The 57,671-nt window shown below is 69.6% G+C and carries 44 protein-coding genes (1 of these 44 running past the window's edge); 28 read left to right on the top strand and 16 right to left on the bottom strand.

Features of this window, described 5'->3' with window-relative positions; translation table 11 throughout:
- Positions 1-9: 9 nt before the first annotated feature.
- A complete protein-coding gene (locus tag H9Y04_RS11380; RefSeq protein ID WP_187813613.1) occupies positions 10-1,155 on the top strand; it encodes an acyl-CoA dehydrogenase family protein in 1,146 nt (381 codons plus the stop codon).
- A complete protein-coding gene (locus tag H9Y04_RS11375; protein WP_187813612.1) occupies positions 1,152-1,583 on the top strand; it encodes a RidA family protein in 432 nt (143 codons plus the stop codon). Before H9Y04_RS11380 ends, H9Y04_RS11375 begins: the two co-directional genes overlap by 4 nt.
- A gap of 78 nt (positions 1,584-1,661) precedes the next feature.
- Here the strand turns inward: H9Y04_RS11375 and H9Y04_RS11370 are convergent, their stop codons facing one another.
- Complete coding sequence (locus tag H9Y04_RS11370) at positions 1,662-2,603, bottom strand: hypothetical protein (RefSeq protein ID WP_187813611.1); 942 nt, start codon at positions 2,601-2,603, stop codon at positions 1,662-1,664.
- A gap of 19 nt (positions 2,604-2,622) precedes the next feature.
- Positions 2,623-3,135: a SigE family RNA polymerase sigma factor gene (locus H9Y04_RS11365; protein WP_187813610.1), complete on the bottom strand. Its 513-nt coding sequence runs from the start codon at positions 3,133-3,135 to the stop codon at positions 2,623-2,625.
- A gap of 135 nt (positions 3,136-3,270) precedes the next feature.
- On the opposite strand from H9Y04_RS11365, the gene H9Y04_RS11360 reads away from it, so the two are divergent.
- On the top strand, positions 3,271-3,813 hold the full coding sequence (locus tag H9Y04_RS11360) for a lysylphosphatidylglycerol synthase domain-containing protein (protein ID WP_187813609.1): 543 nt from the start codon (positions 3,271-3,273) through the stop codon (positions 3,811-3,813).
- 8 nt (positions 3,814-3,821) lie between these two features.
- Here H9Y04_RS11360 and H9Y04_RS11355 read toward each other — a convergent pair whose 3' ends face one another.
- A complete protein-coding gene (locus H9Y04_RS11355) occupies positions 3,822-5,351 on the bottom strand; it encodes a helix-turn-helix domain-containing protein (RefSeq protein ID WP_187813608.1) in 1,530 nt (509 codons plus the stop codon).
- A gap of 70 nt (positions 5,352-5,421) precedes the next feature.
- Positions 5,422-5,649 carry a DUF4236 domain-containing protein gene (locus H9Y04_RS11350; protein ID WP_187813607.1) on the bottom strand — a complete coding sequence of 76 codons (228 nt, stop codon included), beginning with the start codon at positions 5,647-5,649 and terminating at the stop codon, positions 5,422-5,424.
- A 157-nt stretch (positions 5,650-5,806) separates the two neighbouring features.
- Between H9Y04_RS11350 and H9Y04_RS11345 the strand changes: the two genes are divergently transcribed.
- Positions 5,807-7,270, top strand: a complete 1,464-nt coding sequence (locus tag H9Y04_RS11345) for a hypothetical protein (protein WP_187813606.1) — start codon at positions 5,807-5,809, stop codon at positions 7,268-7,270.
- Positions 7,271-7,441: 171 nt separating this feature from the next.
- On the top strand, positions 7,442-8,674 hold the full coding sequence (locus H9Y04_RS11340) for a MalY/PatB family protein (RefSeq protein ID WP_187813605.1): 1,233 nt from the start codon (positions 7,442-7,444) through the stop codon (positions 8,672-8,674).
- Between the two features lie 68 nt (positions 8,675-8,742).
- Here the strand turns inward: H9Y04_RS11340 and H9Y04_RS11335 are convergent, their stop codons facing one another.
- The 3 genes from H9Y04_RS11335 to H9Y04_RS11325 all read right to left on the bottom strand — a co-directional run bounded on the left by H9Y04_RS11335 (position 8,743) and on the right by H9Y04_RS11325 (position 12,848).
- A complete protein-coding gene (locus H9Y04_RS11335) occupies positions 8,743-10,044 on the bottom strand; it encodes an RICIN domain-containing protein (RefSeq protein WP_214661082.1) in 1,302 nt (433 codons plus the stop codon).
- A gap of 104 nt (positions 10,045-10,148) precedes the next feature.
- Positions 10,149-11,576, bottom strand: a complete 1,428-nt coding sequence (locus H9Y04_RS11330; protein ID WP_187813603.1) for an endo-1,4-beta-xylanase — start codon at positions 11,574-11,576, stop codon at positions 10,149-10,151.
- Between the two features lie 258 nt (positions 11,577-11,834).
- Complete coding sequence (locus tag H9Y04_RS11325) at positions 11,835-12,848, bottom strand: LacI family DNA-binding transcriptional regulator (RefSeq protein WP_187813602.1); 1,014 nt, start codon at positions 12,846-12,848, stop codon at positions 11,835-11,837.
- 211 nt (positions 12,849-13,059) lie between these two features.
- On the opposite strand from H9Y04_RS11325, the gene H9Y04_RS11320 reads away from it, so the two are divergent.
- Together H9Y04_RS11320 and H9Y04_RS11315 are read left to right on the top strand one after the other, a co-directional pair.
- Complete coding sequence (locus H9Y04_RS11320; RefSeq protein WP_187813601.1) at positions 13,060-14,541, top strand: non-reducing end alpha-L-arabinofuranosidase family hydrolase; 1,482 nt, start codon at positions 13,060-13,062, stop codon at positions 14,539-14,541.
- A 101-nt stretch (positions 14,542-14,642) separates the two neighbouring features.
- Complete coding sequence (locus H9Y04_RS11315) at positions 14,643-16,271, top strand: glycoside hydrolase family 27 protein (protein ID WP_187813600.1); 1,629 nt, start codon at positions 14,643-14,645, stop codon at positions 16,269-16,271.
- Positions 16,272-16,344: 73 nt separating this feature from the next.
- On the opposite strand, the gene H9Y04_RS11310 is transcribed toward H9Y04_RS11315, so the two are convergent.
- Positions 16,345-18,834, bottom strand: a complete 2,490-nt coding sequence (locus H9Y04_RS11310) for a glycoside hydrolase family 9 protein (RefSeq protein WP_187813599.1) — start codon at positions 18,832-18,834, stop codon at positions 16,345-16,347.
- Positions 18,835-19,204: 370 nt separating this feature from the next.
- On the opposite strand from H9Y04_RS11310, the gene acnA reads away from it, so the two are divergent.
- The 3 genes from acnA (at position 19,205) to H9Y04_RS11295 (ending at position 25,597) form a co-directional block, all read left to right on the top strand.
- Positions 19,205-21,919, top strand: coding sequence for an aconitate hydratase AcnA (acnA, locus tag H9Y04_RS11305; protein ID WP_187813598.1), 2,715 nt, complete (start codon positions 19,205-19,207; stop codon positions 21,917-21,919).
- Positions 21,920-22,103: 184 nt separating this feature from the next.
- On the top strand, positions 22,104-24,092 hold the full coding sequence (locus H9Y04_RS11300; protein WP_187813597.1) for an ATP-binding protein: 1,989 nt from the start codon (positions 22,104-22,106) through the stop codon (positions 24,090-24,092).
- Positions 24,092-25,597 (top strand): ABC transporter substrate-binding protein, encoded by a 1,506-nt coding sequence (locus H9Y04_RS11295; RefSeq protein WP_187813596.1) that lies wholly within the window; start codon positions 24,092-24,094, stop codon positions 25,595-25,597. The genes H9Y04_RS11300 and H9Y04_RS11295 overlap by 1 nt, the downstream gene beginning before the upstream one ends.
- Before the next feature lie 18 nt (positions 25,598-25,615).
- Here the strand turns inward: H9Y04_RS11295 and H9Y04_RS11290 are convergent, their stop codons facing one another.
- Together H9Y04_RS11290 and abmR are read right to left on the bottom strand one after the other, a co-directional pair.
- Positions 25,616-26,008 carry a VOC family protein gene (locus H9Y04_RS11290; protein WP_187813595.1) on the bottom strand — a complete coding sequence of 131 codons (393 nt, stop codon included), beginning with the start codon at positions 26,006-26,008 and terminating at the stop codon, positions 25,616-25,618.
- 147 nt (positions 26,009-26,155) lie between these two features.
- Positions 26,156-26,683 (bottom strand): ATP-binding transcription factor AbmR, encoded by a 528-nt coding sequence (gene abmR / locus H9Y04_RS11285; protein WP_187813594.1) that lies wholly within the window; start codon positions 26,681-26,683, stop codon positions 26,156-26,158.
- 172 nt (positions 26,684-26,855) lie between these two features.
- Here abmR and H9Y04_RS11280 point away from each other — a divergent pair, with 172 nt between their 5' ends.
- From H9Y04_RS11280 to H9Y04_RS11265, 4 genes are all read left to right on the top strand, one after another.
- On the top strand, positions 26,856-28,376 hold the full coding sequence (locus H9Y04_RS11280; RefSeq protein ID WP_187813593.1) for a catalase: 1,521 nt from the start codon (positions 26,856-26,858) through the stop codon (positions 28,374-28,376).
- Between the two features lie 226 nt (positions 28,377-28,602).
- Positions 28,603-29,016 carry a gas vesicle protein GvpJ gene (gvpJ, locus tag H9Y04_RS11275; RefSeq protein ID WP_187813592.1) on the top strand — a complete coding sequence of 138 codons (414 nt, stop codon included), beginning with the start codon at positions 28,603-28,605 and terminating at the stop codon, positions 29,014-29,016.
- Positions 29,016-29,759: a GvpL/GvpF family gas vesicle protein gene (locus H9Y04_RS11270; protein ID WP_187813591.1), complete on the top strand. Its 744-nt coding sequence runs from the start codon at positions 29,016-29,018 to the stop codon at positions 29,757-29,759. Before gvpJ ends, H9Y04_RS11270 begins: the two co-directional genes overlap by 1 nt.
- A 15-nt stretch (positions 29,760-29,774) precedes the next feature.
- Positions 29,775-30,938, top strand: coding sequence for an FUSC family protein (locus tag H9Y04_RS11265; RefSeq protein ID WP_308800941.1), 1,164 nt, complete (start codon positions 29,775-29,777; stop codon positions 30,936-30,938).
- A gap of 48 nt (positions 30,939-30,986) precedes the next feature.
- Here the strand turns inward: H9Y04_RS11265 and H9Y04_RS11260 are convergent, their stop codons facing one another.
- Positions 30,987-32,756, bottom strand: coding sequence for a VanW family protein (locus H9Y04_RS11260; RefSeq protein ID WP_236070717.1), 1,770 nt, complete (start codon positions 32,754-32,756; stop codon positions 30,987-30,989).
- A 179-nt stretch (positions 32,757-32,935) separates the two neighbouring features.
- Here H9Y04_RS11260 and H9Y04_RS11255 point away from each other — a divergent pair, with 179 nt between their 5' ends.
- Both H9Y04_RS11255 and H9Y04_RS11250 read left to right on the top strand, forming a co-directional pair.
- Entirely contained in the window at positions 32,936-33,820 is an 885-nt protein-coding gene (locus H9Y04_RS11255; protein WP_236070716.1) for a carboxymuconolactone decarboxylase family protein, read from the top strand.
- Positions 33,821-33,875: 55 nt separating this feature from the next.
- Positions 33,876-34,283: a MerR family transcriptional regulator gene (locus H9Y04_RS11250; protein ID WP_187813590.1), complete on the top strand. Its 408-nt coding sequence runs from the start codon at positions 33,876-33,878 to the stop codon at positions 34,281-34,283.
- 31 nt (positions 34,284-34,314) lie between these two features.
- On the opposite strand, the gene H9Y04_RS11245 is transcribed toward H9Y04_RS11250, so the two are convergent.
- Together H9Y04_RS11245 and H9Y04_RS11240 are read right to left on the bottom strand one after the other, a co-directional pair.
- Complete coding sequence (locus tag H9Y04_RS11245) at positions 34,315-36,885, bottom strand: polysaccharide lyase family 8 super-sandwich domain-containing protein (RefSeq protein ID WP_187813589.1); 2,571 nt, start codon at positions 36,883-36,885, stop codon at positions 34,315-34,317.
- A 313-nt stretch (positions 36,886-37,198) separates the two neighbouring features.
- Positions 37,199-37,543 (bottom strand): L-rhamnose mutarotase, encoded by a 345-nt coding sequence (locus H9Y04_RS11240; RefSeq protein ID WP_187813588.1) that lies wholly within the window; start codon positions 37,541-37,543, stop codon positions 37,199-37,201.
- Between the two features lie 303 nt (positions 37,544-37,846).
- Between H9Y04_RS11240 and H9Y04_RS48650 the strand changes: the two genes are divergently transcribed.
- Both H9Y04_RS48650 and H9Y04_RS11230 read left to right on the top strand, forming a co-directional pair.
- Complete coding sequence (locus tag H9Y04_RS48650) at positions 37,847-38,497, top strand: NAD(P)-dependent oxidoreductase (RefSeq protein ID WP_187813587.1); 651 nt, start codon at positions 37,847-37,849, stop codon at positions 38,495-38,497.
- A gap of 472 nt (positions 38,498-38,969) precedes the next feature.
- On the top strand, positions 38,970-40,037 hold the full coding sequence (locus H9Y04_RS11230; protein ID WP_187813586.1) for a LacI family DNA-binding transcriptional regulator: 1,068 nt from the start codon (positions 38,970-38,972) through the stop codon (positions 40,035-40,037).
- 65 nt (positions 40,038-40,102) lie between these two features.
- Here H9Y04_RS11230 and H9Y04_RS11225 read toward each other — a convergent pair whose 3' ends face one another.
- A complete protein-coding gene (locus H9Y04_RS11225; RefSeq protein WP_308800940.1) occupies positions 40,103-40,981 on the bottom strand; it encodes a MurR/RpiR family transcriptional regulator in 879 nt (292 codons plus the stop codon).
- Between the two features lie 91 nt (positions 40,982-41,072).
- Here H9Y04_RS11225 and H9Y04_RS11220 point away from each other — a divergent pair, with 91 nt between their 5' ends.
- Entirely contained in the window at positions 41,073-42,056 is a 984-nt protein-coding gene (locus H9Y04_RS11220; protein WP_187813585.1) for an N-acetylglucosamine kinase, read from the top strand.
- Positions 42,057-42,132: 76 nt separating this feature from the next.
- A complete protein-coding gene (locus H9Y04_RS11215; RefSeq protein WP_187813584.1) occupies positions 42,133-42,900 on the top strand; it encodes a sugar isomerase domain-containing protein in 768 nt (255 codons plus the stop codon).
- Between the two features lie 71 nt (positions 42,901-42,971).
- Here H9Y04_RS11215 and H9Y04_RS11210 read toward each other — a convergent pair whose 3' ends face one another.
- Positions 42,972-43,550 carry a CGNR zinc finger domain-containing protein gene (locus tag H9Y04_RS11210; RefSeq protein WP_187813583.1) on the bottom strand — a complete coding sequence of 193 codons (579 nt, stop codon included), beginning with the start codon at positions 43,548-43,550 and terminating at the stop codon, positions 42,972-42,974.
- Positions 43,551-43,712: 162 nt separating this feature from the next.
- Here H9Y04_RS11210 and H9Y04_RS11205 point away from each other — a divergent pair, with 162 nt between their 5' ends.
- Complete coding sequence (locus H9Y04_RS11205; protein WP_187813582.1) at positions 43,713-44,867, top strand: epoxide hydrolase family protein; 1,155 nt, start codon at positions 43,713-43,715, stop codon at positions 44,865-44,867.
- 98 nt (positions 44,868-44,965) lie between these two features.
- Here the strand turns inward: H9Y04_RS11205 and H9Y04_RS11200 are convergent, their stop codons facing one another.
- Complete coding sequence (locus H9Y04_RS11200; RefSeq protein ID WP_187813581.1) at positions 44,966-48,829, bottom strand: GH92 family glycosyl hydrolase; 3,864 nt, start codon at positions 48,827-48,829, stop codon at positions 44,966-44,968.
- An 877-nt stretch (positions 48,830-49,706) separates the two neighbouring features.
- Between H9Y04_RS11200 and ngcE the strand changes: the two genes are divergently transcribed.
- From ngcE to H9Y04_RS11165, 7 genes are all read left to right on the top strand, one after another.
- Positions 49,707-51,110, top strand: a complete 1,404-nt coding sequence (ngcE, locus tag H9Y04_RS11195) for an N-acetylglucosamine/diacetylchitobiose ABC transporter substrate-binding protein (RefSeq protein WP_187813580.1) — start codon at positions 49,707-49,709, stop codon at positions 51,108-51,110.
- A gap of 7 nt (positions 51,111-51,117) precedes the next feature.
- Positions 51,118-52,203 (top strand): carbohydrate ABC transporter permease, encoded by a 1,086-nt coding sequence (locus tag H9Y04_RS11190; protein ID WP_187813579.1) that lies wholly within the window; start codon positions 51,118-51,120, stop codon positions 52,201-52,203.
- Positions 52,200-53,093, top strand: coding sequence for a carbohydrate ABC transporter permease (locus H9Y04_RS11185; protein ID WP_187813578.1), 894 nt, complete (start codon positions 52,200-52,202; stop codon positions 53,091-53,093). Before H9Y04_RS11190 ends, H9Y04_RS11185 begins: the two co-directional genes overlap by 4 nt.
- A gap of 356 nt (positions 53,094-53,449) precedes the next feature.
- Positions 53,450-54,679, top strand: coding sequence for an ROK family transcriptional regulator (locus tag H9Y04_RS11180; protein WP_187813577.1), 1,230 nt, complete (start codon positions 53,450-53,452; stop codon positions 54,677-54,679).
- A 132-nt stretch (positions 54,680-54,811) separates the two neighbouring features.
- Entirely contained in the window at positions 54,812-55,924 is a 1,113-nt protein-coding gene (locus H9Y04_RS11175) for a sugar ABC transporter substrate-binding protein (protein WP_187813783.1), read from the top strand.
- Positions 55,925-56,165: 241 nt separating this feature from the next.
- Positions 56,166-56,957 carry an ATP-binding cassette domain-containing protein gene (locus H9Y04_RS11170; protein WP_187813576.1) on the top strand — a complete coding sequence of 264 codons (792 nt, stop codon included), beginning with the start codon at positions 56,166-56,168 and terminating at the stop codon, positions 56,955-56,957.
- Positions 56,954-57,671 carry the 5' portion of a sugar ABC transporter permease gene (locus H9Y04_RS11165; RefSeq protein WP_187813575.1) on the top strand. It continues 569 nt past the right edge of the window, so 718 of the gene's 1,287 nt are visible here — the first part of the coding sequence; the start codon lies at positions 56,954-56,956; the stop codon falls past the right edge of the window. The genes H9Y04_RS11170 and H9Y04_RS11165 overlap by 4 nt, the downstream gene beginning before the upstream one ends.

Here is a 57,671-nt window from a genome sequence, read left to right as displayed (position 1 = left end):
AGCACCACCGTGCCGGAGTTCGCCCTCGATCCCAAGGAGCTTCAATGGTGTGCCGAGCTGCGGGAGCTGGCGGCCACCCGCCTTCGCCCGCTCGCCGAGGCAGGTGAACCGGGCCGGGTGAACCGCCCGTTGGTGGCCGCGCTCGGCGAACTCGGCCTGCTCCCACGCCTGTTCACCTCGGGCTCCCTCGACCTGTGCCTGATGCGGGAGTCCCTCGCGTACGGCTGTACGGAGGCGGAGACGGCGCTCGCGCTCCAGGGGCTCGGCGCCCACCCGGTGCACGCGCACGGGACCGACGCCCAGCGCGCCCGCTGGCTGCCGGAGGTCTCGGCGGGCCGTGCGGTGGCGGCCTTCGCGCTGAGTGAGCCGGGGGCGGGATCCGACGCAGGGGCGCTCGCCCTTGAGGCCCGCCCGGACGGTGACGGCTGGCGTCTGCACGGCGAGAAGTGCTGGATCTCCAATGCGCCGGGCGCCGACTTCTACACCGTCTTCGCCCGGACGGCACCGGGGGCGGGATCCCGCGGAGTGACCGCGTTCGTCGTGCCCGCCGACCGGCCGGGTCTTACGGGGGAGCCGCTCGCCATGTTGTCCCCGCATCCGATCGGCTCGCTCGCCTTCGACGGGGTGCGGGTCGGGCCCGATGACCTGCTCGGCGAGGTCGACCGCGGCTTCCGCGTCGCGATGACCACGCTCAACCTCTTCCGTCCGAGCGTCGGCGCATTCGCCGTCGGCATGGCGCAGGCCGCGCTCGACGCGACCCTCGCGCATACCGCCCAACGCACCGCGTTCGGCGGGGTGTTGAAGGATCTTCAGGCCGTACGCCACCAGGTGGCCGACCTCGCCACGCGCACGGAGGCGGCCCGCCTGCTCGTCCACGCCGCGGCGGCCGCGTACGACCGCGGAGAGGCGGACGTCCCGCGGCGCGCCGCGATGGCGAAACTCCTCGCCACGGAGACGGCGCAGCAGGTCGTCGACACGGCCGTCCAGCTGCACGGGGCGCGGGCGCTGCAACGCGGCCATCTCCTCGAACACCTCTACCGCGAGGTCCGCGCGCCCCGTATCTACGAGGGGGCGAGCGAGGTCCAGCGCGAGATCATCGCCAAGGAGCTGTACAAGTCCCTTGACCAGCACGCCGAGGAGGCCGGACCCGTATGAGCCTGGAACGCATCAACCCCGCTTCTCTGTCGCCGCCGACCGGCTTCTCGCACGCGGTCACCGTCACCGGGTCCCGTCTGGTGTTCCTGGCGGGCCAGACGGCCCTCGACGGCGAGGGCAAGGTGGTGGGGTCGACCCTGCCCGAGCAGTTCGAGCTGGCCCTGACCAATCTCCTGGCGGCACTGAAAGCCGCGGGCGGGGCCCCGAAGGACCTCGCCCGCGTCACCGTGTACGCCACGGATGTCGCCGACTACCGCGAGTGCGCCCCTGAACTGGGCCGCATCTGGCGACGGTTGGCCGGCCGCGACTATCCGGCGATGGCGGTGATCGGCGCGGTGCGGCTCTGGGACAAGGAGTGCCTCGTGGAGCTGGACGGGGTGGCGGCGGTGGACGAGGGCCCGGCGGATGCCCGGCCGGAGGACATCTGATTCACCGGTCCTGGGGCGCCGTGCGCCGAGAGTGCGTGCCGGGCGTCGGGGCGCAGGCGGGGGTTCAAGGACAGGCTCTCAGCCGAGGTCCTCCCGCCCCCCATCCGGGACCGCGCCATCGAACCCCCTGAACGGCCGGAAGTCCTCGGCACGTTCGTTGACCCCGGGATCCACGTACACCTGCCAGCGCTCGCTGGTGACCAGCCGCTCAAGATCGGCGGGCGTGTGTGCGGGGGCGGAACCGCCCGCGCCGTACGACGCAGCGCTCACGAGCACGCCGTCGGGCCGCAGCAGCCAGGCGCTGTTGCCGCCGTCCTCGCCGTTCGGTCCGTCGGATTCGAAAGTGAGGAGCATGAGCACGGAACCGTCGGCGAGGTTGCGGACCCCGCACGAGGCGGGATCCTGCGCGCGCAAGGCCAGGTGGGTGCGCTCGTCCTCGCCGGCGGCACAGGAGAACAGCTCTCCCAGATACCGGGAGCGGTGGAACGCGGAGTACAGGTGGACATCCGCATCGGACACGGCCGCCGGGCCCGCCGGTGTGCGGACGATGATGTCGTAGGGCCCGGTGCCGGTGGCCTTGCCGTCGGCCCGAGGGCCGTTGACCACGGCCGAGTACGCCTCGCTCCGTGCGTCCCGGGGCAGCAGCTCGTCCAGGACCTGGGCCAGTGCCCGGTCCGTGACGACCTCCTTGCCGGGCGGCGTCGTGTCCTCCCGCGGCAGTCCGGAGAAGTCGGGGAACGTCACCTCCCCGGGCCCCCCGTCCGTCATGCCGGGCATCGTCCGGATCGTCCCTCCGGCCCTCTCTCCGGTCCCGTTTCCGGCGCCACCGACCGCGAGCCACGAGCTGCCCGCCACCACAGCCGCGAGCGCACAGGTCGCCGTGCCGACGGCGAGCCGACGGCGTGCCCTGAACCGGCGGCCCCGCAGGGCGGCACCCTCCACCAGCCGGGTGACCGGAGGGCGCACTCCGCCCACCGCCTCGGCCATCGCCGCACCCAGGTCCTGCTCGTCCAGCTTCATTTCTCTTCCCCGCCCCTCGTCAGATCGTGGTGAGCGACTCACGGTCGCCGCCGAGCAGTTCGCGCAGCCTGGCCAGCGCGGACATCGAGCGATTGCGTACGGTCCCGGCGCGCAGCCCCAGCTCCGCGGCCGTCTGCTCCACGCTGCGGTCCTCCCAGTAGCGCAGGACGAGCACCGCACGGTCCTTGGGCGGCAGTTGGGCCAGCGCCTGGAGCAGCGCCACCCGCAGCGCGGGATCCCCGTCCCCGTACGCGCCCTCCGGCAGCTCCGCCGAGGGCCGCTCGCCGCTGGACTTCAGACGCCGCTGCGACAGATGCGCGCGCACCAGTACGGAACGCACATAGGCATCCCGGTTGTCGGCCCGGCGGACCCTGCCCCACGAGGCGTACGCCTTGCCGAGCGCGGTCTGCGCCAGATCCTCGGCGGCATGCCAGTCGCCGCCGGTCAGGAGCAGCGCGGTGCGGAAGAGGCGGGCGCCGCGTGTGGCCGCGAACTCCCGGAACTCCTCCTGCCGGTCCTCGTGTCTGCCCACGTACTGCCTCCCCCTAGGTGCCGGTCGCTCACCCCTGGGACGCGTCGGCGCCCTCACTTTGTCACTGCGTGCGCGCACGAGGCCGGGGTACTCGTGCGGGGTCGAACCTTCGAGGCACGAAGGGAGCTGTCCGCCATGAGCGGACTCAAGGAACGCTTCGACCGCAGCACCACCGCACAGGTCGTGCTGATCTTCCTCCTGGCCCTCCCGATCGCATTCGTCTCGCGCCTGTACGAAGAGGGCGAGCCGGTCTGGAGGTCCTTGCTCAGGGCCGTGGCGATCGGTGCCACGGGCGCCGTCCTCTTCGCGGCCAGGCAGCGGCGCTACCGCAGGCGCGTGGGTGGCCGGATGGACGCCCTGGTCGCGGCGGAGCGGCGCTTCAGGCGCGGTGAGGTGCCGGAGGACCACGCCGAGCGGGAAGCCATGCGCGGACTGCTCGCCGAACGTCGGCGGGAGATGGCACGCGTCTGGGCGATCGCCGTGTTCCTCGGGATGCTCACCCTGCTGCCGGTGCTGTTCCTCCTGAACGGCGAGGGCCCCGCGGCGGCCGTCGCCCTCGTCGTCGGCGCCCTCTTCGGCGGCTGGATGCTGTGGATGCGCCGCCGCAACCTGCGGCGCCTCGACCACATGGAGAAGGCCCTCGGCCGGTCTCCCGACACGAGGGCCTTCACCCACTGAAGCAGTGGCTAGATGTCGCGGAACGTCTCGATCTGCGCGCCCACCGAGTTCAGGCGCTCGGCCAGATCCTCGTAACCGCGGTTGATCACGTACACGTTGCGCAGTACCGACGTGCCGTCCGCCGCCATCATCGCGAGCAGTACGACGACCGCCGGACGCAGCGCGGGCGGGCACATCATCTCGGCCGCGCGCCAGCGCGTCGGGCCCTCGACCAGGACCCGGTGCGGGTCCAGGAGCTGGAGCCGGCCGCCGAGGCGGTTGAGGTCCGTGAGGTAGATCGCGCGGTTGTCGTAGACCCAGTCGTGGATCAGGGTCTTGCCCTGGGCCGCCGCGGCGATCGCCGCGAAGAACGGGACGTTGTCGATGTTCAGACCCGGGAACGGCATCGGGTGGATCTTGTCGATCGGCGCTTCCAGCTTGGAAGGCCGTACGGTCAGGTCCACCAGGCGCGTACGCCCGTTGTCCGCCGCGTACTCCGCCGAGCGGTCGTGGTCGAGGCCCATCTCCTCGAGGACCGCGAGCTCGATCTCCATGAACTCGATCGGCACCCGGCGGATGGTGAGCTCCGACTCGGTGACCACGGCCGCGGCCACCAGGCTCATCGCCTCGACCGGGTCCTCGGAGGGGGAGTAGTCGACATCGACGTCGATGTCGGGGACGCCGTGCACGGTCAGCGTGGTCGTGCCGATGCCGTCCACCCGTACGCCCAGGGCTTCCAGGAAGAAGCACAGGTCCTGGACCATGTAGTTGGACGAGGCGTTGCGGATGACCGTCTTGCCGTCGTTGCGGGCGGCCGCGAGCAGCGCGTTCTCCGTCACGGTGTCGCCGCGCTCGGTCAGCACGATCGGGCGGTCCGGCTTGATCGAGTGGTCCACCTCGGCGTGGTAGATGCCCTCGGTGGCCGCGATGTCCAGACCGAAGCGGCGCAGCGCGATCATGTGCGGCTCGATCGTGCGCGTACCGAGGTCGCAGCCGCCCGCGTACGGCAGCTTGAAGCGGTCCATACGGTGCAGCAGCGGGCCGAGGAACATGATGATCGAACGGGTGCGGATGGCCGCGGCCGAGTCGATCGCGTTCATGTCGAGCGTGGCCGGCGGGACGATCTCGAGGTCCTTGCCGTCGTTGATCCAACGGGCGCGGACTCCGATGGAGTTCAGGACCTCAAGGAGGCGGTAGACCTCCTCGATCCGTGCGACACGGCGCAGTACGGTGCGGCCCTTGTTGAGCAGCGAGGCGCACAGCAGCGCGACGCATGCGTTCTTGCTCGTCTTGACGTCGATCGAGCCGGACAGCCGGCGCCCGCCGACGACGCGGAGGTGCATCGGCCCGGAGTAGCCCAGAGAGACGATCTCACTGTCGAGGGCTTCACCGATTCGGGCGATCATCTCAAGGCTGATGTTCTGGTTGCCGCGTTCGATGCGGTTGACGGCGCTCTGGCTGGTACCGAGTGCCTCGGCAAGCTGCGATTGTGTCCAGCCCCGGTGTTGCCGGGCGTCACGGATGAGCTTGCCGATGCGTACGAGGTAGTCGTCTGCCATGGCGCGACCGTATACCGGATGTGAGATAGAGGAAAAACGGAGTGCATCCGTCCGGGTGGCGGATCCTCCGTCAGTGCCCCATCCAGCGGCTCCGGTTGCGACGGGTTCGTCCGGAATGAGCGGTTTTCCGCCAGCCGAAGGGACCCGGCAGATCCATCGAGGTGGTGCGCCGGCCGGTGCTGCTGTGAGTTCGGCGCGGTCCGTGCCGGCCGCCGGTCGTGATCGACCAGGAGCGGCGGTTGATGTTCAGAGTGACGCCCGGAAGGATCCGGAAACTCTTGCGGAACGTGAGAGGCATCTCTGTCTCCTGACGGTGCCGGTATCTGTCTCCTGATGGTGCGGGTGCCGGACTTCCGGGTACCCGCACCGAGGAACGTCAGACGCGCACACCGCGGACGGCCGTCCACGCGGCCCGGCCTTCGGGCTCTGGACCAGGCGCTGTTACGGTCGCCGCCGTGACCGATCACGCACTCCGGCTGCTGCACCGAGCCCCCCGCCTGGCCGCCCTCGCCGCCTTCCCGTTCGACTTCGACCTCGACCGCGCCGCGTACGGCCATGTCGAACCGGTGCGACTCGCCTCGGGCGGCGGCCTGGAGATCCTCGCCGGGGACGACACCGGCGGCACGTTCTTCCGCTGCGACGACGGCAGCGTCCTGTACGCCTCGTCCGAGGGCGGCGCCGGCCTGCTCGGGTCGAACGTGGACGAGGCGCTCGACATCCTGACCGGGCTGCCCGGCTGGCGGGACCACCTCGGCCTGAGCCCGCAGGACGGCGAGGAGGCGATACGCGCGGCTGTCGCGGAAACGGAGGACTCGCTGCGGGAGTCCTACGGAATCGACGCGGAACGCACCGAACTCCGCGCCGCCCTGGGCTTCCCCGACCGCTCCCCGGCCGAGCTCATCGGCATGCTGTACGCCGCGCTGCAGCGCACCGAGCCCGGCTTCGTCCTCCTGAACGCCGAGGAGGGCCGCGCCTACCGGCTCCTCGACGACCACCCGCGGCCACCCCTGTGGGAGCCGGTCCTCGCGGCCGGGCGCAGGGACTTCGCCGCGCTGCGTGCAGGGGACGAGGCGGCCTGGCAGGCGATGGCGGACGATCCCGTACGACGCCGACTGGCGCTGCGGGCGGCCCAGTTCGACCGTGCGGACGAGGACCTCCCCGTACTGCTGCGACTGCTTCCGTACGAGGCCGAGTCGTCGATGACGGACGAGCTGAGGCTCGCCTGCGTCCTCATCGGTCTGCACGGGCGGGCCGAGCATCTGCCGCTGCTCGACGAGGTGCGGCACACGGACTTCGACACCGCGTGCGGGCTGAGCGACATTCCGGACCCCGATGCCGACGGATCCGCGCTGCGGCAGTGGGCGCTCGGCCTGGACGACGCGATGGTCGGCGCCGATCCGGCCGACGAACCGCTCGAGATCTGGACCGATCTGGCGGCGGATCAGGGCCTGACGGAGTACGCACGGGTTCCGCTGATCCGCCGCCTCGACGAGATCGAGCTGGATCAGAGCCTGCTGCGGGACCCCCGTGATCCCGGGAAACTGAACTCCTGGCCGCTGTCCTCCCTCGCGAGCGACTTCGAGCGGCTCGGCGATCTGTTCCAGGCCCTGCGCGCCCGGCGTCTGTACACGGCGCTGCAGGAGACGGCCTGGGACCGGGTGTCCGCGCTCCGGGATCTGGCCGGACTCGAGCGCAGGGCCGGGGAGTTGGAGGCGGCGGTCCGGACTTTGTCCCGTCTTCGCACGGTCCTGGACGCGCCCGGGGACGACAGTCTGGAGTGGCTGTACCGGGTGAATCTCGGCCGCTTCGTCGTACGCGAGCACGATGAGCTTGCGCGGGCGTTGACGGAGGCGGGGGCGTCCGCCCTGGGCGCGGAGCTGCGCGAGGCGGCCGATGGGCTACGGGGGCAGCTGGCCTGAGGTGGCTGATCTCAGGCGGCGTCGGCTGCGCGTTGTCGTGGGGTGGCGGTCCGTGCTGGGCGGCGTTGCCGTGGGGTGCCGCTGTGCCCACCCGTGCCGCCCTGCGGCACGACTGCCCACAGCTGGGTGCGCACTGTTGACCTCGGACCGAGCGTCGGATCTCCTGGCCGGATGGCGATCAACGATGCGGAACAGGCCCCACGGACCGACCCCCTCGTCCAGCTCTCACTGGACCAGTTGCGCCACCGCACCAGCGTCAAGTGGCGAGCCCATCCCGAGGACGTACTCCCGCTCTGGGTGGCCGAGATGGACGTACCCCTGGCCCCGGCGATCGCGGACGCGCTGCGCGCCGCCATCGATCTCGGCGACACCGGGTACGCGCACGGCGACGGATACGCGCGGGCGCTGGCCGCCTTCGCCGCCGACCGGTGGCAGTGGGACGGCCTCGCCGTCGAGCGGACCGCGATCGTGCCCGATGTGATGCTGGGCACCGTCGAAGTGCTCCGTCTGATCACCTGTCCCGGCGACGCGGTCGTGCTGTGCCCGCCGGTGTATCCCCCCTTCTACGCCTTCGTGACCCATGACGCCCGCGAGATCGTCGAGGCACCGCTCGGCACGGACGGCCGGATCGACCCCGCCGCCCTGGAGGACGCGTTCAAGAGGGCGAGGCACGGAGGCCGGGACGCCGCGTTCCTCATGAGCAACCCCCACAACCCGACCGGCGCCGTGCACACCCGCGCCGAGCTGGAGACCGTGGCCGAGCTCGCCCGCCGGCACGGGATACGGGTGGTGTCGGACGAGATCCACGCACCGCTGGTGCTGCCGGGCGCCGTCTTCACTCCGTATCTGAGCGTCCCCGGCGCGGAGAACGCCTTCGCGCTCACCTCGGCCTCCAAGGCCTGGAACCTCTCCGGCCTCAAGGCGGCCCTCGCCGTCGCGGGCCCGGAGGCCGCCGGCGAACTGGCCCTGCTGCCCGAGGAAGTCAGCCATGGCCCCAGCCACCTCGGGGTCATCGCCCACACCGCCGCGTTCAAGGACGGCGGAGGCTGGCTGGACGAGGTGATCACCGGACTCGACGCCAACCGCGATCTCCTCGCGGACCTGATCGGGGAACATCTGCCGGGCGTACGCCACCTCCGGCCGGAAGGCACCTATCTCGCCTGGCTCGACTGCACCGCTCTCGGGCTGCACGACGAGCAGCCCCTCGACGGCCCCGGCATCGCCTCCGAACTGGCCGGTCCCGCAAGGATGTTCCTCGACCGGGCACGGGTCGCCCTCAGCTCGGGCCATGTCTTCGGGACCGGCGGCGCCGGCCGCGTACGCCTCAACTTCGCCACCTCGCCCGCCATCCTCCGTGAGGCCCTGACCAGGATGGGGAACGCGCTGCGAGACATCCGTACCTGACACAGGGCCTGCGGACGACGGAGTGGAGCCGGGATCACCCGGCTCCACTCCACAGCGTCTCGCAGGGGTCACGCGAACTGTGCGAAGAACCTCCAGATCTCGGCCTTGGTCCAGGTGGTGACGCCGCTCTCGTTCGGAGAACCGTCGACCGGACCGGGGATGTGGCCGCCGTCGAAGGCGGCCCACTGGACCGGATATCCGGCGCGGCAGCCGGAGTAGGCCGTGGTGATGTGGGTCCGGCTGCCCGGGGCCGGCTCGCGCGGGCTCTGGGCGGTGCAGCCGTTGTTGGCGACGAACTTGTCGCGCAGGGCCCGGCCCTGGGCGATGGTGAGGACGTTGTCGCCGATGCCGTGGATCCCGAAGTAGGCGATGGGCTGGGTGCCCCCGCTGCATCCGCTGATCTGGCCGCCCGAGATCACCGCGACGGCCCGGAAGGTGCCCGCCCGGGAGCACGCGAGGGAGTAGCTCATCCCGCCGCCCCAGCTGAAGCCGGTGGCGAAGCGCTGTGCCGGGTTGACGCAGAGGGCGCCTTCGATACGGCGGATCATGTCGTCGACGAAGGTGATGTCCTCACCGCCGGTGTTGGCCCAGCCGTTGCCGAGGCCCTGAGGGGCGACGAGGATCGCGCTCTCGTTCGCCTGTTCCTGCTGGCCGTAGTAGGACCAGGCGCTCCCGCTGGTGCCGCCCGAGGCGATCTCGCCGGCGGTGCCGCCCCGCCAGTGGAACGCGAAGATCAGCCGGTACGGACGGCTGCTGTCGTAGTTCGCGGGGACCCTGAGGATGAAGCTGCGGCTCTTGCCGCCGCTCTGGATCGTATGCGTACCGCTGGCGAGGCCCGGCGCGTTGCCGCAGCCGCCGACGCCGCCGGATGCCAGCTTGACCAGCTGCCATTGCTGGTTGGCGCCGCCCCAGTCGCCGTACTGGACCACACTCGCGCCGTCGGCGGTGGAGGCGCCCTGTACTTCGACTGCCTTGCCGCTGCTGCGGTTGAGCAGCCGGACGTGGCCCGCGTCGGAGTCGGCCAGACGGAACTGCTGGTTCGTTCCGTTGTGGTCGGTCCACTGCTGGAGCGCGGCACCGTCGGCGGCGGAGGAGCCCGGAACGTCGAGCACCTTGCCCGAATGCCGTGCCTTGAGCCGGTAGTAGCCGCCGCCGGAGTCCACGAACTGCCACTGCTGGTTGGTGCCGTCGTGGCGGGTCCACTGGTGGATCCGTGCGCCGTCGGCGGTGGACGGGCCCGAGACGTCGAGTGCCTTGCCGCTGTTGCGGTTGACCAGGACGTACCAGGCGTTGGTGTCCACCGTCGCCGCCTCGGCGCGTGGCGGATTCACCGTGCTGAGCAGGCCGATCGCGAGGGTCGCCGCCACCATGGCCGCGATCCGGGACCACCAGCGGGGTCGTAAGCCAGGGGCGGGAGAACCCGCACCGTGGTTCTTCATCGGTTCACCCTTTCGCCGTGCGGGTCGGGAACGGGTCAGGTGCGGGTCCACTTCTGGTTGCTGCCGCCCGAGCAGGTGTAGAGCTGGATGCCGGTGCCGTTCGCGGTCCCGGCGCCGACGGCGTCGAGGCAGCGGCCCGACTGGACGCCGACAATGGAACCGTCGGAGTTCAGCCGCCACTTCTGGTTGTCGCCGCCCCAGCAGCTGTAGATCTGGACCCTGGATCCGTTGGCGGTACCCGCGGCGTCCAGGCACTTGTTGCCGTAGACCCGGAGCTCACCCGAGGCCGTGGTGGTCCACTGCTGATTGGTCTGGCCGTTGCAGTCCCACAGCTGCACCTGGGTGCCGTCGGTGGTGCTGGAGTTCGGTACGTCCACACAGCGGCCCGAACCGACGCCCTTGAGCTGTGTGCCGTCGCCCGGGGGAGTGGTGGTGCCGCCGTTGAGCGCGTTGAGCACGGAGGTGTACGCGGGCTTCTTGCTGCCGTCGCCGTTGAAGAGCAGCGGTGTCTGGTTCGCGCGCCAGGAGTCGGTGTCGCGAACGCCCCAGACGGTGATGCCGAGGCAGCGGGGCACGGCCAGACAGTCGTTGGTCACGTTGGCGTAGGTCGTGGGCGAGGCGCCCTGGATGTCGAGCTCGGTGACGGCCACGTCGACGCCGAGGGCGGCGAAACTCTGCAGCGTGGTGCGGTAGTTGCTGTTGTACGGGCTGTCGTTGTTGAAGTGCGACTGGAAGCCGACGCAGTCGATCGGTACGCCGCGCTGCTTGAAGTCCTTGACCATGTTGTACACGGCCTGCGTCTTCGCCCAGGTCCAGTTGTCGGTGTTGTAGTCGTTGTAGCAGAGCTTGGCGGCCGGGTCGGCGGCGCGCGCGGTGCGGAAGGCGACCTCGATCCAGTCGTTTCCGGTGCGCTGCAGGTTGGAGTTGCGCCGGGCGCCCGAACTGCCGTCCTCGAAGGCCTCGTTCACGACGTCCCACTGGGCGATCTTGCCCTTGTAGTGGCCCATCACGCCGTTGATGTGGTTGATCATCGCCTGGCGCAGCTGGCTGCCCTCGAGGCTCTGCATCCAGCCCGGCTGCTGGGAGTGCCAGGCCAGGGTGTGGCCGCGCACCTGCTTGCCGTTCTGCACGGCCCAGTTGTAGACGCGGTCACCGGCGGTGAAGTTGAACTGGCCACGCTGGGGTTCGGTGGCATCGATCTTCATCTCGTTCTCGGCGGTCACCGAGTTGAACTCGCGGTTCGCGATCGTCGTGTACGTCGAGTCGCCGAGCCGGCCCGAGGCGATGGCGGTGCCGAAGTAACGGTCGCTCTGGGCGGCCGCCTTGCCGAGCGTGGTTTCGGCGGCCTGCGAGGTCTGGGGTGGTGCCAGCACGGTGACGGCGCCGATGACGCCCACGATCAGGGCCGTGCGTAACGCGCCGGCCCTGCGGCGGAACGGTGCGGAAATGGCATGCGAGCGCACAGTTGAACCTCCGGAAGAGAGATCACTGAAGGGGAAAGTGCGGCGGAAGGAACCCACAGCGGCGCCTGGGGAAGGATGGCGCCGCCACTTGGGGACTGAGTGTGGAAACGTGACTGAAACATGTCAACAGTTTCGAAAAAGTTTCGGCAAAACACCCCTGGCAATGGCATGGGTGTAGCGCGAAGACGGCCTGGTGGGCGGCTCTATTGGCGTGAATGCCGTCGAAAAACTTTCGAAGCAGTCCCTGCTCCGCGGGCTTCAGGAACGGGGCGGCGCGGTGGAGTACCGGACCTTGAGTTCGGTCGCGAGTTCCATCCGAGGGCTGACCGGGGGCTGGCCCTCCAGGAGCTGGAACAGCGTGCGGGCGGCGATCCTGCCCATCTCCTCCAGCGGCTGGCGCACCGTCGTCAGCGGCGGTGAGAGCCAGTCGCACATCGGCAGGTCGTCGAAACCGACCACGCTGAGATCCTGCGGAATGCTCAGCCCGCGCCGCCGGGCCGCCTCGTATACGCCCATCGCCTGCTGGTCGCTGCCGGCGAACACGGCCGTCGGCGGCTCGGGCAGGGCGAGCAGCTCCTGGGCGTGCTGGAACCCGCCCTCGTGCTGGAAGTCCCCGAACCGGATGAGATCGCGGTCGATCTCGATACCGGCCCGCTCGAGCGCGGCCCGGTACCCGTCGATCCGGGCCTGACTGCAGAGCATCTCCCTGCGCCCGCCGATCATGGCGATCCTGCGGTGCCCGAGCTCCAACAGGTGCTCCGTGGCGGCGAGTCCGCCGGCCCAGTTGGTCGCGCCGATGCTCGGCACGCTGTTGCCGGGCAGGTCGATGGGGTCGATCACGACCAGGGCCACCCCGGCCTGTTCGACCTGGGCGCGCTGGGCGGCGGTGACCGATTCGGTGACGAGGATGACGCCGTCGCTGTGGTGAAGCACCGGCAGCGCGGCCCAGCTGGACGGCGTGGCCTCGCCCGGCGGGACCAGCGACACGACGGTGCCGACGCTCCGCTGGGCGCACTCGGCCTCGACACCGCGCAGGATCTCCACCGCCCAGGCGCTGTCCAGACCGCCGATGATCAGGTCGACGAGGCCCGACCTGCGGGCCCTGCCCTGGCGGCCGGGCCGCAGGTAGTTGTGGGAGCGCAGCAGGCTCTCGATCCGCTCGCGCGTCGAGGGCGCCACGTCGGAGCGGCCGTTGATCACCTTGGACACGGTGGCCTGGGAGACCCCGGCCTCCGCGGCGATGACGGCCAGGGTCGGGCGCTGCTCGCTCAACGGTCTCTCCTCGGTGCATCGAAAATTTTCGACGAGTTTCTGGCCGGTAACACCCCATGTCAAGGCAAGGGGAAGATTGCTGCTTCAAGTAACTCCGTTGTCCCTATTGACCGTTGGGGCTCATGTTCCTAGTTTGTGGCAGCACTGTTTCCGAGAGAGTTTCGAAAAACTTTCGATGTTACGTGTCCTCCGCCCCCAAGGAGCTGTCCTGATGCGCTTCAGTCACCCGCCCCGATTTCTGAGACTCGTTCTCGGGGTCCTCACGTCCTTATTGCTCGGCGCGTCCCTGCTCAGCGCCCAGCCCGCCGCCGCGGCGGTGACGATCGACCCCAACGCCTCGTATGCGCTGGTCAACCGGAACAGCGGCAAGGCGCTCGACGTGTACAACCTGGCGACCGGCGACGGTGCCCGCATCACCCAGTGGACCAGGAACGACCAGAACCAGCAGCTGTGGCAGTTCGTCGACTCGGGCGGCGGCTACTACCGCATCAAGTCCCGCCACTCCGGCAAGGTGCTCGACGTCCAGGGCCGCTCCACCGTCAACGGCGCCGCGATCGTCCAGTGGACCGACGTGAACGGCACCAACCAGCAGTGGCGCCTCGCCGAAAGCGCCGACGGCCATGTGCGGCTGATCGCCCGCCACAGCGACAAGGCCCTCGAGGTGCAGGGCGGTTCCACCGCGGACGGCGCGAACATCGTCCAGTACGACGACTGGGGCGGCGCCAACCAGCAGTGGCAGCTCGTCAAGGTCGGCGGCGGCACCAACCCCGGCCCCTGCGCCCTTCCGTCGACCTACCGCTGGTCGTCCACGGGCGCGCTCGCCCAGCCCAAGGCGGGATGGGCCTCGCTCAAGGACTTCACCGTCGCCCCGTACAACGGCAAGCAGCTCGTCTACGCCACGACCCACGGTGCCGCCGGGACGGGCCAGGCCTGGGGTTCGATGAACTTCGGCCTGTTCTCCAACTGGTCCGAGATGGGCTCGGCGAGCCAGAACACGATGTCGTCCGGCACGGTCGCCCCGAGCCTGTTCTACTTCGCGCCGAAGAACATCTGGGTGCTCACCTACCAGTGGGGCGCGAGCCCCTTCTCCTACCGCACGTCGAACGACCCCACCAACCCCAACGGCTGGTCCGCGCCGCAGCCGCTGTTCACCGGCAGCATCAGCGGCTCGGGGACCGGTCCCATCGACCAGACGATCATCGGTGACGGCACGAACATGTACCTGTTCTTCGCCGGTGACAACGGAAAGATCTACCGGGCGAGCATGCCGATCGGGAACTTCCCGGGCAACTTCGGCTCCTCGTACACGACGATCATGAGCGACACGACGAACAACCTGTTCGAGGCCCCTCAGGTCTACAAACTCCAGGGCCAGGAGCGCTACTTGATGATCGTCGAGGCGATCGGCGCGCAGGGCCGCTACTTCCGCTCCTTCACGGCCACCAGCCTGAACGGCTCGTGGACCCCGCAGGCCGCGACCGAGTCCAACCCCTTCGCGGGCAAGGCGAACAGCGGCGCCACGTGGACGAACGACATCAGCCACGGTGAACTCCTGCGCACCAGCGCCGATCAGACGATGACAGTCGACCCCTGCAATCTGCAGCTGCTCTACCAGGGCCGCAGCCCCAGTTCCGACGGCATGGACTACGGCCTCCTGCCCTACCGTCCGGGCCTGCTGACGCTGCAGCGCTAGCGATCGGACACCGAGGATCCGGCTCCCGTACGGAGCCGGCGCGGCGGGCCCGGCCGACGGCCGGGCCCGCGGTGCGAAGCCGACCCTGAGGAGCCCTTTCCATGAGCAGGAAACGCAACCGCGCGCTGCTGGCCATGAGCGCCCTGGCCCTGGCGGCCACGGCCGTCATCCCCACCCCGCACGCCGAAGCGCTGGAGAACGGCGTGGGCCGCACCCCGCCGATGGGGTGGAACACCTGGAACACCTTCGGCTGCAACATCAACGAGACGCTGATCCGCCAGACCGCCGACGCGATCGTCAGCTCCGGCATGCGCGACCTCGGATACGAGTACGTGGTCGTCGACGACTGCTGGTTCGACCCGAACCGCGACTCCGCCGGCAACCTGCGGGCCAATCCGACGAGATTCCCCAGCGGCATGAAGGCGCTCGGCGACTACCTGCACGCCCGCGGCCTGAAGTTCGGCCTCTACCAGGCGCCTTTGGACCGTACGTGCGCCCAGTACTTCGGCTCGTATCCGGGCGCGACCGGCAGCCTGGGCCACGAGGAGCAGGACGCCCGGCAGTTCGCCGCCTGGGGTGTCGACTACCTCAAGTACGACTGGTGCTCGCCCACCGGCACCATCGACGACCAGGTCCGCACCTTCGCGAAGATGCGCGACGCCCTCAAGGCCACCGGCCGGCCGATTCTCTACAGCATCAACCCCAACAGCATCCACGAGAAGACCGGACCGCAGCGAAACTGGGGCGACGTCGCCAATATCTGGCGCACGACCGAGGACATCACCAACGTCTGGAACTCCGGTCAGACCAACGGCTATCCCATGGGGATCCAGAACATCGTCAATGTGAACGCGCCCCTGTCGGGCTATGCCACACCAGGGCAGTTCAACGACCCCGACATGATGGTCGTCGGCCGCGGCGGCATGACCGACACCGAGATGCGCAGCCACTTCGCCCTCTGGGCGATGATGGCCGCACCGCTGATCGCGGGCAACGACATGCGGAACATGGACGCCGCGACCGCCACGATCATGAAGAACGCGAACCTGATCGCCATCAACCAGGACACGCTCGGCCGCCAGGCGACCCAGATCAGCAATGACGGCACCCGCCGCATCCTGGCCAAACGTCTGAGCAACGGCGATGTGGCGGTCGCACTGTTCAACCAGGGCAGCAGTACGACGACGATCAGCACCACGGCCTCGGCGATCGGCCTGTCCGGCAGCTCCTTCAGCCTGCGCGACGCCTGGACGAACGCGGTCACCTCGACCGGCGGCACCATCTCGGCGAGCGTGCCCTCGCACGGCACCGTCGTGTACCGGGTCAGCGGCGGGACGCCCACCCCGGCGTCCACGATCCAGGGCGTGGGATCGGGGCGCTGCCTCGACGTCCCCGGATCCTCCCAGGTGAACAACACCCAGACGCAGATCTGGGACTGCCACGGCCAGACCAACCAGCAGTGGACCCCCACGGCGGCCGGTGAACTGAGGGTCTACGGCAACAAGTGCCTGGACGCGGAGGGCAACAACCCCACGAACGGCACCAGGGCCGTCATCTGGGACTGCACCGGCGCCACCAAGCAGAAGTGGACCCTGAACTCCAACGGCAGTATCACCAACAGGGGTTCGGGCCTGTGCCTGGACGCCGAGCTTGGTGCGACCGCCAACGGCACCAAGGTGATCCTGTGGAGCTGCAACGGCCAGAACAACCAGAAATGGACGCTCAAGTAGCGTGCCAGGAGTGACCGGTGGGGGCGAACGGCAGCCGTTCGCCCCCACGGGCATCAGCGATTCAGGCCTCGGCTCAGGAGCAGGACGCACCGTTCAGCGTGTACCGCGCGGGTGCCGAGTTGGCCCCCGAGTACGTCGCCTGGAACCCGAAACTGACGCTGCCACCGGGCGCCAGCGTGCCGTTCCAGCCCAGGTCCTTGGCCGTCACCCCCGTGCCCGACTGGCTTACCGCGGCATTCCAGGCGTTGCCGATCTGCTGGTCCCCGGCGAAGTTCCACGCCAGCGTCCAGCCCGAGACCGCCGACGTCCCGGTGTTCTTGACGGTCACGGTCGCGGTGAAGCCGTTGCCCCAGGAGTTCTCGACCCGGTAGTCCACGGCGCAGGACGCCGTCGGTGGCGCCGTGTCGTCGTCCGACTCCGTCGCGGTGAACACGGCCTCCCGCACGCCCGTCCCGCCGACCGTGAACGTCGCGCTGCCCGCCGCGGCGTCGGAGTCCTGGGCGGCGGACACCGAAACCTGTTGCGCGGAGGCCCAGTTGGCGGGCGTGAACACCAGCGTCGCCCCTGCCGTCACCGTCAGGTCCTGGTCGCCGGAGCTCCGGGCCACGGTCACGGTGACGTTCTGTGCGGGAGCGTCGGAGAGCCGCACCCCGACCTGCGCCGTACCGCCCTCCGGGACCGTCACCGCCGGTGCCACCTGGACAGCGGGCGTCGCCGGATCGGAGCGCCGTTCCGCGGCGAAGGCGGTCAGCCACGCCAGCGAGGCGTTCCAGTTGATCGCCACCTCGTTGGTGGAGTACGAGCCGATGTCGTCCACATAGCAGGCCGCCGGGGCGCAGCCGGAGAGCTTCTCCTTGGCCACGGGGTCCTCGAGCCCCGCATTCGGCCCGCCCGCGAAGGAACCGGCCGGCGGGTGCGGCAGGGAGGCGTCGTTCTGGTGCGCCCAGAAGCGGTGGTGCTGGTTCTGCGCGTGGCGCTCGCCGTAGCCGGTGACGTACGACAGATCGAGCGCATTGCGGCCGAGCAGATAGTCGAGCGATTCCAACGCGCCCGCGCGGTAGCGCTGTTGACCGGTCAGCTCGTACGCGACGGCGAGCACCATCGCGTTGTTGGCGACCGCGCTGTTGGAGCCCCAGCCGTATCCGGTGGCGGGCAGCGGCACCGCGTAACCCTGGCCGGCCATGGTGGACAGATGGCCGTCGGCGGCGGTGGTCAGCGCGGAGCGCAGCCGGGCCAGATCGTCCGCGGGCAGGGCCACGCCGGGCACGGTGGCGAGTGTGATCCGCCCGAGCGTCGCGGTGCCGCCCCACCAGAACCCGTCGGCCGGACCGGAGTGCTGAGGCGAGGAGGTGACGGCCTCGCGGTACTGCGCCTCACCGGTGGTGGCGAAGAGTTCGGCCGCGGCCCAGTAGAACTCGTCGGACACGCCGCCGGCGTCGTCGTAGGCGCCGCCACCGACGTTGTCGCTCGCGGGGGCGAGCAGGTTCGGATTGGCCTTGGCCGCGGCGAAGGCGCGGCGGGACGCGTCCAGGCAGCGGGCGGCGAACGCGGCGTCGTGCGGCGCGTACACCCGGGCGCACTGTGCCGCGGCGGCCGCCAGATTCAGCGTGGCGGCGGTCGACGGGCGGTGCAATTCCCGCTGTGCGTCGTCGAGTTCGGGGCGCGTCGGTACGGCGGTCCATTTGTCGTCGTGCATCTTGTGGAAGGCCATCCCGGCCAGCGGTCTGCCCTCCGGCACCTGCATCCGCAGCAGAAACTCCAGCTCCCAGCGGGCCTCGTCGAGTACGTCCGGCACCCCGTTGCCACGCTCCGGCAGCCGCAGCGTCGAGTCGCCCAGCGCCGCCTCGCCGCCCGAACGCCGGGCGCGCTCATAGGAGTTGACGACCTCCCAGACGGAGATGCCGCCGTTGACCACGTACTTGCCGTGATCGCCCGCGTCGTACCAGCCGCCGCGCACGTCGAGCCGGTAGTCGCACACACCCGCCTGGCAGGGAACGCTGGTGTCCCCCTTGTTCGGGGCGACGCCCAGGTGCCCGGCGGGCCGGGTGTAGGCGCTGCCGGCCAGGGCCGCGTCGATCGGGATGCCGCTGCGCTGCTGGTAGAAGAACGACATGCTGTCCGCGCGCAGTCCGTCGTACAGCGCGGCGGAGATGCCGAACGGATGGCTGGTCCGGTCCCCGGCGGTCAGCGTGAACCCGCTGCCGGTGCCGGTGTACGTGCTGAAGTCGGCCAGGTGGACGGACTGGCCGGACGCCCGGTCCGCGCCGCGCACCGCCGTGGAGCCCGAGGCGACCACGGCGCCGGAGGCGTTGCGCAACTGCCAGGGGAGGGGGCCGGCCGCGGAGCTGACGACGGTGGCGCGCTTGGGGCCGTCGGGCAGGTAGCCGAGCTGGTTGACCCGGACGGTGCTCTCGGCGGGCAGGGCCAGGGCGGCGGCATCGGCCGCGTCGGCGGCATGGGCCGGAAGGGTCGCGGCGGTCAGACCGCCGGTGGCGAGGGCCAGGGCGGCGAGAACGGCGGCCGCGCGGCGTAAGACGCCGGGTATGGAGGTCACAGGAGGCACGAGCGGGTGGCCTTCCTCGAGCGGGAGTGGGGGCAATCGAGCGTTGGGAGCGCTCCCACTCATCAAGCCAACCTTGTTAGGGACACGTCAAGATGCGCGCACGTAAAGACCGTCCGAGGGGGAAACCGGCACGGAACGGGGCGCGGCGGCGCCCGCACTGTGAGGGATCGAACAGGCCAGGGCATGACCTATCCCCGGCGATGTACTAGAGTTATCTCGACATCGAGATATCTGCCTAGGCGCACCGAGGCCGCACGCCGGTGTCGGTCCAAAGGTAAGGCCACCCTAACTAAGCCTTACCTTAGCGGATCGTCCAGGGGGCGTGACGGCAGGATGCGGTGGAACGCGCACATATATGAAGGAGACTGTCGTGTCGGCGAACAGCTTCGACGCCCGCAGCACGCTGAGCGTGGGTGACGAGTCCTACGAGATCTTCCGGCTGGACAAGGTCGAGGGCGCCGCACGCCTTCCCTACAGCCTCAAGGTTCTCCTGGAGAACCTGCTCCGCACCGAGGACGGCGCGAACATCACCGCCGACCACATCCGCGCCCTCGGCAACTGGGACTCGCAGGCCCAGCCGTCCCAGGAGATCCAGTTCACGCCCGCGCGCGTGATCATGCAGGACTTCACCGGTGTGCCCTGTGTCGTGGACCTCGCCACCATGCGTGAGGCCGTCAAGGAGCTCGGCGGCGACCCGGCGAAGGTCAACCCGCTCTCCCCGGCCGAGCTGGTCATCGACCACTCCGTCATCGCCGACAAGTTCGGCACCGCGGAGGCCTTCGGCCAGAACGTGGAGCTGGAGTACGGCCGCAACCGCGAGCGCTACCAGTTCCTGCGCTGGGGCCAGACCGCGTTCGACGACTTCAAGGTCGTCCCGCCGGGCACCGGCATCGTGCACCAGGTCAACATCGAGCACCTCGCTCGTACGGTCATGGTGCGCAACGGCCAGGCCTACCCCGACACCCTCGTCGGCACCGACTCGCACACCACGATGGTCAACGGCCTGGGCGTCCTGGGCTGGGGCGTCGGCGGTATCGAGGCCGAGGCTGCGATGCTGGGCCAGCCGGTCTCGATGCTCATCCCGCGCGTCGTCGGCTTCAAGCTGACCGGCGAGCTGAAGCCGGGCACCACCGCCACGGACCTCGTGCTCACCATCACCGAGATGCTGCGCAAGCACGGTGTCGTCGGCAAGTTCGTCGAGTTCTACGGTGAGGGCGTCGCCGCCACCTCCCTCGCGAACCGCGCCACCATCGGCAACATGTCGCCGGAGTTCGGCTCGACCGCCGCGATCTTCCCGATCGACGACGAGACCATCAAGTACCTCAAGCTCACGGGCCGCGACGCCCAGCAGCTGGCGCTCGTCGAGGCGTACGCCAAGGAGCAGGGCCTCTGGCTGGACCCGGCCGCCGAGCCGGACTTCTCCGAGAAGCTCGAGCTTGACCTCTCCACCGTCGTCCCGTCGATCGCCGGTCCGAAGCGCCCGCAGGACCGCATCGTCCTCGCGAACGCCGCCGAGCAGTTCGCCGTCGACGTACGCAACTACGTCGCCGACGACGAGGAGGCCGGCAAGGAGTCCTTCCCGGCGTCCGACGCCCCGGCGCACACCAACGGCGTCCCGACGAACCCGGTCACCGTGACCGCCCCCGACGGCTCGACGTACCAGATCGACCACGGCGCCGTCACCGTCGCCGCGATCACCTCCTGCACCAACACCTCGAACCCGTACGTGATGGTCGCCGCCGCGCTCGTCGCGAAGAAGGCCGTCGAGAAGGGCCTGACCCGCAAGCCGTGGGTCAAGACCACCCTCGCCCCGGGCTCCAAGGTCGTCACCGACTACTTCGACAAGGCCGGGCTCACCCCCTACCTCGACAAGGTCGGCTTCAACCTGGTCGGCTACGGCTGCACCACCTGCATCGGCAACTCGGGCCCGCTGCCCGAGGAGGTCTCGAAGGCCGTCAACGACCACGACCTGGCCGTGACCTCGGTGCTCTCCGGCAACCGCAACTTCGAGGGCCGGATCAACCCCGACGTCAAGATGAACTACCTGGCGTCCCCGCCGCTGGTCGTCGCGTACGCCCTGGCCGGCTCGATGAAGATCGACATCACCACCGAGGCGCTCGGCACCGACCAGGACGGCAAGCCGGTCTTCCTGGCCGACATCTGGCCGACCGAGGCCGAGGTCAACGACGTCGTGGCGAACGCCATCGGCGAGGACATGTTCAACAAGTCCTACTCCGACGTCTTCGCGGGCGACGCCCAGTGGCAGGCGCTGCCGATCCCGACCGGCAACACCTTCGAGTGGGACGCCGAGTCCACGTACGTCCGCAAGCCCCCTTACTTCGAGGGCATGACGATGGAGACCACCCCGGTCTCCGACATCGCGGGCGCGCGCGTCCTGGCCAAGCTGGGCGACTCGGTCACCACCGACCACATCTCCCCGGCCGGTGCGATCAAGGCCGACACCCCGGCCGGCAAGTACCTCACCGAGCACGGTGTGGAGCGTCGTGACTTCAACTCCTACGGCTCGCGCCGTGGTAACCACGAGGTCATGATCCGCGGCACGTTCGCCAACATCCGCCTGCGCAACCAGATCGCGCCGGGCACCGAGGGCGGCTTCACCCGCGACTTCACCCAGGCCGACGCGCCGGTGTCGTTCATCTACGACGCCTCGCGCAACTACATCGAGCAGGGCATCCCGCTGGTCGTCCTGGCCGGCAAGGAGTACGGCTCGGGCTCGTCCCGCGACTGGGCCGCCAAGGGCACCGCGCTGCTCGGCGTCAAGGCCGTCATCGCCGAGTCGTACGAGCGCATCCACCGCTCGAACCTCATCGGCATGGGCGTCCTTCCGCTGCAGTACCCGGAGGGTGCCTCGGCCGAGTCCCTCGGTCTGACCGGCGAGGAGACCTTCTCCTTCACCGGCGTCGAGGAGCTGAACAACGGCACCACGCCGCGCACGGTCAAGGTCACCACCGACACCGGTGTGGAGTTCGACGCGGTCGTCCGTATCGACACCCCCGGTGAGGCGGACTACTACCGCAACGGCGGCATCATGCAGTACGTGCTGCGCTCGCTGATCCGCAAGTAAGCGCAACGGCAGGACACTTGGGCCGTACCCCTCCGCTTCGGAGGGGTACGGCCCTGTCGTGTTTCGGCCGCCCTGACCGCCTTGTTCGGCCATCCGCTTGCACGCTCTGTAGTGGCGCGTGGATATTGATGTTCCGTCAGATGCGGGGGAGTTCTGGTCTCCCGCGGATGAAAGGAACGGCGCCATGGTGCAGGACTGGGCCGGCATATCCGAACGAGACCGGTCGATAGCGACGTACCTCGACGCGATGCTGGTGCCGAACGAGGGCGGCCGTGTGCGCCCGCCCCATCAGCCGCTCACGCTGCTCGTCGGCCCGCGCGGCAGCGGCAAGACGAGCCTGCTCGGCGCGCTGGCCGCCCAGGCCACCGAGCAGCCCGCCGCCCTGCTCGATCTGCATCGGCTGGCCGACGGGCACGACCTGCTCGACGTACTCGAACAGCTCGCGGCGGACTACGAGCGCCGTCTGAAGGACGTGCCCCGGATGAGATTCGGCGCGTTCCGTACGGTGTGCACGGCGCTGCGGCTGCCGCTGCCCCGCAGCGACCGGCCCGCGGCCCGAGCCCAGCTGCGGCGCGAGCTGACCCGGCCCTCGTCAGGACTGCTCGAGGACGCCTCGCAGGTGGCGAGCGCGGCCGGTGCGCTGACCGGGATCCCCGCGCTCCTGACCAATGCGCTCAACGTGTTGCCCGTCGCCCTCAAGGGGCTGCGGCGGTTCGCCCTGTCCTGGCGGCTCTACCGGATCTTCCACCCCGGCGCCGTCGAGTCCGCCCTCGACCTGCTCGTCACCCTCAACTACGCGTACCAGAACAACACTTCGCGCGACCGTGAGGGCGTGCAGAAGGTCGTGGGCGAGCTGTTCGTGCAGTGCCTGCGCCGCGCATACCACCGCAAGGACTGGGCGGTGCGCTGTCTGCTGCTGCTCGACAACGTGGACAGCCCGCTCGGCGCGGAGTTGCTCCGGCTGCTGCTCGACGAGCGCACCGCACAGCGCCCCGACCCTCTGGTGATCCTCGCGGCGGCCGGCAGCTACCCCACGAACCTGTCGGCCACCGGCCTCGACGACGCGCTCGGCGTCTGCTGGCCCGACGGCGCCGGCTTCGAACCGGTGCAGGTACGCGAGGGGCTGCGGGCCGGGCCGCTGCGGGATCTGACCCGCGGGGAGGTGGCCGCGCAGGCGGCCGGGCTCCTCGTGCCGGGCGTGCCCGTCACGCGGCAGGGCGCCGGTGCGCCCTGGCTCGGCTGGGCCGTGTACGAGATGACACAGGGCCAGCCCGCCGCCACAGCCGCGCTCCTCGCCCTCCTGGAGAACGCACCGCGGGACCTGCCCTGGGAGGACCGGCTGCAGACCGTGCTGCGCACGGCGAGCGACACCGCGGAACTGCGCACCAGACTGCTGCCCCTCGATGCCGCCGACGGATTCGAGAAGGACCTGGCGCGGGCCGCTGCCGCACCCGACCTCGCGGAGGCGCTGGTCACCGGCTGGTTCAGGGCCCAGGACGCGGGAGCCCGTACGGAAGCGTTCGTCGCCTTCTGCGCGGATCCGCTGGCCACCCAGCACAAGGACACCGGCAACCCCGCGGTGGACGGGACCCGGCAGACGCTGCACCCGGTGCTGCGCCGGGTGCTGCTCACGATGCCCGAAGCCCAGGAGATCCACGGCGAGTTGTACCGCGAGGCGGCCGCACGCGCGGACGCCGGCACCGCCGCGTACCACGCGCTGGCCGGTGAGGACGTGGCCACGGCCGCCGGCTACCTGGACTCGCTGTTCGGCGTGGCGCAGGCCGAGGAGTGGTGCCGCGAACTCGCCCGGCTCCGCCGTGTCCCGCTGCCGCCCCGGCTGACCTCGCCGCCGGCCACCGAGGCGGGCATCGACGTGGCCTGGACCCGCTACGAGCAGCTGGTCGCGCATCTGCGGGACGACTCCGTGGACGCCCAACTGCGCACGATCACCCGTCTGTTGGCGGCCAGCTGGCTCGCCCCCGAGCCCAAGAACGACAACGCGACCGACTGGGTCGGCGACCCCTACCGTGACCCGCTCGGCGACCCGTACGCGTCGCTGTACCCCGAGATCAACGCACGCCTGAAGACCCTGGCCGCCGCGCACACCCAGCAGGCGGGCTACGCGCTGATGCTCTTCCAGAAGGCATCGCAATACGACGGGAAGCCCTGGTAATGCCCGGTTCGACCATCCCGCGCAACCCGCTGCGCAAAGCCCTGTGGGCCGCTGCCGCACTCGTCCTCGTGGCCGGCGCCACGACGGCCGGTCTGGTGCTCGCCGACGAGGACCCGGCCGCCTGCGCACCGGGCACGCTGACGGCCGCGGACGGCTCCTGCACCGCGCTGTCCGACGGCGGTCACACCTTCCCCGTGCTCAAGGACATCAGCGGGAAGATCAAGGCCGAGAACGACGCCGTCACGGCGTCGAAAACCCGTCATGTCACGGTGGTCCATCTCGAATCCATGGCCGGCGGCACCTGGGACCGCGGCCCCGAAGGCGCCCGGCGCGCGGTGACGGGCGCGTACATCGCCCAGGTCAAACTGAACAAGGCCCGCGACACCGTGCCCAAGGTCCGGCTGCTGCTCGCCGACACGGGCAAGGACGACAAGGACGCCGAGAAGGTCGCCGGGCAGATCCTTGCCCTGGCGCAGCGGGAGCACATCGTCGCCGTCACCGGCATCGGGCAGAGCAACCAGCGCACGGTCGCCGCCGTCCGCAAGCTGCGGGCCGGCGGCATGCCGGTGGTCGGCGCCACGGTCGCGGCGGACGAGATGCGCTCCGAGGCCGCCGGGTTCTTCCGGGTGTCGTTCCCGGTCAGCTCGCAGACGGCGGCCGCGGCACGCTACTTCGCCCAGGAGCAGGACAAGAGGCCCGGCTACCGGGTGCAGGTGATCCGCGACCGCAGGCCCGGCGATGTGTACTCGAAGAGTCTGTACGAGGGGTTCACGGCCGCCGCCCGCAAGGCGGGCCTGAGGACCGAGGACGTCGTGCCCTTCACCTCGGGCACGAAGGGCACCGACGGCAACGCGCTGTGGCAGGTGGCCGAGAAGGTCTGCGCGGGCGGACAGCGCCCGGACGCCGTGTACTTCGCGGGCCGCGGCCGTGAACTGCGCCGTTTCATAGAGGCCGCGGGCCAGGACGGCCGCCGCTGCCCGGTCACGGTCCTGTCCGGATCCAGCGCGGTCGGCGTCTACTTCGACACCTCGCGCGCCGCGGACGATCTCGGCCCGCTGCACGACAGCTGGCAGGCCGGCGGCCTCACCGTCCGCTACACCGCGTACACCCATCCCCAGGCCTCGCAGCGCTTGTACGGCGGGGCGCGGCAGGGTCCGTACGCGGCGTTCGAGCGCGACTATCTGCGGCTGCGCGGCGGCGATCCGGGTGCGCTGGCCAACGGGCAGGCGATGGTGGGGCACGACGCCCTGTACGCGGTGGGCATCGCCTCCCGCAACGCCGTGAGCAGTTACGGCGCGGACAGCATCGGGGCGGGGGCGGTCCTCGACCTGCTCGGGCAGATCAACGGCGGCCACACCGTGCACGGCGTGAGCGGTGAGATCGCCTTCGATCCGAACACCGGCGAACCCGAGGGCCGCCCCATGGCCCTGGTGGAACTGCGCGCTCCGGACACGGGACTCGACGAGGCGGACCTCTACCGCTTCGTCCGCCTCATCGAGCCGTGACTTCCGGGTGCGTAGGAGCTACTTCTTCGGCCAGCCGCCGTAAGGCACGGTCAGGATCTCCATCGCATGCCCCGACGGGTCGAGGAAGTACACGCCCTTGCCCCCGTCGTTGGTGTTGTACTCGCCGGGATGGCCCCGGTGCGGGTCCGCCCAGTGCTCGATGCCGCGATCGCCGATCTTCTTGTACGCGGCGTCGAAGACGTCTTCCGATACGAGGAAGGCGTAGTGCTGCAGCGGGGTGTTGCCGTCCGGCGCGGTGGCGAAGTCGAGCGTCACGCCGTTGTCGAGCGTGACCGGGATGAACGGCCCCCAGGGGGCGCCGACTTCGAGACCGAGCAGCTCCGCGAAGAACTCGGCGGACACGCGTGCGTCCTGGGACGCGATGATGGTGTGATTGAACTGAACTGACAAGGTGAATGCCTCCACAGGCAATCTCCGGCACCTCCATGCCTCACCCGGTCGGTGACCGGCACGCGATGCTGGCGAAGATCGTAAGCACTCCCGTGGAGACCTGTCGAGGCGTTTTCCGGGCCACCCGGCCTTGACCGCCCGCCTCGATCACTCGGCCTTGTCGGGCCCCTGCGCGCGCACCCTGCGTACGGCCTCCAGGGAGTCCTGCAATTCGCCGAGCCAGTCGTCGGCATGGCGCTGCACCAGGCGGACGCACCAGGCGAGCGCGTCGCTGCGGCTGCGCGCCACACCGCCCGCGACCAGGGTGTCGAGCACCTGGCGCTCGGGCTGGCGCAGCCGGGTCATCACGGGCGCGGACACGTGCGTGAACAGGGCTTTCTCGTCCCCGCAGCGCACACCCCAGGACACCTTCTTGCGGAACTTGTGCTCGGCGTCGCGGGCGACGGCGATGCGCTCCTCGCGGGTGCGCTCACGGAACTCCTGGACACGGCCCTCGATTGCCGCGGCCTTCTCGGCGGCGGAGGCCTTCTCGTCGACGGCGGGCTCGGGGATGGGCCCGATGACGGTGATCTCCTCGCGGTCCACGGTGACTTCGGGCGGACCGTCGAAGAGCCCTTGGGGGATACGGCCGGCGAACCAGCCGCGCACTTTCTCCTGCTGTTCGGCTGTAAGCATGTAAGCAACGTTGCACCGAACGGCCGCCCCGGCAAGGGGCGTGCGGCCGGACCCGGCCGAGAAATGGCGGGTATCGCTCGGCGGCGCGATGATTTTTCGGGTGACTCACGGGCACACGACGCCTCGTGGCCATGCCACGGACGATCTGTGCGAGGAAAGGGAGCCCCACACCATGACCGACCCCACCGGCAAAGCGACCACCACGGACTCCGGAGCCCCGGTCGAGAGCGACGAGCATTCACTGACCGTCGGCGCGGGGGGACCGATCCTGCTGCAGGACTCGTATCTGATCGAGCAGATGGCGCAGTTCAACCGGGAGCGGATTCCCGAGCGGCAGCCGCATGCGAAGGGCAGCGGCGCGTTCGGCCGTTTCGAGGTCACCGCTGACGTCAGCGCGTACACCAAGGGGGCGCTCTTCCAGCCCGGCGCCCGCACCGAACTCGTCGCCCGCTTCTCCACCGTCGCCGGCGAGCGCGGCAGCCCCGACACCTGGCGCGACCCCCGCGGTTTCGCGGTGAAGTTCTACACCACCGAAGGCAACTACGACATGGTGGGGAACAACACCCCGGTGTTCTTCGTGAAGGACCCGATGAAATTCCAGCATTTCATCCGGTCCCAGAAACGAAGGGCGGACAACAACCTCCGCGACCACGACATGCAGTGGGACTTCTGGACCCTCTCGCCGGAATCCGCCCACCAGGTCACCTGGCTCATGGGCGACCGCGGAATCCCGCGCACCTGGCGCCACATGAACGGCTACACCTCCCACACGTATATGTGGATCAATGCGCAGGGCGAACGGTTCTGGGTGAAGTACCACTTCAAGACGGACCAGGGAATCGAGTTCTTCACGCAGCACGAAGCGGATCAAATGGCCGCGGCCGACACGGATTACCACACGCGTGATCTCTTCGAGCACATCCGTGACGGCGAATTCCCGAGCTGGACGCTGTACGTGCAGGTCATGCCGTACGAGGAAGCGGCCGCGTACCGGTTCAACCCGTTCGACCTGACCAAGGTCTGGCCGCACGGCGACTACCCGCTGACCGAGGTCGGCCGGATGACGCTGGACCGCAACCCCACGGACAACCACGCCCAGATCGAGCAGGCCGCGTTCCAGCCGAACAACTTCGTGCCCGGCATCGGCCCGAGCCCCGACCGGATGCTCCTGGGGCGGCTGTTCTCGTACGCGGACGCGCACCGGTACCGCATCGGGTCCAACTACCAGCAGCTGCCCGTCAACGCACCCAAGAACGAGGTGCACACGTACACCAAGGACGGGGCGATGGCGTACCGCTACACCACCGACCCGGTGTACGCGCCGAACTCCAAGGGCGGTCCGGCCGCCGACAGCGAACGCCACGCGCCGCCGAGCTGGCACGCGGACGGTGACCTCACCCGCGCCGCGTACGTCTCGCACCCCGAGGACGACGACTGGGGGCAGGCGGGAACCATGGTGCGCGAGGTGCTCGACGACGCCGCGCGGGACCGCCTGGTCGACAACGTCGTCGGGCATCTGCTCAACGGCGTCAGCGAACCGGTCCTGGAGCGCGCCTTCACCTACTGGTCGAACATCGACAAGTCGATCGGCGAGCGCGTCAGGCAGGGTGTGCGCGCCAAGGCGGACGAGAAGGATCCCAAGGCCGCCGAGCAGGGAAATCCGGCCCGCAGCTCCATGCAGGACAAGGCCTGAGGCGCAGGACAGGACGGCGCGGGACGGCACACGACAGGACGGGTCCGCGCTGATCGACAACCTCCGACGGCACTCCGCGCCCCCGCCCGTCCGGGCGGGGGCGCAGCCATGCCCGGCGGCGTCACGGGACGCGTCGCTCATGGAGCCCGGCGGGCCGCGGGGGATTCGGCTCCGGTGTGACGGGCACACGGGGAGTCCGCGCACGCAGGACGGAGAGGACGTTTCCATGACTGTGGCCACAACCGGACAGAGCGGCGGAAGCGGAGGCACCAGTGGCCTCTACGACGTGCTGGAGCTCGTCCTGGACCGCGGACTGGTGATCGACGCGTTCGTCCGCGTCTCGCTCGTCGGCATCGAGATCCTGAAGATCGACATCCGCGTGGTCGTCGCGAGCGTGGACACCTATCTGCGCTTCGCCGAGGCATGCAACCGACTCGACCTGGAAACGGGCAGCAAGAAGCCCGCCGGCCTGACCGAGATCGTGGGCGGCGACGCCTCCGAGTCAGGTGAGGGCAGCAAGACCAAGGGAGCGCTGGAGGGCGCCGCGCAGACCGTCTCGGACGCGACGGGCCGGTCCCGCGAGGAAGGCGAGAAGTCCGCGTCACGGCGTCCGTCCCGGCGGCGCGAGGAGGAGAAGTGATGGGCACGTACGTCTATGGGATAGCCGACGCGGAACACCCGGGACTCCCTGAAGGAATCGACGGCATCGGCAACCCCGCATCGAAGGTCCGGGTGATCTCCGGCGGCGGCCTCGCGGCTCTCGCCTGCGACGCACCGGACGATCTGCGGCCCAAGCGCCGTGACCTGCTTGCCCATCAGCATGTCCTGTCCGAGGCCGGTGCCGCGGGCACGGTCCTTCCGATGCGCTTCGGCAGCGTCGCCGAGGACGACGAGGCGGTGGCGGCGACGCTCGCCGAGCACGCGGACCACTACCGGGAACGTCTGGGAGCGCTGCGCGACCGCGTCGAGTACAACGTCAAGGTCCAGCACGACGAGGACGCCGTACTGCAGCTGGTCGTGGCCCAGAACGCCGCGCTGCGCGCCCAGGTGGAGAGCAACCGCCGGGCCGGCGGGGGCAGCCACGAGGACAAGCTGCGGGTGGGTGAGCTGGCCGCGAGGGCCGTCCAGGCGCAGGAGAGCGCGGACGCCGACATGGTCCGCGAGGCGCTCGCGCCGGTGGCCGACGCCGTCTGTGACGCGCCGCAGAGCACCGGCTGGATCTGCAACCTGTCCTTCCTGGTGGACCGCGCGACCCCGGCGGCCCTGGCCGACGCGGTCGAGGAGCTGCGCCAGGCGCATCCGCACCTGGTGTTCCTGGTCAACGGGCCGCTGCCGCCGTACAGCTTCGTGGATCCGGACCTGGCCGCCACGACGGGCCGCTGAGGCCGCGCGGGACACGTGCCGGAACGGATACGGGACAGCCGGGCCTGGCTGTCGAGGGCATGGAACGTCTCGGGACACGAACGCCACACGGTCCTGCTGATCGCGAAGAGCGCCCTTGCGGCGACGGTGGCCTGGTGGGTCGCGCACGATCTGCTGCGGGCGGCCTCGGCGGCGTTCGCACCGTTCTCTGCGGTGCTGACCATGCAGGTGACGATCCACCGGTCCGTGTGGCAGTCCCTGCGGTACATCGCCGCGGTCGTGGCGGGCGTCGCGCTCCAGGCGGGCATCGGGCTCCTGGTCGGCCCCGACCTGCTCGCCTTCGTCGTGACGGCGCTCGTCGCCCTGGTCCTCGGCCAGTGGCGGGCGCTGGGGGAGCAGCGCGCCCAGGTCGGCACGGCGGCCTTCTTCGCGTTCTCGACCTACGTCTCGTCCTCGGCGCACGGCGACCGGGCCGCTGCCCTGGGACAGATCGTTCTCCTGGTGCTCGTCGGCTGCGGTATCGGCCTCGTGGTGAACCTGGGCATCGCCCCGCCGCTGCGCCTGCGCAGCGCCGACCAGGGTCTGCGGCTGCTCGCGACCGAGATGGAAGCACTCCTGGACGACATGGCCGAGCACCTCGACAGCGGTGACCTCGACGCCGACCGTGCCGAGCAGTGGCGTACGGCGGGAGCCCGGCTTGAGCAGGCGGTCGTCCAGGCCCGGGCGGGCCTGGACACGGCGGAGAGCAGCGTGCCGTTCAATCCGCGGCGGCTGCTCCCCGCCCACCGGGGGCGCCTCGCCTTCGACCGCCACCGGCAGGTACTCGGCGCGCTGGAGCGCGCCGTCCACCAACTGGGCTCTCTCACCCGCAGTTTGAGCCAGTGGCGCGACACGGAGCACACGTTCACCTACGCGCCGACGCTGCGGGCGTATGCGGACTTCGCCCGCAGGCTGCGCGACATCGCCCGCGCCCTCGCCGCGCTCGACGGGGAGACCCCGGGCGGCGGGGCGCCGGAGATGCGGCGCTCGGCCGTGCTCGCGCAGCGGGCGCTGCAGCGGCTGCTCGACTGCGCCGGCACGTACGAGCTGCCGCTTGCCGACTCCTCACGCCCGTACGGCGTGCTCGTCGTCGAGGCGACGCGGCTGATGGAGGAGTTCCAGAACACCTGCGATGTGCTCCAGGGCACCGCGGACCGCTGACCTGGTTCCGCGCAGTCCTTCCGCGCTGCTCTCCGTGCCGCCCGGCGCTCAACTTCCTTGCGAGGGAAGGGGATCGGGGTCGACCTGTGGTGCCGGGGGAGTGTCCGCCTTGCAGGTGATCTCGTCGCGCGGCGTGTAGTGCGTGTGGAAGGTCTTGCGCCCGACCTCCTGGCCGTCCTTGACGAGCACCCGCTCCACGTCCACGTCGAACCCCTCGTACGGAGTCTGCGGCTCGCACTTGGGGCCCTCGCCCTCGATCTTCTTGGGTTCGGTGATATTCGTCCGCGGACCCTTGATCGACTTCACCTCGTCGTACTTCTTCGTACCGAGGAAGGTGATGGTGATGGAGTGGTCCGTGGCGGCGGCCTGGATGTAGATCGCGTGGCCCGAGTCGTTGAGCCAGCGCAGATCCAGGGTGCCCCAGGCGACGGTGGCCTCGCGGCCCTCGGGGTAGCGCTCGATGTAGAAGGAGTGCGCGCCGTACTCGACGGGCTTGACGCCCGCGAAGAACATCGCGTTGAACATGGTCGTCGCGACGGCCGAGACACCGCCGCCGGGCGCGCTGTAGTAGCGGCCGTTGAGGATCATGGTGCCGTCGGTGAAGCCGTTCTCCGCGGTGCGTTCGCCGACGGTGCGGTTGAAGGACCACTCCTCGCCGTTCCTGACGAGGGAGCCGTTGATGAGTTCCGCGGCCCGCCCGATGTTGATCGTGCGGTACGGGGCCGTCGGGAACTCCACGGTGAACGTGGACACCTGCTCCTTGATCCCCAGGTCCTTGACGCTCTGCGCGGTGAGCTCCGGCTGTACGGATTCGGTCGCGACGGTGGCGGCGCGGGCGCTGCCCGTCTTGGTGAGCAGCGGGAAGACCGCCGCGTCGAGGGCCTTCGCGTCGACCTTGCGGCCCGGGGTGCCGTCCTTCGTGACGACCACCTTGTCGCCGTCCAGGCGCAGTTGGGCGTTGACCGGTGCGCCGATCGCCTTGTTCAGGGGCCGCGCGACTTCCGGATCTTTCAGCAGACCCTCGGCGTCCAGCTCCGGCGTGAGCTTGCCCTGGTCGCCGGCCTCGAGATCGAGATGCCGGCCGAGAGTGGCGGGTGTGAGCTCCAGCTTGTCGTCGCCGACGGTCAGCGTGACCGGTCCGGACATCGCCGGCGTCGCGAACTCCTTGACGGCGCGGGCGACTTCGGCCTGGGTCACTTTGGGCGCGGTCTCGTCCACGGGGAGCTCGACCGCGTTCTCGGAGGGGTACGAGGACCGCAGCGCACTCAGGGATTCGCCCGTGTCGAGCGCGATCCCTGAGCGGGGTTCGGTGACGTCCGGCTTGCCCGCCTTGAAGGCGACGGCGCCGTTGCGCTCCTTGCGGTCGTACTTCTTCGCCAGCGCCGCGAGCGCGTCCTTCGTCTTCGCCTCGTCCACGCGGACCACGGGGTCGACCGACCGCTCGCTGTCGCCGAACAGTCCGGCGATCACGGTCACCGGGTTGGAGCTGGTGTCGTTCGCCCGCTCGACGGTGGCCGCGGCGTCCACGGAGAGTCCGGCCTCGGCCGGATCGACCTCGGCCTTCTCGCCCCCGATCAGCAGCGGCTGCGGCGCCGCCCAGGCCTTCCCCCGCTCCTGTTCGAGCCGCTCCCGCGCCTCGCTCGCGCTCAGCCCGCCCAGATCCACCCCCTCCACCATGGTTCCGGCGGGTATCCCCGACCCCTCGGACACGAGCCCGGCCACATAGAGCCCGCCGAGCACCACGACCGCCCCACCTGCGGCGTACAGGGCGGGGCGTATTCGGCGGGGGGCGCGGTGCGAGCTGGGCGGTTGCGACAAGGCGCTCTCCTCGGGGGCGGTGCGCGATGCGTAGCGACGTATCAGACTATTCACCCTATAAGGGGTGTCTCCGCCTGTCGCGCCGTACCTGGTGACGCAGAGTGAGCGGAGTGGGCGGTACTTGAAGCGGAGTGGGTGGTACTTGAGTTAGCGCGCGCTCCAATTTCTACGGTGACCCCATGACTCAGCCAGAGCAGCAGACCCCTGTCACCAGCCGCCGCAGCGTCGCCAAGGCCGCCCTCGTCGGGCTCGGTGCCCCGCTCGCCATGGCGGACCCGGCCGCCGCCGCACCCCAGGAGTCCGACCGCTACGCCCGGGGCTTCGCCACCCTGCGCCGTATCTCGGGCGAGCGCGGCGCCGAGACGGTTCGGTCGCTGCAAGACATCGCGCCCGATCTGGGCCGTTTCATCGTGGAGTTCGCCTTCGGCGACATCTACTCGCGTCCCGGACTCGACCCGCAGCAGCGGCAGTTGGTGACGATCGGCGCCCTGACGGCGCAGGGCGACACCGCACCCCAGCTGGACTTCCACATCGATGCCGCGCTGCGCGTCGGCGTGCGTCCCGCCGAGGTCGTCGAGGCGCTGATCCACATCGTGCCGTTCATGGGCTTCCCCCGGGCGCTCAATGCGATCGGCGTAGCCCGCAAGGTCTTCGCCGATCGCGGTGTGACCTTCGAGCCGTCCGTACAGAAGGATCCCCGCGACCGGTACGAGCGCGGCATCGAGAACCTGCGGCGGATCGACGGCGAACACGGCATCGACGTGGTCGAGTCCCTGAACGACATCGCGCCCGATCTCGGGCGCCATCTCGTCGAGTTCGCGTTCGGCGACGTCTACCACCGGCCGTGGCTCAGCCCGCAGCGCCGGCAGCTGGTCACCGTAGGCGCCCTGACGGCCTTCGGTGACACGGCCCCGCAGTTGCGGGTGCACATCGGCGCTGCGCTGAACGTCGGGCTCACCCCGGCCCAGGTGGTCGAGGCGCTGATCCACACCGTCTCGTACGCCGGGTTCCCGCGGGTCCTGAACGCGGTGACCGTGGCCAGGGAGGTGTTCGAGGACCACTGACCGCGGGGTCCCTGCTTCCCCGGCTGCCCGTCCGTGCTCCGCCTACCGTTGCCGTATGACTGCTTCGAGCACCGGCCGCGGCACCCGGACCATCGCCGAGACCTCCGACCTCACCGGCATGAGCGCCCATACCCTGCGCTACTACGAGCGGATCGGACTGCTCGACCGGGTGGACCGCGATACGGGCGGACGGCGCCGGTTCCGCGAGGAGGACCTCGCGTGGCTGGCGTTCCTGACCCGGCTGCGCACCACGGGGATGCCGATCCGCACCATGCAGCGCTTCGCGGAGCTGCGCAGACAGGGGGACAAGAGCGCGGCGGACCGCCTCGACCTGCTGCGCCGCCACCGCGAGACCGTACGGCGGCAGATCGCCGAACTCGCCGACTGCCTCGAGGCGTTGGACGCCAAGGTGGAGTACTACGAGGAGCTGAGCTCGCGCACTGCGTCCGGCCGCGCCGGGTGATCCCGGGGCGGCCGGACGCGGCAGCCGTGATTCAGCCCTGAATCACCTGCAGGAACGGCCGGTCGGCGCTCTGCTCGCGGCTCGCGAGGACCACCGCGTTCCCGGGCGCGGCCTGCGCGAGCGCGACCGTGGCGGACTTGTCGCCGCTGTACTGGCTCCGGATGTGGTCCGTGACGTCCAGCGCGATCCAGTCCTTCGCCGTCCCGATCGCGCCCGTGGACTGCAGCGCCCCGAGCGCCGGCTGGTTGTTCCAGGTCAGCCCGGTCTCGGTCCAGCCGTCTCCGCTCACCGCGTACGCCCCGACCGTGGCCTGCGTACCGCCCGCGTCGGCGGTCTGGCCGCGCACCCACAGGACGGCGCGGCGCGGTGCGGCGGTGAGCGAGGACAGGTCGAACCTGAGGAACGCGCGGCGGTGGTAGCCGGCTCCGGCGTTCTTCACGTGCAGGCCGGTGTCGGTCCCGTAGTTCGTGGACGCGTACGAGCCGTCCCGTACGTACGCGTCGGCGCCGGGACTCACCGTCGCGGGCCGCCCCGCGGTCACCGTGCTGCCGGTGCCGAAGGTGATCGTGCGCGAGCCGCCCTGCGCGCCGCCGACCTCGGCCTGGAGCTTGATCGGAGCCAGTCCGATGACGCCGACTTCCGTGTCCGAGGCGGCAGTTGAGAAGCCGCTCCGGTCGATCGTCACCGTCACGGTGGTGGCGGCGCGCGTGGGATCGGCGACGCTGATCTTCAGGGTGCCGCCGGACTCCCGCATCAGGACCGAGCACGGGCCCGAGACGGTGATCGGCCCCGCCGTGCCCGCCGCGTAGAAGTTCGCGGCCGTGACACCGGTGGCGCTGTCGGTGACCGCCTGCACCAGCTTGGTGTTGGCGAGCACGGTCACCGTGGGGTTCGCCGCGCGGGCCGCGGTCTGTGCGGCGGTCGCGCCCGGCATGAGGATGTAGCGGTACGAGGCGTCCACCGGGTCGGTGCCGTGGTTCATCCACAGCGTGACGTAGCGCCTGGTCAGCGCGGTGGTGGAGCCGGTGGGGTTGATGTCGCGCCAGGCGCCGGTGCGGGCCTCGCGGCTCATCGAGACCTGGGCCTTGCCGGGGAACACGTATCCACCGAAGCCCTCGATCGCCGCCCAGCCCGCGGCACTGAACGTCTTCGACCAGCCGAGCGTGGCGGGCTGGACCGTGCCGTCGACCGTGAGGTCCTGCGTGCCGTCCGGGCCGAGGTTGCGGTTCTCCACCGTGGAGTAGACCCACTGCCCGTCGCTCGCGGTGATGCCCGCGCCCAGGCAGACCACCTGGTCGCTCAGACAGAACCAGGATTTACGGGCGGTGAGCGTGGAGTTGACGCCGCGGGTGTCCTGGCCAAGCGCGCTGTACGTCCCGTCGGTGGCGCCGCCCGTCCACACCGCGGGGGCCGGGGGCTTGGTGTTGGCGGCCTCGCTGTTGACGAGCGGCTTGCGGGAGACCGTGGTGCCGGGCAGCCGCTGCGGGTCGACGGTCGGCCAGAAGGCGTCGGAGTACTGGCCGTTGCCGTACGTGTCGCCCCACCAGTACGTCATCCCGGAGTTGGTGTGCCAACCGCGCGGGTTCTCGCCGTTGGCCACCTCGTAGAAGTTGGTGCGCCCCGAGCCCATCGCCACCGCGAACGCCCAGCCGGGACGGCGGTGGGTGGCGCGGTCCATGGACCCGAACACGCGGCTCTCGGCGGGCTCGGCGAGCGGAGTGACCGCGCCGTCGTCCAGGACGGACTTGAGCTGGGCGAGCGCGGGCAGGCTCAGCCGCTTGTTCGTCATCGGCGGGAAGTAGTAGTCCCGCTGGATCCAGCCCTTGGCCATCCGTCTCCAGCGCGCCGCGTCCGCGTCGGGTGCGGCGGAGGCGAGCAGGAGCACCGCGGCGATCCAGGAGTGACCGCGGGCGTGGTCGCTCTGCGATATCCCGCTCGTATCGCCCTCGGATATGCCGCGGCTGGTGGCCCGGCCCGAAACACCGTCCATCATCAGGCCGTTGAACAGGAACGGCGCGATCGCCTTCGGTACGGCGTCGAGCACGGCCTGCCGGTTCGGGTCGGTCACGGCCCAGGTCGAGCCGTCGAGCAGCGCCATCAGCAGCGCGAGCCCGTTGACCAGGACGAAGCCGTACGTGCCGATGTAGGGCACGGCGGCGTGCTGGATGAACGAGCCGTCGGCGTAGAAACCGTCACCGCTGCGCACCAGCGGGAAGGTGGGGGAGAGACCGTCGCGGCCGAGAGCGATCTTCGCCGGGGTCTCGCCGAGGATGCCGCGCAGGATGACGATCCGGCACTGGTCGGAGCGGTTGGCGCCGGTGTTCGCGGTGTTGGAGGGCGCCACCTTGGAATCCGGCACGAACTGGTCGACCGAGGCGAGGTAGCCGGAGATCTGCGCGGCACTCAGGTGTGCGTACACCAGGCACATCGCGTCGAGCAGCAGCTGCGGTGAGCCGATCTCCCAGTCCCACCAGTTGTTGTACTTCGGTGTCGTGGGCGTGTACGCCTTGGCCCGCATCCAGTCCAGACCAGTGAGCACATCGGCGAGCATCCCGCTGTTGCCGGTCTGCCCGGTGCCCGGGAAGGCCCAGGCCTGCGCCATCCGAGCAGGCGCCGGTAGGCGGTGGTCACGTGGGCGCTGTTGCTGCCGAGCGGCAGATCGGGCCAGAGTGCGGCCGCGTCCGGGGTCATGGCCGTACGGGAGGCCGCGGCGGCGTCACCGGTCAACTTCGGGGCGCCGGCGAAGGGTTCGGCCGCCGGGTCGTAGCCGGTGCCCTTCATCGCCGTGTCGATCCAGCGCAGCCGCAGCGCGTCGCACTCGTCGGCCGCGAACGCCGGTAGCGTGCCGAAGGCGGAGAGCCCGAGCCCCGCGCCGTCGGCGGCCGCCAGGCGCAGGGCGGTCCGTCGGGTCACCTTCACGGACGCTCCGCCTTCGGCTCCGGCATGAGGAAGACCTGCTCCATCGGCGCCCACCACTCACCCGGCGCGGCTTGCCCGACCGGCTCCTGGCAGGGATCCGTGAGCTTCCACCACTCCTGGGTCGCCGGGTCTTCGCCGATGGCGGCGAGATCGGCTTCGAGGTCCTCGCCGTGGTACTCGAAGTAGCTGAAGAGCAGATCGCCGAGGAGATGGATCGAGTAGTTGGCGATGTGCGAGCCGCGCAGCCGCTCGAGCACGGCCTCGGGGACGTTGCGGTGCAACTCCCGGTAGGTGTCGGCCTTTTCGGGCCGCAGACGGATGACCTGTGCGACGCGCCGCATGCCGCGTCTCCCTTCGTCGGGACGGCGGCGGAGGGCTCGCCGTCGAGGTCCTGAGAGCCCCTCACGTTGCGAGCCTGAAAGTAAATCGGTTGCCCATTGCTGTCAATGGATCGCACAAGCCCTTGACGTATCTCTAGGTCAGCTCCTAGGTTCTGCGCCCAGGCCGCTTGGAAACCGATTTCCAAGGTTGCCTCATTCGGTTCCGTCCGCACCGCCCCCGGTTCCGGGCATCCCTTCCGCCCTCCCTCTCTTCCTCCCGTCCTCCCTCCCGTCCTCCCTCCCTTCCGTCCCGCAGAGGTGTTCATGAACTCCCGCCCGACCGTCGCACTGGTCATGGGCCTCGACACCGCCGCGCTCGTGCTGCCCCCCCCGGCGCTGCGGACGCGGCTGAGCGCCGGCGCCGAGCTGTGGGACGGGGTCATCACGGACTTCGCCGACGTGGGAGATCAACTGGCCGACCTCGAGGTTCTGTTGACAAGCTGGCGCTGCCCGCCCGTCGACACGGATTTCCTGGACGCGGCCTGCCCGCAGGCCGATGTCGAACTCGTGGAGCTCGACGAACTCCTGCGCCGCAGCGACGTGGTCACCGTGCACGCACCCGCGCCGCCCGAGACCCGCCATCTGCTCGACGAACGCCGCCTCGGGCTCCTGCGCGACGGGGCGATCCTCGTCAACACCTCCCGCGGGCAGCTCATCGACACCGAGGCCCTGGTACGCCACTGCGCCTCGGGCCGCCTCAAGGCGGTGCTCGACGTCACCGACCCCGAGCCCCTGCCCGCGGGCCACCCCCTGTTCTCCCTGCCGAACGTCCTGGTGACCCCGCACATCGCGGGCGCACTGGGCAACGAGATCAGCTGCCTCGGAGCGTTCGCCGTCGCAGAGATCGAACGCATCGCCGCCGGCCGCCCGTTGATCGGGCAGGTCGAACTCTCCGAGCTGACGCACCTCGCGTAGTGCTCCCGCCCTCGCTTCAGGAGTTCCCCATGGACATCAACACGTCCCGTTCGGTCCCGGCACGGCGCACGCTTCTGCGCACCCTCGGCGGCCTGGCCGTCGCCGTCCCGGCCGCCGGCTGCTCTCCTCCTGCGCCGGCGTCGAGGAGGAGCCCTCGGGCTCGTCCGCCAAGGGCCAGAAGAGCGCGTCCAACCCGCTCGGCATCGACAAGAACGCCGGCCTCGAGGTCGTCATCTTCAAGGGGGTACGAGGCGGACTGGACCGCGCTGTTCGCGGGTCTGGTCATGGCGTCGGCGCCCATCGTCGGTGTGTATCTGTTCATGCAGCGCAGGATCCAGGCGGGGCTGAGCGTGGGGCTGCTCAAGTAGGGCCGCTCAAGGTGGGGGGATATCGCCACAGTTGGGACCGGCCGCCCTGCGCACGAGGCCACCGGGCAACACAGGGAAACAGCGTGCAACCGTATACTCCGCGCATGCCAGCAGCTCCTCGCCGTGCCACGACCATCCGCGACGTCGCCGCCCGCGCGGGTGTGTCACCGGCCACCGTCTCCCGCGTCCTGACCGGAAACCGGCCCGTCTCGCCGGCCATCCACAGCAAGGTGCAGCGGGCCATCAAGGAGCTCGACTATGTGGTGAACGCGCAGGCCCGCGCCCTGTCCGGAACCAACACCCAGACCATCGCCATCCTGATCCCCGACGTGGCCTGGAGTTTCCACGGCCAGGTCGCGCACGGCATCGAGCAGCAGGCGATCGCCGAGGGGCGGCTCAGCCTGATCTGCTCCACGCTCGGTGACCCCCAGCGGGAGGTCGCGCTGATCGAGATGCTGCGCCAGCGCAGCACCGAGGCCGTGATCCTGGTCGGCGGCGCGGACACCAACGACGAGTACGTGTCCCGGATCGGCCGCCTCGCCGAGGCGCTCGACCGCGAGGGCTCGCGGCTCGTGCTGTGCGGCAGGCCCGCACCGAAGCCGGGACTGCCGGTGACCGTCGTGGACTACGACAACGAGGGCGGCGCGTACGCGGCGGCCGGGCATCTGCTCTCCGCCGGGCACCGCAGGATCGCCTTCATCGGCGGGACGCCGGGCAACACCACCTTCGACGCCCGCCATGCGGGCTACCGGCGGGCCCTGGCCGACCACGGCGTCGACGCCGACCCGGCCCTGACCGTCCACGGACCCGCCGCGCGGGGTTTCGGCCACGAGCAGGTGCGGACCTGGCTCGCGGCCGGGGACCTGCCGTGCACGGCGGTGTTCTGCTTCGACGACCTCATCGCGGCCGGTGTCATCGCCGCGGCGCGGGAGTCGGGCCTCAAGGTGCCCGATGACCTGTCGGTGCTCGGTTACGACGACGAGCCCCTGGCCATCGACGTCCATCCGGCCCTGACCACCGTGCACGTACCGCACGAGGAGCTCGGCCGTACCGCCGTACGGCAGGCGCTGCACCGCGACGACCCGATGAACCAGTCGAGGGGTCAGAGCGTCACGCTGGGCACGCACTTGGTGCTGCGCCAGTCGGTGCGGACGTATCGGCGTGGGGCCTGAGGAGGCGACGGCCGGTGTTCTCGCCGCGGGGCCGGACGGGGCGAGCGCCGGTGTACGCGAGAGGGTCAGCCGCGGCGTCGGCCGCGCGGTGCCGCGTGCTCCTCGCGGATATGGGCGGTGAGCGCGATCGACGCGGTGGCCCGGTCGTACGAGAGCTGCGCGACCCGTGCGTACAGGCAGTCGATGATCAGCAGGACGGAGTGGCGCGCGCCGAAGCCGCCGTACCGGAAGCTCGTCTCGCCCGAGGTCGAGGTCAGGTGGATGGCCGCGGCCTGCGCCGCGGGGGAGCGGGGGTCCGAGGTGATGGCGAGGGTGGTCGCGCCGCGCTCGGCGGCCAGGCGCAAGGGGCCGAGGGCCTCGCGGGTGCTGCCGGAGTGCGAGAGGGCGATGGCCACGTCGGCGGGAGTGAGGAGCGAGGCCGAGGTCTTGGCCGCGTGCACCTCGGTCCAGCCCCTGGCCTGGCAGCCGATCCCGAAGAGCCGGGCCTCGAGCTCACGGGCCAGCATGCCGGACGCGCCCACTCCGTAGACATCGATCCTGCGGGCCTTCGCCAGCGCCTGCGCCGCCCGTTCGAGCGCGTCGCGGTCGAGGCGTTCGACCGTGGCGCGCAGCGCCTTGAGGTCGGCGTGCGCGATGACGTCGATCAGCTGGTCGAGGGTGTCGTCGGGGCCGATGTCGGGCCCGAGCGGCCGGCCCTGCGTGAACTGCTCGCCGGTGGACTGCCCCTGTTCCTTGGCGAGTTCGAGCAGCAGTGCCTGGTACGAGTCGAGCCCGATGGCCTGGCAGAAACGGGTGACCGTCGCCTGCGAGGTGCCGGTGCGGCGCCCGAGGTCCGCCGCCGAGGTGTGGGCGAGCGCGGCCGGGTCGGCGAGCACCTGCTCGGCGACCTTGCGCAACGAGGCGGTCAGCCGGGGCAGTTCGGAGTGGATCAGGGTGGTGATCACGGTGGGCTCGACTCGATTCGTATCGATTCACGGTCCGGCTCTTGTCAGGCCGTGATTCTATCAACCACCATGAGGTGTGATTGATGAATCATTGAATCAAGCCCCGCCTTCCCGTGCGCAGTCTTCCGGCGAGCACGCACCACGCGCTTCGGGAGGGCTCCTTCGCATCGGCGTCGACGCCGGCGGCACCCGCACCCGCGCGTTCTGCGCCGACGCCGCGGGGCGGCTGATCGGCACGGGTGCCGGCGGCCCGGGCAACGCACTCGGCGTGCAACCCGACGCTCTCGTACGGCACTTGCGCGAAGCGCTCGACGCCGCCGTGCCGGCCGGGATGCGCGAGCGGGGCGCGCTGGTCGCGGGCGGTTTCGCCGGCGGGGGATACGGGCGCGGCCGGGACACCGCGGGCGCCTGCCTCGCGCAGGCCCTCGACTCGCTGGGGATCGAGGCGGCCGCCCTGGAGATGTACGGGGACGCGGAGGTCGCGTTCGCCTCCGGACCCGGGGTGCCGGCGGACGGGCTCGTCCTGATCGCGGGCACGGGCGCGACCGCCGCGCGGATCGGTGGACGCCGGAGCACGCAGGTCGTGGACGGGCACGGCTGGCTGCTCGGCGACGAGGGCAGCGGCTTCTGGCTGGGGCGTGAGGCCGTACGGGCCGCATTGTGGGCGCTTGACGGGCGCGGCCCGCGGGGGCTGCTCGTGGAGCGCGTGCTGGAGACGGCCGTTCCCGCGGGGGAGCGCCCCGGGCGGCTCAGGGACGCCATCGCCGACTGGGCCTACTCCCGGCCGCCGGCCGCACTCGCCGCGCTGAGCCCGCTGGTGGTCGAGGCCGAGGCGGACGGTGATCCGGCGGCGGGCGCCCTGCTCGACCGTGCGGCCGACGAACTGGTGGACAAGCTGCGCGCGTTGGGCGCGCGCCCCGGAGAACTGCTCGTCGCCACCGGCGGTCTGATCGCGCCAGGCGGTCCGCTGGCGGAGCGCCTGTCCGTACGGGTGGAGTCAATGGGGCTGCGTATGGCGGCAGTTCGGGACGGCGGCGCGGGGGCTGTGGCCCTCGCGGGCCTCTTGACGCCCTGACCCGTCTGGTTCATTGTTTCAAGCAATCCATCAGTGCCCGGTTCTGTGAACCGAAAGATGAGAGCGAGATTCCTCGATGACCGACGCCCCGCAGATCAGCGCGAGTCTCTTCGTCGACGAGGCGCGCGCCGCCCTCGACGCGGCGATCGACGCCAACAAGGAGGCGGTGGTGGCGGCGGCCCGCCTGTTCGCGGACTGCGTGGCGGCGGACGGAGTGATCCACGCCTTCGGTACGGGTCACTCGCAGGCCACGGCGCTCGAGATCTCCGGCCGTGCGGGAGGCCTCATCCCCACCAACCGCATCGGCCTCACGGACCTGGTGCTCCGCGGTGGCGAGGGCCTCGAGGTCCTCGCCGATCCGCTGCTCGAACGCCGGCCCGGACTGGCCGCGCGCCTCTACGAGTTGAGCGGCGCGCGCCCCCAGGACCTCTTCGTGATCATCTCCAACTCGGGGGTCAACAACTCCATCGTCGACATGGCCCACTTGGTGAAGGAGAAGGGGCACGCCCTCGTGGCCATCACCTCGATGGAACACACCCGCTCGGTCCCCGCCCTGCACCCCAGCGGCAAGCGTCTCGCGGATCTGGCGGACGTGGTGCTCGACAACGGCGCCCCGTCGGGCGACGCGATCCTCCCGCTGCCGGACGGCGGCGGTCTGTGCGGCGTCTCCACCCTCACCTCGTCGACCCTGGCCCAGATGGTGGTGGCCGACAGTGTGGCCCTGCTGATCGCCGAGGGCCACGAGGTCCCGGTCTACATCTCGGCCAACCTCCCGGGTGGCTTCGAACGCAACGCGAAGCTGGAGGCCCACTACGAAGGGCGGCTGCACCGGGGCGGGTTCTGACGGCACATTGCCGAGAAGCGGCCAGTACGCGCTCAAGGCCGCCGGTCAGCACGTACGCCGGGTCACTGCGCTCAGTGGCCCGGCGCGGCTGCGTCCTCGCGCCGGCCCGCAAGGAAGCGCGCCTTCTTCTCGCGGTTGCCGCACGTGTTCATGTCGCACCATCTGCGGGTGCGGCTTCGGCTGGTGTCGAAGAAGGCGGCCCGGCAGGTCGGTGACGCGCACAGGGCGAGCCTGCCGTCCCGCTCGCCCGAGATGATGCCGACCGCGTCGGCGGCGATCACGCTCAGGGCATCGGCCACGGGTGAGGCGGCGCCGAGCCGCCACTGCCGATCGCCCTCGGGCGTCAGTACGGCCGCGGCGCGGCCCTGCGCGCTGCACTCGTTGATGATCCGTACGGCGGCCGCGGGAAGCGGCTCCTGGCGGGCGGCCGCTGTCGCGGCGGCGTGCACCGCCTCCCTCAACTCCCGTGCGTGCGCCAGCTGATCGGCGGTGCAGGAGTCGATGGCGAGGCCACTGACGCCCAGCCAGTCGACCAGCCGCTGCGGTGTGGGGATGCGCTCCACGGCGTCGCCGTAGCGCTCCGACAGGGTTCCCGTGAAGCTGGTCGCCAGCACCTTGCCGAGCCGGAAGTCGGGGAACCGGTCATTCATGGAACCACCATAGCCGGTTGCGGATGGCCGTCCGGATGCACTAGAACCGTCAATGCCGGTTCCGCAGGACCCCCGAGCCGGCTTCGTCGACGCTCTGGAGGTCCCGTGAACCGCCGAACCGGAGATGCGCAGGGAACCCGAGATGCGCAGAGAACCGGAGTTGTGCAGGCGTTCGCAGCCCACGCACCCGACACCGCGCTCGACGATCTGCGGACGAGACTGGCCGCGGCCCGGCTGCCGGAGGCCGAGACGGTGCACGGGGCCGCTCCCGGTCCGGGTCGATGGGCCCAGGGCGTTCCGCTCGCGGACCTCGTGGACGTCGTGCACTACTGGCGCACGGCGTACGACTGGCGTTCCTTCGAGGCGCGCCTGGACCGGATCGGCCAGTTCCGTACGACCGTCGACGGTCTGGGCATCCACTTCCTGCACCGCCGGTCGAGCCGCGCGGACGCCACCCCGCTGGTCCTGACGCACGGATGGCCGGGCAGCGTCGCCGAGTTCACGCATGTCGTGGACGAACTGGCCGATCCGAAGGACGGGGACGCGCCCGCGTTCCACGTCGTCATCCCGTCGCTGCCGGGCTTCGGGTACAGCGAGAAGCCCGCCGGCACCGGATGGGGAACCGAGAGGATCGCGGCCGCCTGGGTGGAGCTGATGGGCAGGCTCGGCTACGACAAGTTCCTTGCCCACGGCGGAGATTGGGGAGGTGTGATCACCACGATCCTCGGCGGCCGGTTCCCCGAGCATGTGCTCGGCATCCACACCGTCACCCCTCAGGCGCCGCCCGGCCTCTCCCTGGACGCCCTGACGGCGGCCGACCGCGCCTGGGCCGAGGAGACCCGCGACTTCTGGGCCCACCGCGCCGCGTACGCGAAGCAGATGGCGGCCCGGCCGCAGACCATCGGATACGCGCTCGTCGACTCGCCGGTCGCACTGCTCGCCTGGATCCTCGACAAGTTCGCCGAGTGGACGGACACCGAGGACAGCCCGTTCGAGCGGATCTCCAGGGACCGCGTTCTCGACGACGTCACCCTGTACTGGCTGACACGGACCGGCGCTTCGGCGGCCCGTATCTACTACGAGAGCCACGATTCGCTCGACCCCGCACTCCGGGTCGACGTCCCGGCGGCCGTCAGCGTCTATCCCCGCGACATCGAGAAGTGCCCGCGCCCCTGGGCGCAGGAGCGGTTCCGGCGGATCGTCCGCTGGGCCACCCCCGAAGCCGGCGGGCATTTCCCGGCACTCGAGGTGCCCGGGCCGTTCGCCGAGGACCTGCGGGAGGGCCTGGCGGCCGTGCTCGCCGCAGGCGGCAGGTAGTCGGCAGTCAAGTGCCCGTACGAATAAGGGAGTTGACATAGCAGTGCCGGGTGAGCCGGCCCGAGGCCCGCTCACCCGGCACTCTCACGAGAGCGGCGTCAGGAGATCAGCTCCACCTCCGCCACCGTCGCCTCGCCCCCGGTGAACACCAGCCGGTACTTCGCGTACGGCCCCGGCGAGGACACCGAGAAGACCCGCGTCTGCTTGTCCCACGCGAACGACTCGCCCGCGCGCTTGTCCAGGTCCGTCCAGCGCGACCCGTCCGACGACCCTTGCAGCACCCACCCCGACGGCGCCTTCGCCTTGTCCGCCGAGGTCAGGGTGTACTGGACCGCACGCGTACGCTCGGCGGCCGGAAGGTCCACGGACGCCGAAGTCGCAGACGTGGCAGAGGAGTTGTCGAACAGCTCCCCGTCACCCGCCAGGACGTCGTCCCGCGGCGCCGGCACCTTGTCGTCGTCCGTGATCGACACCGGACCGGCCGAGCTCCCCGTGCCCCACTTCGACGGCTTCGGGCCCATGTCGAACTCCAGGACGCCGCCCTTCGCGACCACCGCGTGCGGCAGAGCGGTCGAGGACCACTGCTTGCCGTTCACGCGAAGGCCCTGCACGTAGATGTTCGACGCGCTGTTCTTCGGCGCCTTCACCACCAGGGTCTTGCCGTTGTCCATACGGACCGTCGCCTTCTCGAAGAGCGGCGAGCCGATCGCGTACTCCCCGGACCCCATCACCAGCGGATAGAAGCCGAGCGCGGAGAAGAGGTACCAGGCCGACTGCTCGCCGTTGTCCTCGTCGCCGTGGTACCCCTGGCCGATCTCGCTGCCGACGTACAGACGGGACAGGACCTCCCGGACCTTCTCCTGTGTCTTCCAGGGCTGCGCGGCCGCATTGTACATGTACGTGGCGTGGTGCGCGACCTGGTTCGAGTGGCCGTACATGCCCATCCGTACGTCACGGGCCTCGGTCATCTCGTGGATCACACCGCCGTACGAGCCCTTGAACTCCGGTGAGGCGGTCTCGGGCGTCGTGAAATACGTGTCCAGCTTCTCGCCGAGACCGGCACGCCCTCCGTACAGGTTCGCCAGACCACGCGAATCCTGGGGTGCGGTGAAGGCATAACCCCACCCGTTGGTCTCGGTGTAGTCGTAACCCCAGATGCGCGGGTCGTACGCACCGGACGGCACGCGCCAGTCACCCTTGAGGTCGCGTCCCTGGAAGAAGCCCTTGCTGTCCGTGTCACCGCCGCCGGCCGCGGCGTCGAACAACTTCACATAGTTCTGGGCCCTGTTGAGGAAGTAAGCCGACTCCTCCTTGTAGCGCTTCTTCCCGGTCTCGCGGTAGAGCTTCTTGCCCATCTGCGCGATGCCGTAGTCGTTGAGGTACCCCTCCAGGGACCAGGAGAGGCCCTCGTGCGTATCGGTCGAGGCATAGCCGAGGAAGGGAGAGGTCTCCATTCCCTTACGGCCCACACCCGACGACGGCGGCACCACCGTGGCGTTCTTCAGTGCCGCCTCGTACGCGGCGGAGGCGTCGAAGTCCACGCCCTTCACATACGCGTCCGCGAAGGCGACATCCGACGACGTGCCGGTCATCAGGTCCGCGTAGCCGGGCGAGGACCAGCGGGATATCCAGCCGCCGTCCTTGTACTGCTGCACGAAGCCGTCGACCAGCTCACCCGCCTTGCCGGGCGTGAGGAAGGAGTACGCCGGCCACGTCGTGCGATACGTGTCCCAGAAGCCGTTGTTGACGTAGACCTTGCCCTCGACGATCTTCGCGCCGGTGTGCGTCGGCGTATCCTCGCCGACGGCCGGCGAGAACGGGCTCGCGTACAGGTGCTTCGAACCGACCTTCTCGAAGCCGGAGTTGGGGTACAGATACAGCCGGTACAGCGAGGAGTACAGCGTCACCAGCTGGTCGTGCGTGGCGCCCTCGACCGTCACGCGGCCGAGGATGTCGTCCCACTGCTTCTGCGCGGCGGCCTTCACCTCGGAGAACGAGCGGCCCGCCGGGATCTCCGCATCCAGGTTCGCCTTCGCCTGGTCCACCGAGATCAGAGAGGTCGCGAGCCGCATCGTCACCGTGCGGTTCGCGCCCGCGTCGAAGCGGAGGTGGCCCTTCACCCCGGACGCCGCGCCGCCGGTCACGGGCTTGTCGAAGGTCCCGTACACGAAGAGCCGCGTGGCACCGGTCGACAGACCGCTCTTCACATCCGAGTACCCGGTCACCACGCCCTTGTCCGCATCCAGGGTCAGGCCCGCCTTGTCCGACACGTTGTCGAAGATCAGCGAAGCGTTGTCGTCCGGATACGTGAAGCGCATCAGCGCCGCATGGTCCGTGGGCGTGATCTCGGACCTGATGCCGTTCGTGGACTTCACCGCGTAGTAGTGCGGCCGGGCAATCTCGTCCGTGTGCCGGAAGGGCAACGCCCTCTTCGCGCGGTCGAGTTCGGGCGTCCCCGCGTCCTTGGACGGCAAGACCTGGAACGTCTGCCGTTCCCCCATCCACGGGCTCGGCTCATGGCTCGCGCTGAATGCCTGGATAGCGGGCAGATTGTCCGCGTTGTTCCCGCGCGCGTAGTCGTAGAGCCAGCTCAGCGAGCCGGCGTTGGTCACCGGCGTCCAGAAGTTGAAGCCATGCGGCACGGCCGTCGCGGGGAAGGTGTTGCCGCGCGAGAAGCCGCCGCTGGAGTTGGTGCCACGGGTGGTCGAGGCGTAGTCCGAGAGGTGGCTCGGCACGTCTTCCGGCGCCTTCGGGGCGATGGATATGTCATCGAGCCAGCCGCGGAACTTCGCCGGACCCTTCGGGGCGTCGTACGCGACCAGGATCCGGTCGACCGTCTTGCCGCGCGCCACCCGGCCTATGTCCGAGGCGACATGGTTCCACTGGTTGACGTAGAGCCGCTTCGCCTCGGCCTGCCCCTGCGGCGTGAGCTTTCCGCCGTGCGTGTCGACCGCGCCGAGCTCGCTCAGATACGTGCCGTCGGTGAAGGCAAGATCGACGCTGGCGAAAGTCGCCGGATACTTCAGGTCCGGCTCGTTCTCCGGCATCTGCGGGAAGATGCGGTACGAGAGTTCCGTATTCCGCTCTATCGCGACATCGACATCGAAGACCTTGTTGTACGAGTACGCCCGGCCTTCCGGCTTGTGTGTGCCCGCATAGCGCAGCGCGCGCTTGCCGGTGAACCCGGCGCCGGCCTTCGCGGTCGGCGAGCCGCTCGGCCCGCGGTCGACCGCGCTCTGCATGTCCTCGGGAACGGGCTGGCTCGTGTCGCCGTCGGAGAACTGCACGTCCGCAAGCTGCAGGATGCCGTCACCGTGGTTCGCGGTGAAGTCGATGCGGTAGTGCGCGTAGGCCGTGGTGTTCTCGAAGTCGTACGTCTTGGTCTGGAAGCGCTCGGAGAAGCTCTCGCCGCTACGGGTGTCGAGGGTCGTCCACTCCTTGCCGTCCGCGGAGCCCTGGAGCTTCCAGTCCTTGGGGTCGCGCCCGGCGGCGTCATTGGCCGAAGTCAGCGCGTACGTCACGACCTTGACCGGTTCGTCCAGATCGAACTCGGCCCAGCCCGTGGGGGCGAAGGTGAGCCACTTCGACGTGGGCTCCAGATCGACGAGGTTCTCCTTGACCTCGCCGGATCCCGCGTTCTCACCGCTCGCCCGCACCTCGGTGACGCGGTCGGTGACATTGCCCGGAATGCCGCTGCTGAACGCGCCGTCGACCCCGGAGGCCTTCTTCTTGCCGTCGGGGCCCGTCTCGGGGGTGTTGCGCCAGTCGACCGGCGCCTGATCGTCCTCGAACGAGGACCGGAACGCGGTGTCGGCGGCGGGCGCCCGGGGCGGAGCGGCGACGGCGGCGCCCTGACCGGTGACGATCAGGGCGAGGGCGCAGGCCGTGCCGAGCAGGGCAGTGGATGTCGATGGTCTACGGCGGCGGTGACTGCGCGGGGATCTGCCTGGGGATCCGTGCATCAGCGTCCCTCCCTCGATGTGGACAACGTTGTCAACGGTCGGCGCATCGTCCAGTAGGTCGCCAAGTGCCCAGTGGTGTCAAGGGTGTTGCAGAGGCGCACGGGGGAGCGGTGGCGGGAATCCATCGGAGCGGCACGGGGGCGCGGGGCGCGACTTCGGGCCTGCAGGGCACAGGCGACCGATTCGTCCGGACAGGCCGCGTCGGCAACGTTGCAAGAGCGACGGGCGAGGGCGCACGATGAGCCAAGTGCCCAGTGGTGCCAACGGTTCCGAGTGTGCTTGCGGGACGTTGCAAGTGGCCCGGAATGCCCTCCTCCGTTCCCGGGTGCTCAGGGCGCTGGATATCCGTGAGGTCTCAACTCAGGAAAGACTGGCATCCAAACCTGCATTCGATCTTGCCCAGTTGAAGGGAAGTGGACTATACCTGTCGGCGTCCAAGCATCCCGCGAATGCGGATGCGAGGCGGGGGGAGCAAGGGGCCTGAAACGTCTCCTGCCGTCAGCGGTTCACCCACCTCAGTGGATGCAGCACCCAAGGCTTCATCTGTTCGCGGGCGCCGGTGGATTCCGCTGCACCGCCTGAGTCCTGGAGGAGGTCGAGGACTTGAGTACGGGATCCACCTTCGGCGGGCCATCGCGATCTGATCAGGAGCGCCGGTCACGGCGCCGTGCATCTCGCAGCTGATCATCGGCGCCGCTCAGCGGCTCCGAAAAAACGGTGAAACGCCCGGATGTGTCTCTTCGCCGGTATTCCGCTCGGAGACCCACCCAATGCCGCGCTCCCAGGTAAGCGCGGCAAGCGCTTCACCGACCTGGCCTTGACGGCCGAACTCGCAGTGAAACCCAGGAAGATCGAATCGATCAGTGAGGATGCAGAGATGACGACTCGTATGGGGTCTCTTGACAGGCGGATGTTCCTGCGCGGGGCGATAGCAGCAGCGGTCACGGCTTCGATGGCCACTGCCTGCAGCTCTCCCTCCTCCAACACCGACAAGGGCGGCCCGAAGGGCGACAAGTCGGCCAAGAACCCGTTCGGCGTCGCCAAGAACTCCAAGGTCGAGGCGGCCATCTTCGACGGCGGCTACGGCACCGACTACGTCGGATTCGTCAACACGGTCATCGGCAAGCAGATCTCCGGCGTCAAGGTCGACGTCAAGCCGGTCGTCGACATCGCCCCCGAGCTCCAGCCCCGCTTCGTCGGCGGCAACCCGCCGGACCTCATCGACAACTCCGGTGAGGACCAGATCGGCTTCCTCGGCATTCTCGACCAGCTCGAGACGCTGGACGACGTCCTCGAGGCCAACAACTACGAGGGCACGAAGATCGCCGACACGATCTACGCCGGCGTCAAGAACCCCGGTACGTACAACGGCAAGTTCGTCGCGCTCAACTACGTGATGACCGTGTACGGCGTCTGGTACTCCCAGTCGCTGTTCGAGGCGAACGGCTGGACCGCCCCGAAGACGTGGGACGAGGCGTACGAGCTCGGCAAGAAGGCCAAGGAGAAGGGCAAGTACCTCTTCGTCCACGGCAAGGAAGCCGCGACCTACTACCAGACGCTGCTCATCGAGTCGGCGATCAAGGAGGGCGGCGACGAGGTCCGCCTCTCCCTGGAGAAGCTGGAGGCCGACTCCTGGTCGCACCCGGCCGTCCAGGGCGTCCTCAAGGTCATGGAGAAGATGGTCAAGGAGAAGATGTTCGTCCCGGGTGGCTCCGGAACCCAGTTCCAGAAGGCCCAGGCGATCTGGAGCAACGACCAGAAGGCGCTGCTCTACCCGACCGGTGGCTGGATCGAGAACGAGATGAAGGACGCCACCAAGGCCGACTTCAAGATGACCGGCATCCCGTCCATGACGCTCACCGCCGACTCGAAGATGCCCTACGAGGCGGTGCACGCGGCCGCGGGCGAGCCCTTCATCGTCCCCAAGCAGGCCAAGAACTCGGCCGGCGGCAAGGAGGTGCTGCGGGCCATGCTGTCCAAGGAGGCGGCCGCCAACTTCTCCAAGACGAAGCTGGCCCCGACCATCGTCAAGGGCACCGTCCCCGCGGACGGTTACGGCTCCTCCGCGCTCGTCTCGCAGTCGAAGATGCTCGAGGCCGCGGGCGAGAACATCTTCACCTTCAACTTCGTCGGCGCCTACGGCATCAACACCGACATGCTGGTGCCGTGGAACTCCTTCCTCGGTGGCGACCTCGACGCCAAGGGCCTGACCTCGGCTCTGCAGAAGATCTCGGACAAGATCCGGGAAGACGACTCCATCGAGAAGTTCGAGGTCAGCTAGTACCGCCATGAGTGACACGATCACCAAAACCGAAGCCACGGGCGGCCGGCTCACGTCGGCCGCCCGCGGCGGGCGGCCCCGGCGCCGCAAGCTCACCTTCGACCGGGTGACGTTCTTCCTCGCGTTCCTCGGCATACCGCTGACCATCTTCGTCCTCTTCGTCCTGATGCCCTTCGTCCAGGCGATCTTCTGGGCGATGACGGACTGGCGCGGCTACAGCCCCGACTACAACTTCATCGGCTTCGACAACTTCATCAAGATGTTCGAGGACGAGGTCTTCCTGAAGGCGCTGCGCAATGTGGCGCTGCTCGCGGCCGTCGTGCCGTTCGTGACGTTGACGCTCGCCTTGGGCGTCGCCGTGGCCATCACGCTGGGCGGACCCAGCAAGGGCCCCGTCCGCGGGATCGGCGGCGCGTCCTTCTACCGGGTCATCTCGTTCTTCCCCTATGTCGTGCCGGCGATCATCGTCGGTCTGATCTGGGCGCAGATGTTCGACCCGAACGCCGGCTTGGTCAACGGGTTCCTCACCAGAACCGGCCTCGACGGCTTCGAGGCGTTCGCCTGGCTGGGCGAGGTCTCGACCGCCATGCCGTCCCTGATGTTCGTCTTCGTCTGGGGACTCGTCGGCTTCTACGCGGTGCTCTTCATCGCCGCGATCAAGGGAGTTCCCGCCGAGCTGTACGAGGCGGCCAGGATCGACGGGGCCGGGCGGTTCCGGACGACCCTCTCGGTCACCCTGCCGTCCATCCGCGACAGCGTGCAGACGGCGTACATCTATCTCGGCATCGCCGCGCTGGACGCATTCGTCTACGTACAGGCGCTGCTGCCGAACGGTGGGCCGGCCAACTCGACGCTCACGATCAGCCAGCAGCTGTTCACCACTGCCTTCCGCAAGGGGCAGTTCGGATACGCCACGGCGATGGGAGTCGTCCTCGCCGTCGTCACCCTGGTGTTCGCGGCGCTGGTGTTCGCCGTCAACCGTCTGACCGGCGGTGGCGAGGACAAGAAGGTGAAGGGTCCCCGGCGCAAGGCTCCGCCTGCCGGCGTGGAACAAGGCGCTCTGCCTGCCGGAGCTGAAGGAGGTGCTCGGTGAGCGCCACAACCGCTGATCAGGGCGCTGTCACCGCCGACCGGAAGCTGACGCGTCAAGTCGCGAGCAGCGACCGCAGGTTCGCGGCGATCTCGCACACCTTGCTCACCATCTGGGCCGTGGTCGTGATCGTGCCCATGCTGTGGGTGCTGATGTCGTCGTTCAAGTCGACCGGAGAAATCCTGTCGTCGCCGTTCTCGCTCCCCGACACCTGGAGATTCGAGAACTACTCGAACGCGTGGTCCGACGCGAACATCGGGAAGTACTTCCTGAACTCGGTGATCGTCGTGGTCGCCGCACTGTTCCTGGTCATGCTGCTCGGCGCGATGTGCGCCTACATCCTGGCCAGGTTCCAGTTTCCCGGCCGCCGGCTGATCTACTACACGATGCTGGCCGGACTGACCTTCCCCGTATTCCTGGCGATCGTGCCGCTCTTCTTCCAGCTGCAGAACTTCGGGCTCCTGAACACGCGTCTGGGATTGATTCTCACGTATGTCGCGTTCGCGCTGCCGTTCACGATGTTCTTCCTCTATTCGTTCTTCCGGTCGCTGCCGCATGACGTCTACGAGGCCGCGCTGATCGACGGTGCCGGTGACTGGCGGGCCTTCTTCCAGGTCATGCTGCCGATGGCCAGCCCGGGTATGGCCGCGGTGGCGATCTTCAACTTCCTTGGCCTGTGGAACCAGTTCCTGCTGCCGGTGGCGCTGAACACCGACCAGGACAACTGGGTCCTGACCCAGGGAATGTCCGCCTACGCGGCTTCGCAGGTCTACGACATCGACTACGGTGCGCTGTTCGCGGCGATCGTGATCACGGTCGTGCCCGTGCTGATCGTGTACGCGATCTTCCAGCGCCGGATCTCCGGTTCGGTGTCGCAGGGCACCTTCCGCTGACACCTGCCGCCCGACTGCCCGATTGCCCGACTGCCCGACTGCCCGCCGAGGCAGACCTCGGCGGGCAGTCGCGTTCCGGGCGTGTTCGTAGTTGTACGGAGTGGAGCCCGGGTTTCCGTTACCCGGGCTCCGCCGTTTTCGCGGCCGGGCGGTCCACGCGAGGCCCTGGGGCAGGTGCTCACCCCCGCTCACCAGGCGTTAACCTGGATCGTCCCCTGGCACAAGCCCTCCGGGAGCCCGTTCTCTTTCTCTCAAGGGCTTGACGGGGCGCAACCCCTCAGGCTCAGCTTAGAGTTCATAAGTTGGAGATAGTCGGGGGGCTGCAATGACGCCGCGGCCCCGGCAAGGAGGTCGTCGTGCAGACTCCGGGGTCGCAGTCGTCGCTGCACCGGGCCAATCTCGAGCGGGTCGTGAGGGCCGTGCGGATGGCAGGCTCACTCACCCAGGCAGAGATTGCCAGGACGACAGGCCTCTCCGCGGCCACGGTCTCCAATATCGTGCGTGAGCTCAAGGACGGCGGAACCGTCGAGGTCACGCCCACATCGGCCGGCGGCCGACGGGCCCGCAGCGTCTCGCTCAGCGGCGACGCGGGCCTGGTCGTAGGGGTGGATTTCGGGCATACGCATCTCCGCGTCGCGATCGGCAACCTCGCGCACCAGGTGCTCGCGGAGGAATCCGAGCCGCTGGACGTGGACGCCTCGTCGGCGCAGGGCTTCGACCGGGCAGAAGTCCTGGTCAGCCGGCTGATCGAGGCCACCGGCGTGGACCGCTCCAAGGTCGCGGGGGTCGGGCTCGGTGTCCCGGGACCGATAGACGTGGAGTCCGGCACGCTGGGCTCGACCTCGATCCTGCCGGGCTGGAAGGGCATCAACCCTGCTCAGGAGCTCTCCCGGCGGCTCGGCGTCCCGGTCTCCGTGGACAACGACGCCAATCTGGGCGCCCTGGGCGAGCTGGTCTGGGGGAGCGGACGCGGGGTCAAGGACCTCGCGTACATCAAGGTCGCCAGCGGGGTCGGCGCCGGTCTCGTGATCAACGGGCAGATCTACCGCGGGCCTGGCGGCACGGCGGGCGAGATCGGACATATCACCCTCGACGAGTCCGGCCCGGTCTGCCGCTGCGGCAACCGCGGCTGCCTGGAGACCTTCGCGGCCGCCCGCTATGTCCTGCCGCTGCTGCAGTCCAGCCACGGCACCGACCTGACCATGGACAAGGTGGTCGCGCTCGCCCGCGAGGGCGACCCCGGCTGCCGTCGTGTGATCGCCGACGTGGGCCGGCACATCGGCAGCGGCGTGGCCCATCTGTGCAATCTGCTCAATCCGTCACGAGTGGTGCTCGGCGGTGACCTCGCGGAGTCGGGTGAGCTGGTCCTGGCGCCCATCCGCGAGTCGGTGGGACGCTATGCGATCCCCAGCGCGGCCCGCCAACTCTCCGTACTTCCCGGGGCACTTGGCGGTCGCGCCGAGGTGCTCGGCGCCCTCGCGCTCGCGCTCAGCGAGATGGGCGATTCGACCTTGATCGACCAATCCGTACAGGGACCGGCCGGTGACGGAGAGCTTCGTGCGGCGCCGACTCCTGCCTTCACTTAGATAACGAATGGCACCGTTGCCATCTCGTTAAGTATTAACTTCTTGACGCTGGCAACGGGGCCGAGTTGACTCACTGCCACCTCGGCCGCAACGACGCGGCCTCGTCAGGGAGGTTCCCCAGTGAATACGCGTATGCGTCGTGCGGCCATAGCCATCGCTTCGACCGCCATGGCCGTTTCTCTCGCCGCCTGTGGCAGTGCCAAGGAGTCCGGCGACAAGGCCGAAGAGTCCACCGGCGGCAAGCCCAAGGGCGACGACATCACCGTCGGTCTGCTCCTGCCGGAGAACCAGACGGCCCGTTACGAGAAGTTCGACAAGCCCATCATCGAAGAGCAGATCTCCAAGCTCACGAATGGCAAGGGCAAGCTCGAGTACCTGAACGCCAAGCAGGACGCGACCGTCCAGTCGCAGCAGATCGACACGATGATCACCAAGAAGGTCGACGTGCTGATCCTGGACGCGGTCGACTACAAGGCCGTCGCCAACGGCGTGAAGAAGGCCAAGGAGGCCGGCATCCCGGTCGTGGCCTACGACCGCCTGGCCGAGGGCCCGATCTCCGCCTACACCTCCTTCGACAACGAAGAGGTCGGCAAGACCCAGGGCGAGGCCCTCCTGAAGGCCCTTGGCGACAAGGCCAAGGACGGCCAGATCGTCATGATGAACGGCTCCGTCACCGACCCGAACGCCGCGCAGTTCAAGGCCGGCGCCCACTCCGTCCTCGACGGCAAGGTGAAGATCGGCAAGGAGTACGACACCAAGGAGTGGAAGCCGGAGAACGCCAACGCCAACATGGAGGGCGCCATCTCCGCCCTCGGCAAGGACAAGATCGTCGGCGTCTACTCCGCCAACGACGGCATGGCGGGCGGCATCATCACCGCCCTCAAGGGTGCCGGCCTCTCCAAGCTTCCCCCGGTCACCGGCCAGGACGCCGAGCTCGCCGCCGTACAGCGCATCATCTCCGGTGAGCAGTACATGAGCGTCTTCAAGTCCTACCCGCAGGAGGCCGAGACCGTCGCCAAGATGGCCGTCTCGATCGCCAAGACGGGCAAGCTGGACGACGCCGGTCTGCAGACCAGCACCGTCGACAGCGGCACCGACAAGGGCATCCCGTCCGTGATCGTCCCGGTGGTCTCCCTCACGCAGGAGAACATCAAGGAGACGGTCATCGACCAGGGCTACTACAAGCTCGACGAGATCTGCACGGCCAAGTACAAGGCCGCCTGCGACAAGCTCGGCCTGAAGTAGCCAGCCTGTGGCCCAGGGGCGGCCGCCGTACCGGCAGCCCCTCGGCCCGGCCGGAATTGCCCTGAGGCAACTCCCCTGTTCCCTGCGGGACTTGCGCACCTGAAGAAGGCGCGCTCCCGTGGAAGCACGTCCGGCGCCCCGCCGCCGACAGCCCCGCAAGCTCAACGGCGGGGCGCCGGACGGAACACCCCTCACTCCTCTGTACAACCTCCCGCCGGGTCAGGCTCAGGCGGCGAAGGAGATGGTTCACGTGTCCGCTACGCCCGTGCTGGCGTTGCGCGGGGTCTCCAAGCGATTCGGTGCCGTCCAGGCGCTCACCGATGTAGAGCTCGAGGTCCACGCCGGCGAGGTGGTCGCCCTGGTAGGCGACAACGGTGCCGGAAAGTCCACCCTGGTCAAGACGATCGCCGGTGTGCACCCCATCGATGACGGCGTCATCGAGTGGGAGGGCAGCAAGGTCACGGTCAACAAGCCGCACGACGCCCAGGACCTGGGCATCGCGACCGTCTACCAGGACCTCGCGCTGTGCGACAACATCGATGTCGTCGGCAACCTGTTCCTCGGCCGTGAGATCCGCCGCCGCGGCGTGCTCGACGAGGTCGAGATGGAGCGCCGCGCGCGCGAGCTCCTGCAGACCCTGTCGATCCGCATTCCCAGCGTGCGTATCCCCGTCGCCTCGCTCTCCGGCGGTCAGCGCCAGGTCGTGGCCATCGCCCGCTCGCTGCTCGGCGAGCCCAAGCTGGTGATCCTGGACGAGCCCACCGCGGCCCTCGGCGTCGAGCAGACCGCCCAGGTGCTCGACCTCGTGGAGCGGCTCCGTGAGCGCGGCCACGCGGTCATCCTCATCAGCCACAACATGGCCGATGTGAAGGCCGTCGCGGACAAGGTCGCCGTGCTGCGGCTCGGCCGCAACAACGGTGTGTTCGAGGTCAGGACGACCTCGCAGGAAGAGATCATCTCCGCCATCACCGGCGCCACGGACAACGCCGTGACCCGTCGTGCGGCGCGCAGCAACGTGGAGGCTCAGAAGTGAGCATCGACAAGACGGACAAGGTCCAGGCCCCCGTCGACGCCCCCGCCGCAGCGCCCGACGCCGTCGCGGTCGTCGACCCCCGCCTGCTCGTGCGCGAGCAGGGATTCGCGGGCTACATCGGCGAGTTCAAGCGCAAGATGCGCGCCGGTGACCTCGGCGCCATACCGGTCGTGGTCGGCCTGATCGCGATCTGCGCGATCTTCCAGAGCCTGAACTCGGCCTTCCTCGGCGCGGAGAACCTCAACAACATCTTCGTCGCGATGGTGGCCACCGGAATGATGTCGGTCGGCATCATCTTCGTGCTGTTGCTCGGCGAGATCGACCTCTCGGTCGGCTCGGTCAGCGGTGTCTCGGCCGCGATCATGGCCGTCATGAGCATCACGCACGGCATCAACGAGTGGCTCGCGGTGCTCACCGCGCTCGCCGCGGGTGCCGTCATCGGTGCGCTGCACGGGTTCTTCTTCGCCCGGATCGGCGCTCCCGCGTTCGCCGTCACCCTGGCGGGCCTGCTGTTCTGGAACGGCTTCATGCTCCAGATCCTGGGCTCCAACGGCACGATCAACATCGACGGCGACGGCGTGGTCGGCAAGCTCACCACGCACTACTTCTCGGATGTCGCCGCGGCCTACGGCCTGGCCGTCGTCGCCGTGGCCCTGTACTTCTTCTCGGCCTTCTTCGGGGCGCGCCGCCGCGAGGCCGCGGGCATCCCGTCCC

Origin of the sequence: Streptomyces polyasparticus, from assembly GCF_014493765.1 — a bacterium.
GTDB classification, from domain to species: Bacteria; Actinomycetota; Actinomycetes; order Streptomycetales; family Streptomycetaceae; genus Streptomyces; species Streptomyces polyasparticus.
Note: the sequence above shows the minus strand (reverse complement) of the source record. Positions and strands in the feature narration are given on the sequence as shown.

Excerpts from the sequence above, each read along its gene's own strand:
- ngcE (WP_187813580.1), top strand. The coding sequence starts at position 49,707 with ATGACGACTCGTATGGGGTCTCTTGACAGGCGGATGTTCCTGCGCGGG.
- H9Y04_RS11190 (WP_187813579.1), top strand. The coding sequence starts at position 51,118 with ATGAGTGACACGATCACCAAAACCGAAGCCACGGGCGGCCGGCTCACG.
- H9Y04_RS11300 (WP_187813597.1), top strand. The coding sequence starts at position 22,104 with ATGGTGCAGGACTGGGCCGGCATATCCGAACGAGACCGGTCGATAGCG.
- H9Y04_RS11215 (WP_187813584.1), top strand. The coding sequence starts at position 42,133 with ATGACCGACGCCCCGCAGATCAGCGCGAGTCTCTTCGTCGACGAGGCG.
- gvpJ (WP_187813592.1), top strand. The coding sequence starts at position 28,603 with ATGACTGTGGCCACAACCGGACAGAGCGGCGGAAGCGGAGGCACCAGT.
- H9Y04_RS11370 (WP_187813611.1), bottom strand. The coding sequence starts at position 2,603 with ATGAAGCTGGACGAGCAGGACCTGGGTGCGGCGATGGCCGAGGCGGTG.
- H9Y04_RS11360 (WP_187813609.1), top strand. The coding sequence starts at position 3,271 with ATGAGCGGACTCAAGGAACGCTTCGACCGCAGCACCACCGCACAGGTC.
- H9Y04_RS11335 (WP_214661082.1), bottom strand. The coding sequence starts at position 10,044 with ATGGTGGCGGCGACCCTCGCGATCGGCCTGCTCAGCACGGTGAATCCG.
- H9Y04_RS11210 (WP_187813583.1), bottom strand. The coding sequence starts at position 43,550 with ATGAATGACCGGTTCCCCGACTTCCGGCTCGGCAAGGTGCTGGCGACC.
- H9Y04_RS11340 (WP_187813605.1), top strand. The coding sequence starts at position 7,442 with ATGGCGATCAACGATGCGGAACAGGCCCCACGGACCGACCCCCTCGTC.
- H9Y04_RS11350 (WP_187813607.1), bottom strand. The coding sequence starts at position 5,649 with ATGCCTCTCACGTTCCGCAAGAGTTTCCGGATCCTTCCGGGCGTCACT.
- H9Y04_RS11175 (WP_187813783.1), top strand. The coding sequence starts at position 54,812 with ATGCGTCGTGCGGCCATAGCCATCGCTTCGACCGCCATGGCCGTTTCT.
- H9Y04_RS11250 (WP_187813590.1), top strand. The coding sequence starts at position 33,876 with ATGACTGCTTCGAGCACCGGCCGCGGCACCCGGACCATCGCCGAGACC.
- H9Y04_RS11315 (WP_187813600.1), top strand. The coding sequence starts at position 14,643 with ATGAGCAGGAAACGCAACCGCGCGCTGCTGGCCATGAGCGCCCTGGCC.
- H9Y04_RS11170 (WP_187813576.1), top strand. The coding sequence starts at position 56,166 with ATGGTTCACGTGTCCGCTACGCCCGTGCTGGCGTTGCGCGGGGTCTCC.
- H9Y04_RS11355 (WP_187813608.1), bottom strand. The coding sequence starts at position 5,351 with ATGGCAGACGACTACCTCGTACGCATCGGCAAGCTCATCCGTGACGCC.
- H9Y04_RS11245 (WP_187813589.1), bottom strand. The coding sequence starts at position 36,885 with ATGGCGCAGGCCTGGGCCTTCCCGGGCACCGGGCAGACCGGCAACAGC.
- abmR (WP_187813594.1), bottom strand. The coding sequence starts at position 26,683 with ATGCTTACAGCCGAACAGCAGGAGAAAGTGCGCGGCTGGTTCGCCGGC.
- H9Y04_RS11200 (WP_187813581.1), bottom strand. The coding sequence starts at position 48,829 with ATGCACGGATCCCCAGGCAGATCCCCGCGCAGTCACCGCCGCCGTAGA.
- H9Y04_RS11240 (WP_187813588.1), bottom strand. The coding sequence starts at position 37,543 with ATGCGGCGCGTCGCACAGGTCATCCGTCTGCGGCCCGAAAAGGCCGAC.
- H9Y04_RS11375 (WP_187813612.1), top strand. The coding sequence starts at position 1,152 with ATGAGCCTGGAACGCATCAACCCCGCTTCTCTGTCGCCGCCGACCGGC.
- H9Y04_RS48650 (WP_187813587.1), top strand. The coding sequence starts at position 37,847 with ATGAACTCCCGCCCGACCGTCGCACTGGTCATGGGCCTCGACACCGCC.
- H9Y04_RS11295 (WP_187813596.1), top strand. The coding sequence starts at position 24,092 with ATGCCCGGTTCGACCATCCCGCGCAACCCGCTGCGCAAAGCCCTGTGG.
- H9Y04_RS11320 (WP_187813601.1), top strand. The coding sequence starts at position 13,060 with ATGCGCTTCAGTCACCCGCCCCGATTTCTGAGACTCGTTCTCGGGGTC.
- H9Y04_RS11280 (WP_187813593.1), top strand. The coding sequence starts at position 26,856 with ATGACCGACCCCACCGGCAAAGCGACCACCACGGACTCCGGAGCCCCG.
- H9Y04_RS11230 (WP_187813586.1), top strand. The coding sequence starts at position 38,970 with ATGCCAGCAGCTCCTCGCCGTGCCACGACCATCCGCGACGTCGCCGCC.
- H9Y04_RS11270 (WP_187813591.1), top strand. The coding sequence starts at position 29,016 with ATGGGCACGTACGTCTATGGGATAGCCGACGCGGAACACCCGGGACTC.
- H9Y04_RS11255 (WP_236070716.1), top strand. The coding sequence starts at position 32,936 with ATGACTCAGCCAGAGCAGCAGACCCCTGTCACCAGCCGCCGCAGCGTC.